This window comes from Prevotella sp. RM4 (assembly GCF_000701965.1).
Lineage (GTDB): Bacteria > Bacteroidota > Bacteroidia > Bacteroidales > Bacteroidaceae > Prevotella > Prevotella ruminicola.
The window spans coordinates 115,343-173,013 of sequence record NZ_JNKG01000011.1; the positions used below are offsets into that span (position 1 = coordinate 115,343).

Consider the following 57,671-nt stretch of genomic DNA (forward strand, 5'->3'; position numbering starts at 1 on the left):
ATTTCGCCTTCCTCGCCACCGTCGAGATAAAGTCCGAAGTCGACTGACTTCACGATTTTCAAGGTATTGTAATCTCCTAATTTTATCATATTTCCTCTGTTATTTCAATGTTTTCCATAGGTAATATCAGTCCATCCTTAAGATGAATAGTTCTATCTGTAATCGAAGCAAGTCCCTCATCGTGGGTAACAATCACAAAAGTCTGTCCGAACTGATCACGAAGATCGAAGAACAACTGATGCAACTCTTCCTTATTCTTTGTGTCGAGCGAGCCAGAAGGCTCATCGGCAAGAATCACTGCAGGATTGTTTACCAGCGCACGAGCCACAGCCACACGCTGTTTCTCACCACCAGAGAGTTCGTTGGGTTTGTGGGTAGCACGATCGGCCAGTCCCATAAACTCAAGCAGTTCTTTGGCACGCAGCTTAGCCTTACTCTGCGATGTGCCAGCTATATAAGCGGGAATCATGATATTCTCGATAGCAGTAAACTCGGGCAACAGCTGATGGAACTGGAACACAAATCCCAGATGGCGGTTGCGGAAATCGGCAAGATGCTTGGATGAGAGCGTGGTTGTGTCGATTCCATCAACCACAACACTACCAGTATCAGGACGGTCGAGTGTGCCGATAATCTGCAGCAACGTGGTTTTACCTGCACCGCTGGGACCTACAATGCTTACCACCTCGCCCTTGTCGATATGGAGGTCGATGCCCTTCAGTACCTGTAACGAGCCAAAGCTCTTGGTTATATTCTTTATATCAATCATCTCTAATCTTTAATGTTTTATTTTTAATGTTTAATCTTCCTCTCGTGTATCCAGCGCAGAATAGTATCATAGATACTCTTCTCCTCGTGGTGCTGTGCCTCAGTAAAGCTCATGCGCTCGTCCTTAGTATCACCATGCTGGTCGGGGAAGATTATCATGAGGTTCTTACCCGAGAAGTGCTTCTGCAACTCATCAGGCAATCGCTCTAACGCTGTTTTGTATGAGATGGTACCCTTACGGGCTGTAACTACCACAAACAGATGGTCGTCGGCAATACCCGCAGCCAACTGAGGCAACTCGTTCCAATGAGCCATATAGGTGTACTCGGCACGCACATTGGGATGGCGGTTGTTGATATACTCCTTGATGAGCATCAGACTCTCGTTGCGACCATGGAACTGGATACGGCAGTCCAACTGACCAGCCAACCTACTCAACCTTTCGAGCCAACGATGGAAACCTGGCTCAAACTCGGCTCGTGAAGGTACTGCCACACGAATACGACGCAACGTGGTCATAGGCTGAACGAAACGTACCAGCAGAATTTGGCGGTTCAAGCCATTATACAAACTCTGGATAAACTCTCCCCAGAACCTGGGGTTGATATCGGTATGAACGTGCATACCCATCACAATCTCAGAGCAACCAAACTCACGGAAAGCGTGCTTAATACCATTGGCGATATTGGTAGCCAAGCGCACCTGCGTTTGCACCTTTACCTCGCTGGCGCTGGCCGTATGCTGCAGTTGCTCCAACAATCGGATACCCTCTTCGCGAGCAGCATTGCTACGCTCATCATCGTAAACCACATTCAGCGCCACCAAATCGCGATTCAGACGCTGGTTACGCATGAACATCGACATATACAGCAGATGCGGTGCAATCTCAGGATATTTCACACATAATAATATCTTCTCGTCGTCATCCTTAGGCACATCGCCCTGCAGATGGGTCTTCTCCTGAATGATAATCTTCTTGGCAGCATGCTCGGTCATCATGGTACTGATGATACAGGTAAACAATATCATCATAATGATACCATTCAGCATGTCGTCGCTCACCAGGTATTCGCCAGGAGCCACCTCTAAACGGATGCCCACCATCACCATAGCGATGGCACCAGCCGCATGGGCCGATGTAAGACCAAACATCATGTGTCCATCAGCCTTTGACAAGCGGAACAACAGACTGCAGATATAGGCAGCCACAGCCTTGCCAAATGTTCCGAAGAACACGATAAGCAGCACAATCCATACCATCTGCATGCTAGAGAACAGCGTACCCAGATTGATGAGCATACCCACACCAATCAGGAAATAGGGGATGAACAATGCGTTACCGATAAACTCGATGCGGTTCATCAGTGGCGACACACGTGGAATATATCTGTTTAATATCAGTCCCGAGTAGAACGCGCCAAACACACCCTCGATACCAATGAGCGACGAGAGTGCCGCACTGAGAAACATCACCGCCATAACGAAGGTGTACTGCATCACGGCATCACTGTATCGGCGCAGGAAATAACGCGTAAGCTTAGGTATCAGCACCACGCTACCCACACAGAAGGCGGCAAACTTAACCGCAAACAGCACCCAGAACCACCAACCACTATCTTTGCTGAACGAGCCCGAGATAGCAGCCAGCATCACCAGCGCCATAAACAGTGATATCATCGACGAGCCCACACTGAGGGCCACGCTCTGGTGCTTCTGCAAACCATATCGACCAACAATAGGATAAGCAATCAAGGTATTTGACGCCATGATACAGCCCAACAGGAACGAAGCCGATGACGAATAGTCAAGGATGGTTACCGACATGACATAGGTAAGTATCAGCGGTACAAAGCACGTCAGCAGTCCGAACAACAGGAATCGACGCGAATGTTTCTTCACACCTTCCATGTCCATCTCCAGTCCGGCCAGAAACATAATATAGTAGAGACCTACCCTACCAAAAAGTTCGAACGAGTTGTCGCGGACCAGAATATTAAAACCATATTGACCGATGGCGATACCCGCCAGAACCATGCCAATGATATGCGGAATTCTAAGTTTACTCATCACGATAGGAGCAAACAGAATGATCATCAGCACCACAAAAAAGATAAAAGTTGGGTCTGTAATCGGTAAATATGATAATAATAATGTCATTTTGGCTACAAAGGTACTCATTTTTTTGGTAAAATGAAAAAAAAAACATAATTTTGCGGCCAAATTGTAACCATTTAAAGGATTATCAAGATGAAAGTAGCAATTGTAGGTGCGAGTGGAGCCGTAGGACAAGAGTTTCTGCGCATCCTCGCTGAGAGAAATTTCCCAATTGACGAACTGGTACTGTTTGGCTCAGAGCGCAGTGCCGGAACGAAGTACAATTTTAAAGGTAAGGAGATTGAGGTTAAACTGCTTCAGCACAACGACGATTTTAAGGATGTCGACATCGCCTTCACTTCAGCAGGTGCAGGCACATCGAAGGAGTTTGCCGAGACTATCACAAAGTATGGTGCTGTAATGATTGATAACTCGAGTGCATTCCGTATGGACGACGATGTACCCTTGGTAGTGCCCGAGTGCAACGCCGAGGACGCCCTGAACCGTCCTCGTGGAATCATCGCCAACCCTAACTGCACCACTATCATGATGGTAGTTGTTCTCCAGCCTCTAGAAAAGCTCTCTCATATAAAACGCATCCATGTTGCTTCATATCAGAGTGCTTCAGGTGCCGGTGCCGCTGCCATGGCCGAACTGCAGCAGCAGTACAAAGAGATGGTAGAGGATGGTGAGGTTAAGACCGTAAAGAAGTTCGCCCACCAGCTGGCTTATAACGTTATCCCTCAGATTGACGTGTTCCAGCCAAATGGCTACACCAAGGAGGAGATGAAGATGTTTAACGAGACACGTAAGATTATGCATACCGATGCTAAGTGCTCGGCCATGTGTGTACGTGTTAGCTCACTGCGCTCTCACTCAGAGAGTGTTTGGATTGAGACCGAGCGCCCCATCAGCGTAGAGGAGGCTCAGAAGGCTATCGCCGCTGCTCCCGGCTGTACACTGAAGGACGATCCCGCTACACTTACCTACCCCATGCCTCTGGAAACTGCCGGCAAGGACGATGTTTACGTAGGTCGTGTACGTAAGGACCTGAGCGACGAAAACGGTCTGACCTTCTGGCTCAGTGGCGACCAGATACGTAAGGGTGCTGCCCTTAATGCTGTTCAGATTGCAGAGTACTTAGTTAAGGTTGGAAATGTTAAGTAAGTTCTTATACAGGGCAGCTATGGTGGCTGCCCTGGTATTTTTGACCGCTTGCGGTGGTGGTGACGATGATGGACGCCGACTGGGCGAAATGATTGTCGGCACTTGGCAACGCGGTTGGGGCGAAGGTGATGTTGTGATTGATGGCGACACCGACTTAGGCCCCGATAACTTTACGTACGATCAGTTTGTTTTCCGTGGTGATGGCAATTACAACGGCATGGTGCGCAAAGGTACTTTTACCGCCTACGACACAGAAGGTATGGTGATTTACGAAGGCGACTATCAGTGCGACAACAATAACCTGAAACTTACATACGTTGACGATGGCGGAGCCAAGCGCTCGCTCCTAGCACAGGTGGTTTCGTTTACCGACAGTTCTGTGCTTATCAGGTACGACTACGAACAAAAAGGCATAACCGTTACTTTCATTATTCGCAAACTATCAAACGAAACTAACGGTTATTCGTCATCTTCAGTTACATCGCGGTAATAGAAATCCTGATAGTATTCTATCTCGCTATTGGCTGAGAAATACCCCAAACAGCCACCAGTAAAGTTATCAATAGGATTGGTAGCCGTGCTCGACATCTGCTGCATAGAGTACAGATAGTCGTAAGCACGCTGATCGATGGCACGTATAACAATATGCAGTTCGTCGCCATCCTGTAGAACGTCATTATCGTGCTGACCATCACGGAAGAAGGTAAACAGCTGCTGCAGTTCCTTGTTCGGATTCTTATCATCCTTCATCACCGCCCAACGATAACCTAAACCATTACGATAAATATGCATAAAATACCAGTTACTCTCGTTAGGTATGTCCTGCAGGCGCAAGTCACCAAACAAGTAACGCTCCGTCAGCATCTTCTTCCACACCAGTTTAAACTCGTTCATCTTAGGGGTGCGCTGCATGGTAGAAGTTGACGTAAAATGGTGTCCTTCAACCTCAACATCCAACTTATAAACAGTGCCGGCAATACCAGCAAACTTTGAACGGTAGTAGCCATTGCGTACGAAGGGGATGGTAGCAGTGGTACCATCGTCGGCCGTCATTGTAACGGTAGCGTTGTTCACATCACTGCCAGTAGCATTATCTTCCATCGCATTGGTGGTGCTCACACGTATCTCCGTACCATCATTGTTAATAGTACCTTCAACCACATAGCGTGTATCGTGACTATGATAGTCGATGCTGATTTCCTTTGTACACGACATCAGCCCTAATATACCTATTATATATAGTAATCTACGCATAGCTTTCAGAAATTAATATTAAACGATACCGATGGTACAATGCCGAACAACGAATACTGCTTGGCCTTGGTGCCTGCACCATACTCACCATCCTCAAAGTTAATGAGGAAGGGGTTGTAGCGGTTATACAGATTGTAGATACCGAACACCAGCTGATGGGTGCGATTTCTGTATTTCTTGCTCCACACTGCACTTACATCCAGATGATGCGAGGCTGGTGCGCGATAACCATTACGCTCGGTGTAGTAATATATCCAGTTGTCCTCAATCATATACTTTCCACTGGGGGCTGTGAAAGCCTGACCACTGTTATATACCCACGAGGCACTCAGGTTCCAACGCTTATTCAGGTGATACATAGCCACGATGTTGATGTCATGACGGCGATCGTTGTTAGCATCGTACCAGCGTCCCTGATTAATACCATCAATCTTGGTTTTCGACCACGACAGCGTGTAGCCAATCCATCCCGTCAGTCTGCCGTTGTTCTTTCGGGCACTCAGCTCTATACCGTAGCCCTTGCCCTTACCCGCCAGCATCAAGCGCTCAATTTCTATCTCACTGGCAAACGATTTGCCATCGCGATAGTCTAACACATTATTAATATGACGATAGTAAACCTCGGCCGAGAAGTCGTAATCCTGATTGGGCGTCATCATAAACAAGCCTGCACTCACTTGGTCGGCCACCTCGGGCTTAACAATGTTACTGCTCATGGTGTAACGGTCGAAGGGTGTTGCAGTGCTCTGGTTGCGTAAGGCATGCACATTCTGCGAAGTACGGGTGTAACCGAACTTAAGAGAGGCAACAGGTGATAGTTGATAGTTAACAGAGAGTCGGGGCTCAAGCACTGTGTGGGTTTTAACTATCTGGTTCTTACCATAGTTGTAGTACCAAGCTATGTCGCCATTATCTTCCAGATCGTAATACAACGAACCACCCAAAGGCGAGAAGGCACTCACACGCAGACCGGCCGAAACATCAAGTTTTTTGGTGATGGGCACCATCAGGTTCAGCCAAAATGCATTATCCCAGGCACGGCGCTGTTCCTTCTCGTGCAACGACACCTGTTTCCACTCGGCCGACTTCACATTAAGCAAAGCCGTTTGCAAACCAGCATCTAGCCTATTATTTCCCAGATTGGCATGGAAATCCTGTCGGAAACCTGTCTGACGGATATGACCAGAGAACCAGATATTCATACCCAGAAAATCAATACCATTATCCGTCTGATAGCCGCTGTAGTAAGCCGTCGACTGAGCATAGGCATTACTACCAAAATGGTGCAACCACTTTAAACTGGTTGAAAGGTTGTTCCAACGGATGTCAACCATATCCTCAAGTGCCGTACGGTCGTGACCTGTAAAGAAACTCAGAAACAGTTGGTTGTTCTCGTTAATGGTCCAGTCAGCCTTGGCGTTGATATCGTAGAAATACAAAGTATTACCTTTAAAATCGGGCGATAGTTTCAGAAACATGTCCATATACGAACGGCGTGCCGTAACTAAAAAGGCGGCCTTATTCTTCACAATCGGGCCTTCGATGGTACCCTTTGCTGAAAGGAGTCCGATACTGGCGCCACCGTGGTACTCGCTCTTGTTACCTGTTTTTCCGATAATATCAAGCACCGCACTCGAGGCGCCACCGTACTGTGCTGGCAGCAAACCTTTATAGAGCGTAGCCGACACAAGTGCATCGCTATTAAAGGCCGAAAACAATCCAGCCAGGTGCCCCACATTATATACAGGAGCAATATCAACCAGTATCTGGTTTTGGGCTGATGTACCACCTCGCACCTGGAAACTGCTAGATGCATCACTCTCGCTCTTTACACCTGTAAGCAGCTGCATAGAGCGCATAATATCATGTTCGCCAAACAGTTGCGGCGAGTTAGTAAGGTCCTTCAGTTGCACCTGCTCAGCACCAGTCTGTATCTGACGCAGACGCTGGCGAGCCGAGTTCGACTTCACCACCACCTCATCAAGCTGTTCCTGTCGCAGGGTATCGGGTGTTATAGGCATGGCAACAAGTGCCGTAAGTAGTAATGTTGATAGAAACATGTTGCAAAGTTAATAGATTTTTTTGGAAACTCCAAAAAAAATATCTATCTTTGCCACCGAATATTACAAAAAACTAATTTGTTATGAAGAAATTATTTATTGCCGTAGTGGCTATTGCAGCACTCTGTGCTTGTGGAAATGGCGAGAAAAAGTATCTCGACTATCGTGGACTCTCAATGGGTATGCCCTTCAAAACCTTCTGCGACTCGCTCGCTGCTCGTGGTTTTGCTATCGATTCAGCCAAGACCGACTCTGATTTTGCCCGTGTATCGATGTATCACCCCAACCTTAACTACCGTCTGATGTTAGCTCAGCGTAACGATACATTGGTTGCACTGCAGGAGAACTACACCATCTCTACCAACGATAGCACCCGAAAAATGTGGCAGCAGATGCACGATGCATTCGAGGAGCAACTGGGCGCTTGGCCTAACATGCTGAAGGATGGAAAAGACCACCGTATCGCAAAATTCGAGGATAAAGGTGGTTTCATCACCCTTACCCTCGAAAATACATATAAGCCAACTTTAAGTGTACTTTATCAATCAAAGTAGCATAATGGTGTAGAGGTAAACTACTGCAGCGGGGATGGCCAGCAGCGACGAATCGAAACGATCAAGCATGCCACCATGTCCGGGCAGTATGTTACCGCTATCCTTAATACCGATGGTGCGCTTAAACAAGCTCTCCACCAGATCGCCCCAGGTACCAAAGATAACTACGGTGAGTCCCAATCCGGCCCACTCAACAGCGGTCAGTCCTAACTGATTAAGCTGATACTCATCGGTAAGATACCATACCAGCACGGCAACGGCTATCACTAAGATACCACCACCGATGCTGCCTTCCCAACTCTTTCCTGGCGAAATGCGGGGGAAGAGTTTATGTTTGCCCAACAGCGATCCACAGAGGTAGGCTCCTGTATCGTTCATCCACAAGAATACGAATACCGACAAGGGTAACACAGCATCGTAAGCCACAAATCCCTGAGGCGCAGCGTGGAATGCCAGCGTATTAAGCAGCGAGAACGGCAGGGCGATATACAACTGAGCCATCATGGTATAGGCCCAATCATGTATGGGATCCTCGTTCTTCAGGTACAGCTCAGCCACCATCAGATAGATGATAGACACAAGGTAAGGGATGAACACAGCAGATGGGGTAAGCTCGCTGCAGAAACCTGCCATGGCAAAAAAGAGATATACACCTGCCACAGTAGATATCATGCGGTTAACCGTCACCTGCGCACGTTCGTTAACCAATCCGGTAAACTCCCAAATGGTCAGTCCTGTAATCAGCGCAAACAGCAGCACCATTGCCTGCGGACGCAAAAAGCTGCACACCAGCACGGCAACAAACAGCACGCCAGTAATAGCTCTAACAATAAAATTACGCATCCTTATCCTCCTTTTCTTCGGGTTTACTCTCTAATGCTTTCTGCTCAGCAGCCTTTGCTTCTGCTTCGAGCTCCTTGGCACGCTCTTCAGCCATACGCTCAGCATCGGCTTTCATCTGGGCTTCAAGCAACTCCTCTGCACGACTGGTCCAGGGACGCTTACCAAAGATTTTCTCTACATCCTCGGCAAAAATCACCTCACGATCTATCAGCAACTGAGCCAGCTGGGCATGTCCCTCCTTATGCTCGGTAAGTATCTGCTTGGCACGCTCGTACTGCTCATTTATCATACGCAGCACCTCATCGTCCATAATCTTTGCCGTGGTTTCCGAATAAGGTCTCTGGAACTGATACTCAGCATTATTATAATAACACACGTTAGGCAGTTTTTCGCTCATACCAGCATAAGCAATCATGCCGTAAGCCTGCTTGGTAGTGCGCTCAAGGTCGTTCATAGCACCTGTCGAGATATGACCCACAAACAGCTCTTCGGCTGCGCGACCACCCAACAGCGAACACATCTCATCCAGCATCGCCTCCTTGGTTTGCAGCACGCGCTCCTCAGGCAGATACCAGGCAGCACCAAGGGCCTGTCCACGTGGCACGATAGAAACCTTAACCAATGGGTTGGCAAACTCGGTAAACCATGAGATGGTAGCATGACCAGCCTCGTGAATAGCTATCGAGCGTTTCTCGGCCTGTGTCATCACCTTGGTCTTCTTTTCAAGTCCGCCAATAATACGGTCAACGGCATCCAGGAAGTCCTGCTTCGTTACAGTCTGACTATTATGACGGGCCGCAATCAGCGCAGCCTCATTACAAACATTGGCAATATCAGCACCCGAGAAGCCTGGTGTTTGGCGAGCCAGGAAGTCGATATCTACGCTTTCATCAATCTTCACAGGCTTCAGGTGTACCTTAAATACCTCCTTACGCTCGTTCAGATCAGGCAAATCAACGTGTATCTGACGATCGAAGCGTCCTGCACGCAGCAGAGCTGAATCAAGCATATCGGCACGGTTGGTAGCAGCCAGAATAATAACACCGCTATTTGTACCGAATCCGTCCATCTCAGTCAACAGGGCATTCAGCGTATTCTCGCGCTCATCGTTACCGCCCATGGCAGGATTCTTTGAACGAGCACGTCCCACAGCATCAATCTCATCGATGAAGATGATACAAGGACTCTTTGTTTTGGCCTGCTGGAACAAATCGCGTACACGACTGGCACCAACACCCACAAACATCTCTACAAAGTCAGAACCACTCATTGAGAAGAAAGGCACACCAGCCTCGCCTGCTACAGCCTTAGCTAACAGGGTTTTACCTGTTCCCGGAGGACCGACCAGCAGGGCTCCCTTGGGTATCTTACCTCCCAAGTCGGTATATTTCTGAGGATTCTTCAGGAAGTCAACAATCTCCTGTATCTCTTGTTTGGCACCAGCTTGTCCGGCAACATCCTTAAACGTGATGCCTAACTCACCACCCTTCTCATACATCTTTGCTTTGCTCTTGCCTACGTTGAAGACACCGCCACCAACGCCGCCGCCTCCGCCGCCCATGCGACGCATCAGGAATATCCACAATCCTACTATAAATAAAATAGGAATGAGGTTAGATAGAATCAGCGATAAGAACTCGTTATCACGTTTATTGTCGAAAGCCAGATCACCGGTAAACACCTTTTCATCCTTAGCCTTGGCTACAAACTGCTCAACCTGATCTACGCTACCGAATTCTACCTCCAGATAGGGCTCAACACCCGTTTGCTGCGTTCCCTGGTGGAACACATCACGGATATGTTCGGGCTTTACATACATACGTAGCATGCTCTGGGCCTTGTTTACCACAATCTTTTTGGCATAGCCACGCTCAACCATAGTTTTGAACTCGCTATACGATGCGGTTTTTGCTACGCTACTATTTTCGGCACCACCACTGGTAAAGTAAAGCAGTCCTAAAGCCAGAATAGCGATGAAATATATCCAGTTCATGTTGAACTTGGGCATATTCATCTTAGGACCGTTAGCACCGTTATTTTTGTTTGGTTTTTGATTATTCTCCATATACCTATTATATATATATTAGTCTAAATCAGGAATACGAGTCAGAGGTGCATCTTCCCACAGATGTTCCAAATCGTAATACTCGCGCACATCGGGCAAGAAAATGTGTACCAATACGTCAGTATAATCCATAGCCACCCACTGAGCGTTTTCAAGTCCTACTACGTGTGCAGGTTTCTCGCTTAACTGTTCGCGCACCATATCCCCCACCGACTCAGCAATAGCCTCGACCTGCGTGGGCGAGTTGCCAGTGCAGATAATGAAATACTGACAGATGGTTCCTTCTATTTTAGTCAGGTCGGCCACTACAATATCGCAGCCCTTCTTCTCCTGAATCGCGTCTTTAATTGTTTCTACAAGTTGTATCATTCAAAATTTGCTATTATTTGTGCACAAAGGTAGTGTAAATTGCCCAAAAAACAAAGAAAAAGTGAAAAATTTGCGGTTTTTTATAATTTTTCCCCAAAAAATTTTGGTAGTTCAAGAAAAAGTAGTACCTTTGCACCCGCAAAACAGAACAAGAGAGTTCTCAAGCAAAAACATTTTGGGGTATGGTGTAATGGTAACACTGCAGATTCTGGTCCTGCCTTTCCTGGTTCGAGTCCGGGTACCCCAACTAAAAAGGTCGCTAAGTTTTGAACTTAGCGATTTTTTTATTATAAGCATTTTACAGCGTTTTTCTTGCTTAATTCAGCTAAAAAATGTATCTTTGCCACGATTTTTAAAACGAAAATCGAAATATGGCAAAAGAACAATCGGCAACAAAAGAGCGGCAGCACACCAACCTGCGCGAGCCGCGGCGATACAAAGTAACAATATACAACGACGATTTTACCACGATGGAATTTGTGGTGAAGATACTTACACAAGTGTTTTTTAAAAGTGAGACAGAGGCCGAGGCACTCATGCTGCAGGTACACCATAGCGACAAAGCAGTGGTGGGTATCTATAGCTATGACGTTGCCACATCGAAGGTGCGTAAAGCCACCAACATGGCCCGTGAAGAGGGATTTCCCCTCCGTTTAACTGTTGAACCTGAGGAATAACTATGGCAGAGATAAAGCAAACCAAACGCGCCGCCAGGATGCTCAGCGATACTATGAAGTGCTGCAAAGAGTACCGACATGAGTTTATCATGCCCGAGCACCTGCTGCTGGTAATGATGGACGACAATGAGTTTTACAACACACTCGACAGCTACTATTCGGCCAACCTGTTTCAGGAGCGAATAGAAAACAAGTTAGACGAAGTAGAGACCGTACCCGAAGACATAGATTACGAACCCGAAGCATCGACACAAATGGGACAACTGATAGAGTTTGCCTGCGCGCAAATCATCAATAGCAGTGCAACAGCACTCGATGTTCCTCACTTGGTGATGGGGTTACTTAATCTACCAGAATCTTGGGCCTGTTACCTACTGAAAGATGCGTTAGGCGATAATGAAAGCAACTTTATGAGCGACCTGATTAGCGCCTACGAGTTAGCCGACCAACTGGGCACAGGCGACCAGCAAAAGGGCCAGGAAGCCTGGCGCCGACTGGTTACCTGTATGAACACACTGTACCAACAGCACAACCCACTGATTGGTCGCGAGCAGGAGTTGCAGCGTACTATACAAGTACTTTGTCGACGTGACAAAAACAACCCGCTGCACGTGGGCGAACCCGGTGTAGGCAAAACAGCCCTAGTTTGGGGACTTGCACGCATGATTGAGGAGGACCAGAACCTACCTGAACGCCTGAAAGGCAGCAAGATATACCAGCTTGACCTGGGCACACTGTTGGCAGGCACTCAGTATCGCGGCGACTTTGAGAACCGCATTAAGCAAATAATGGAGGGTATACAAGAGGAAAGCGACAAAAACATCGTTTACATCGACGAGATACATACGCTGGTAGGCGCAGGTGCCACCGGCGAGGGCGCCATGGATGCTTCGAACATGCTGAAACCTTACTTAGAAGCTGGCGGCATCCGTTTTATCGGATCGACAACCTACGAAGAGTACAACCGTCACTTTGCCCGTTCAAAAGGTCTGGTGCGCCGTTTCCAGCAAATCGACATTCCCGAGCCAACGCCCGAAGAAACCAAGCACATCGTGCGCCAGTTACGCTCGCAATACGAGAGTTTCCATCACGTCACATACGACGAGGCGGCACTCGACTTTGCCGTTGATGCCAGCTATAAATACGTAAACGACCGTTTTCTACCCGATAAAGCCATCGACTTGATAGACGAAGCAGGAGCTGCAGCAGAGCTTAAAGATGGCGCACAACCTGCAAACGTCAACAAAGTTGATATTGCCGATGTACTGGCAAAAACCTGCAAGGTAGACACTATGGCTATGAACAGCGATGACGATAACGCTCAACTGGAAACACTGGCCCCACGTCTGCTCCAGAAGATATACGGACAGGACGAGGCTATCCGTCAGGTAGTAGAAGCTGTACAGATGTCGAAAGCCGGACTGCTTGATGACAATAAGCCGCTGGCATCACTATTGTTTGTTGGTCCCACAGGTGTGGGCAAAACAGAGGTGGCACGCGTGCTGGCCAAAGAGCTTGGCATAGCGTTGCTACGTTTCGATATGAGTGAATATACCGAGAAGCACACCGTTGCCAAGCTGATAGGCTCGCCTGCAGGCTATATAGGCTACGAGGATGGCGGACTACTTACCGATGCCATCCGCAAAACACCTAACTGCGTGTTACTACTCGACGAGATAGAAAAAGCGCATCAGGACATCTATAATATCCTGCTGCAGGTAATGGACTATGCACGCTTGACCGACAACAAAGGGCGCAAGGCCGACTTCCGCAACGTGATACTGATTATGACCTCGAACGCAGGTGCCCAATATGCTGCACAAGCCAACATAGGCTTTACAGGTAACACATCGCGCGGCGAGGCCATGTTGAAACAGGTAAAGAAAACATTCAAGCCCGAATTCATCAACCGTCTGTCGGGCACGGTAGTGTTCAACGATATGGATCACGAGATGGCCACACTCATCCTAAAGAAGAAGTTAAGCGAGTTGCAGGACAAACTGACCGCGAAACAAGTAGAGATGACACTGAGCGACGAGGCTTTTAAGCTGCTGCTTGACGAGGGTTACACCCACGAATACGGTGCCCGCGAGATGGACCGCGTGATAGCCCAGCGGCTGAAACCGCTACTCATGCGCGAGATACTGTTCGGCAGTCTGAAACAAGGTGGACATATTATAATAAGTACACGCGATGGCAGTTTATCAATTGGATAACGATCTGTGGTTTCCCGATCCACACCTTGGCGAAGAGGATGGATTAGTGGCTGTGGGCGGCGATCTATCTGTTGACAGACTTCTGCTGGCCTACAGCAATGGTTTCTTCCCCTGGTTTGCCTACCGACACCAGCAGGAGCCGCTATGGTACTGTCCGCTGCAGCGCTTCGTTATATTTCCTAACGAAGTACATATAAGCCACTCCATGCAACAAGTTATCAGGAAGGGCGAACTACAGATAACCATCAATCAAGACTTTGAAGGGGTGATACGTGGCTGCGCCACCGCCCAAAACCGCAACAACGACGAAGGCGCCTGGTTAGGTCCTGAAATGATTGAGGCCTATACCGAGATGCACCGACAGGGATTTGCTGCCAGTGTTGAAGTGTGGCAGAGCGAGACACTAGTGGGAGGTCTGTACGGCATAAACCTAGGTACAGCCTTTTTCGGCGAGAGTATGTTCTCATTAGTACCCAACGCCTCAAAGTTAGCCCTGATACACCTGGCACAAACCTTCGATAAACTGGGCGGCAAACTGATTGACTGCCAGTTTGAAACACCACATTTAAAGCGCATGGGAGGCCGTTTTATACCCTACGAAACCTATATCAGACTCCTAAAATCGTGAAAAATTGTAGCGCACTGTAAACAAGTGTAAAAAAAACCCGTTTTCGCACACAAATCGATTGTGTTCGCACACAACAGCTTGATGTATATCAAAAGAAGTGCACTTTTTTGAGGAAAGTACATCATATTTCTTGTGTGGTTGCAAAAATCGTCGTACCTTTGCAACGTCAAAAGAAAACAAGAGTTCTTTAATAGAAGCATAGAAAACAATACAGAGGTATTAGTTAAGGTATATAAAGATTGATTGATTTAGGTTTTAGTTAGAGTTAATAGTTAGTTAGAATTTGGTTTTAGGTTTATTAGTTAAATTGGAGATAGGTATTTCTAAGGTGTTAGAAAAGATTTGTTAGTAAGGATAACAAAGACGCAGTGGTGACACTCCGTTTTTTCTCAGAAAAAGGTTTTTAGTTATTCATAGATTGTTGGTGCCGCCCTCGAGTCGTTGATGACCCTTGAGCGGCTTTTTTTGCTATCTACTAAAACAGTAAATTATGAATTAAGCCTGCTTGAGTTTCAACTTATCAGCCCAACTTCCTTTGAACAAGCGCACAAGGAAGATAATACCACGGAAGGTAAGTTCGATGGCCATAGCAGTCCATACACCCATTAAACCCCATTTGGGAGCCAGTGTGGCAGCCAACGACAAACGAACAGCCCACATAGAAGCCAAACTCATGATGGCCGGGATGATGGTATCGCCTGCACCCACGAAAATACCGTTAACTACAATGGCAGCAGCAAACATCGGCTCTGCCCATGCTTCGATACGCAGAACCTGAGCACCCAGAGCTATCACTTCATCAACAGGCGACATGATAGCCATCAACTGTGGTGCAAAAGTCCACATCAGCACACCCATCAGTGTCATTACCATCATGCCTAAACCAACCGACATATGGGCAAACGAGCGGGTAAGCTGTTTCTGCCCTGCACCTATACCCTGTCCCACCAATGTAGTGGCAGCCTCGGCAATACCGAAACCAGGCATATAGCATAAACTCTCTACCGTAATAGCCAACGAATGGGCTGCAATAGCAATCGTACCCAATGGTGCCACAATCAGCGTGCTCACCATCTGAGCCGATCCCATTAGCAGATGCTGCAAACCCATGGGGGCACCAATTCTGAAAGCAGTACCAATGGTATCAGCTTTTGGCTTGAATGAACCTGGGCGTCCTACCAATGAGAGCATTTTTGAGCGTACCAATAGGAAATACAGCATCAGACTAGCTGTAACCAGCATGGCCATACCTGTACCAATAGCAGCACCCATCACACCCAAACCTAAAATATAAATAAACAGGTAGTTAAACACCACATCCATCACGCACATGCCGATATTCAACATCGAGGGAATCTTCATGTTACCCGAGCACTTGAGCATAGAACCTGCCAATCCCTCCATCTGAAAAAAGATACCACAAGCTCCGAAAATACCGAAATACAATGAGGCATCGCGGGCAATCTCAGCCGTTCCTCCCATCCAATAAGGCAGGAATGGACTGATAGCTACCGATGTAATGGATATCAATAGTGCCCAAACCATACAGCACACTAAAGCCTGGCGCAAGACACGACGGGCCGCCTCAAAGTCGTTGGCACCAATAAAATGCGCCACCTGCACCGAAAAGCCCATGTTAGCTGCCGAAGCCAAACCACCCAACAGCCAACCGGTAGTTTCCACCAGACCGATTGAAGCCGATGCCTTGGCACCCAAATGGCCCACCATCGAGGCATCGATAAAAAACATGATGGTAGCTGATATCTGTGCCAGGATCGAAGGAATACTCAAACTAACAATCAACCAAAGTTTTTCTCTTTGGCTCATCTCACGTCCTTCACGGATGTATGAAAGCAGTAGTTCGCTATTCTTAACCTTCTTCATGTGGCAGTTATGTCTGTTGTTAAATGAAAAAAGGATGTGACCGAAATCACATCCTAACTTGTTGTTGTGGGCGTTGACGGATTCGAACCGCCGACCCTCTGCTTGTAAGGCAGATGCTCTAAACCAGCTGAGCTAAACGCCCTCATTTCTTGTAAGCGGGTGCAAAGGTAAGAAGATTTTTTGAAACTACCGCATGTTTTACAAGAAATCTGTTAGAATTTAACCTTCATTCACATTTTAACCCAATAAATGCTCAATATCGCCCTGTGGAAGTATGCAAAGTATAGCTTTTCCATCGGGTGTATAATTGACGTTCGAGCACGAGAAAAGATCGTTAATGATGCTCTCAATTTCGTCGTTAGTCAGTATCTGACCATAAGGAATGGCAGCACTCTGGGCTAGGCGGAGTGCCAAAGCAGCATGAATAGCCTCTATCGAATCGGCTGCACTCGTTGATGACAGCATGTCGTGCAGCAGGTTCTGCGGATTAATACCTTCGAGTCCAGCAGGAATACCATTCACAGCATAGGTATTACCACCTAAATCGCTCAGGTCGAAACCATAAGCGGTAAGTTCGGGCAACAGCTGCTGCATGGTAACACCCTCGGACGGCGAGAATGTAATCGTTTCAGGGAACAGCATTTTCTGGGTGCTGATAACATGACCGTCGTGCTGATTCAGGTAACGATCGTAAAGCACACGGATGCTGGCACGATGCTGGTCGATAATCATCAGACCAGATTTTACTGCCGTCATCAGGTACTTGCCCTTATACTGGTAGTGAGCAGGCGACTTCTCAGAGAGAATCTCGGTAGCCGACTGTGGCGCCACAACGTTTTCATCGTCAAAGAACGATGGTTGCTGTACAGGTTCCTCACGGAACGAGCCCTGTTCCACACCCAGATACAAACTCTCCCACTGATTAGGCACACTGCTGGAACTACTTCCACCACTCTGCTTAAACGGATTATAATCTGGGTTATAGTTAACCTTGGGCGCAGCAAAACTATCTTGGAAAGTGTTGCTGTTACTATCAAACAAGGGAATGTCTGGTTGTCCCTGAGTATCGAAATCAATCGAAGGCACTTCGCAGTACTTGCCAATACCATCACGAACAGCAGCCGACAGAATCTGCCAGATGGCCTGTTCATTCTCAAACTTAATTTCGGTCTTGGTAGGATGTATGTTCACATCTATCTCGCCTGGCTCTACTTCTATATACAAGAAATAAGGTACAGCCATACCATCGGGCACCAAACGGTCGTAAGCTTTCATCACAGCCTTGTGAAAGTAAGGGTGCTTCATAAAGCGACCATTGACGAAGAAATAGTCGCACCCAGTTTTTTTGCGGGCAGCCTCAGGTTTACCCACAAAACCAGAAACCGTACACATGGCTGTATGCACCTCAACAGGTACTAAATCCTGATTATACTGTTTTCCAAACACATCTGCAATGCGCTGACGTACAGAGCCTGCACGCAGGTTCAGCATCTCTACCCCATTATTGTGCAAGGTAAAATGAATATCGGGATAAACGAGCACGATACGCTCGAAAGCTGTCAAGATATTATTCAGCTCGGTAGCATTCGTCTTTAGGAACTTGCGACGGGCAGGTACATTGAAGAACAGGTTATCAACCTTAAAGTTAGATCCCACCGGACAAGATACCGGTTCCTGTCGAGTTACCTTCGACCCAGCAATTGAAACCTTGGTTCCTATCTCATCTTCCTGTCGACGTGTTTGCAGTTCAACCTGTGCCACGGCAGCAATCGAAGCCAAAGCCTCGCCACGAAATCCCATGGTGTGCAGGGCAAACAGATCGTCGGCCTGCGAGATCTTCGATGTTGCATGGCGCTCGAACGCCAATCGTGCATCGGTCTCACTCATGCCCTTACCATCGTCGATAACCTGAATAGAGGTACGACCAGCATCCACCACAATCACATGGATGGTCTTGGCACCTGCATCAACAGAATTCTCAACCAGCTCCTTGATTACAGAAGCCGGACGCTGTATTACCTCACCAGCGGCAATCTGGTTAGCAACACTATCGGGAAGAAGATGTATTAAATCCATTTTTCAGTCTTAGTTTTCAACGCTTTTCTTTTCGCGCCAATTGAAAATGTCGTAGCGATTCATTGGGCGCACGTAGTTATACCACGCAAAGCCTGGCAGATGCTTACGATCATTAGGGATCTGGTTTAGCGGATACATCGTACCACTGCTCTTGGGCGTCCATACCTTTTGCAGTTTACGGTCCTTCAGGAACATACGAAGTTCGGATGTTTCCTGGTAATTATAGATAATCGCCACGCTGTCGCCCTCCTCAAAATAATAACCTATCAGCACATTACCCTTAGCTTGGGCTTCGTGGATAGCACCATCAATAAAGTAGGCAAACATCTCCTTCGACGACACCTGATTATAAAGCGTAGTATCGCTACGAAGTTGCTGTATCGAGAAACAGTTGTCGATAACATGGGCATGATCGATCAGCGAATCTTTCATAAACACCTCGATACGGTCGCCCACCAACTGCTGGTTATTGTTCCACACGATAGGATCGTGATAGAGCGTCATACACGAATCGAGCGAGTTATAGATAAGTGAGTCGCAAACAGCCTGCACATCGTTTCGGAATGCACGCACATGATGGAATGCAAAGATTTTGCGATACACCGAATCGGTTTCAATATTATAGGTTACCACCTTAAATGTATCGGCATGCATAAACAACGAGTCGCCCTGCGAGTAGTCGATGGCTACGGCACTATCCGTACACAGCGCAAAACCGGTATTCTCGTAGTACTCGCCATAGTTACCTGTAAGTTTATTCTTGTTTACAGAATCCACATACACCACGTTGCGGAAGGCCTGGCTAAAGCCCTGTTTGCTATCGTAGTAAACACTATCTCCCACCATCATCTTACCCTGGTTAGAGAGAACCGAGCGGTTCATCAGACGAGCACGGTCGTTCTTGGTATCATAATAGCCTTGCTCGGAATAGATATGGCTCTCTCCCGAGGTGATATTCGACGGACCAACAATATGAGCCATCGACAAACGGGTGTCGTAATAAAGAGTATCGGTAGTGAGGAAGAACTTGGGACTCTTCATCTTCACATCGTAATTGAATACCGACATTTTGCTCTTGGTGTTATATTCTCCCCAGTCGGAGGTAAGCGTAGTCTTACCGTCAATCATCTTTCCACCCTCAAAGAAGTAGGCATTATCATACAAACGGTCGTAATCAAGGCTATCGGTATAAAGAGTGGTCTTCTTATGCTTCAGCACCACATTATAACGGGCACGAGCCATCTGCTCGTTACCATCGTAATAAGCATAATCGCTCAACAGCGAGAGCGTATCGCCCTGGTACATCTTCACATGTCCGAACGCCTCGAACGAATTGCTGGCCTCATAGAAATAGGCACTATCGCAATACAATCGGGCACCCTGATGTGTAAAATGTACCTTACCATTCAGAATGGTGGCATCGGGATTCTTCAGCTGGTCGTAATGCAGCACATCGGCATGCACCAGATACACACGTGTATCCTTAGCCTTAGCCGTTTTACGTGCAGCCGGACGACGACGCTGCTGCTTTTGCTGGGCAAATGCAGAAACGAAGCCAACCATCAGAACGATTGACAGGAATAGAGCAGCTCTACTTAATCCAACCTTCATATTCGAAATTGCAATCCTTATAATCGTCGTTCAGTCGGGTATAAGTACTCTTAATCTTATCTACTACCCACTGATGGATACGGTCCTCACGACGCTTATTCAGCACCACGTCCTTCATAATCTGGAAGTCCTCGGTTACAGAGGCCTTATGACCTTCGGTACGACTCTTCAGCTTAGCAATCACACATACGGTCTTACCACGCTGGTTAATCATCTGGAAGGCATTAGAGATCTCACCCACCTTCAGTGTATCAACAGCCTTGGCAATCTCAGCAGGCAGGTCCTGCATACGGAACTTAGATGAGGTCTTACCAGTACGCATCTGATCGGTACTCAACAGTCCCTTGGCGTTACGGGTATCCTTATCGTCAGAAATCAGTGAGGCAGCATCCTCAAAGCTGAATTTCTCGGCACGCAAATCGGCCGCAATAGAATCCAGACGACCCAAAGCACGGTCAACAGACTCCTGCGATACCACAGGCTTACGCAGGATATGACGTACATTCACCTTGTCACCACGCTTCTCAATCAGCTGGATGATATGGAAACCGAACTCCGACTCAACAATCTTCGACACCTTTTTAGGATCGGTAAGATTGAAAGCAACAGCAGCAAAGGCAGGATCAAGGGTACCACGTCCCATCAGACCGAGCTCACCACCACGACGAGCAGAACCTGGGTCCTCTGAATACAACTGTGCCAAAGTCTGGAATCGGGTTTCACCCTTATTTACACGCTCTGTATAGTTACGCAGTTCATCCTTTACACGGTTCAGTTCCTCCTGTTCAATCTTTGGGGTAAGCTGTACAATCTGTACTTCAACCTCGGTAGGAACAAAAGGCAGACTATCCTGTGGCAGGGCACTGAAATAGCGACGAACCTCAGCAGGTGTAACGGCAATATCCTCAACAAGCTTCTGCTTCATTTTCTGTACCATCTGACGATCTTTCATTTCCTCGCGCAGGTCGGCACGAATCTGTGTCAGGTTCTGGTGCTTGTACTCCTCGAGGCGCTCACGTGAACCATCAACCATCTCGAGCCAGTAGCTAATCTGCTGCTCTACCTCCTGTGCCACATCGGCATCGGTCACCTCAATACTATCGATCTGAGCCTGGTGCTTGAACAGTTTCTGAACTGCAATCTGCTCTGGAATAGTGCAGTCGGGGTTTCCACTCCATTTTACACCTTCCATAGCCGACTGCATGCGCAGGGCTTCAACATCCGAACGGAGGATGGCTTCATCGCCAACCACCCATACCACTTCGTCGATGACGGTACCAATAGAATCCTTCTTCTGGGCAGTAGCTACCAAAGGCAAGGCCAGAAGCGCCAGTGTCATTACTTTCTTTATAATACTCATAGATGTTTATTTACAGTTTTCAATACTTCTTGATTCACTTCTACCTGATAACGATGGCGTAAGGCATCAACCCACTCCTGCTCCAGGTAATCCTGCAGATCCTCAACCACTTGCTGACGCACATCCTGATAGTTATCTGGACGCTTCAGTTTCTTGCCATATACAGCATCGATGGGATAATTAGCATCAGATGTTGAACTGGTAGCCTGCTTAAACACCATCTTATCAATGGTAGGATTATCGCCAAGTTTAAACAGTCCTTTCTCCACACGGATGCGGATCACAGAATCGGGGTTAAAGGTAGTACGCAAAGCCTCTGCCCACTGATCGAAAGGCAGATTCTTTACACATTGCTTTACAGCCTTTACATCTTGCTTGGTTTTCACGTGGTAGGCAATGCCGCGGTAACGGGGTTCCTTCCATGTGTATTTCTTTTTATGGGTGTCGAACCAAGCCTTCAGTGCAATTTCATCATTCTGGGCTTTGCTCCACACCTCGCGGTTGCTGATTTCGTAAAGCAACAAACCGTCATGATACTCTTTAAACAGATATTTCAGCTCGCTGTTGGCAGCAGCTACCGAATCGGCTTTCTGCTGCATCACATCATTGGGCTTCAGCTTGCCTGCCGACGCTGCCACACGGTTACGTAACTTCATATCTGCAATCTCGTTACGGATACCATGACGCTCAAGCGATGCAACAATGCTCTGTTTCAACGAGTCGAATGGTTCCAGTTGTTTACGTTCTTTCATCAAGATGATGTGGTAACCAACAGGACTCAGGAATGGCTGACTTAACTGACCAGGTGCCAGCAAATAAGCCACATCCTCGAACTCCTTCAGTGTTTGCGAAGGTGCAATCCAAGGCAGTTCGCCTCCACGGACAGCCGAACCAGTATCTTCAGAAACCTTCTTGGCCAATTCCGCGAAATCAGCTCCTGCTTGCAGGGCACGATAAACAGAATCGATACGCTGGTGTATCTTTTCCTGCTGCTGAACGGTAGCTTGCGTCGACAACTTTAATAGGATGTGCGCTGGGCGTACCAATCCTTTCGAGCCAATCATCGCCTGAGTGCGTTCGTACATCTGTCGGGCCTGATCAAGCACCTCGGCATCGGTCACCATCGTTGGGCGCACCTGCTGGTCGCGATACATCTGGTATTCCTGACGGAACGACGACAGCGTATCGAGTTTAGCATCGAGGGCTGCAGCCACCTTCAGCTTATAATTTATAAACAAGGTGACATACTCATCCACCGACAGTTTGTCGATTACCCCTTCGCCATTGTTCTTATTGTACGAATACTCGAACTCTGAACGAGAAACAGGAACACCGGCCACGGTCATTACAACCGGGTCGGTAGTCTGTGCCAATGTTTGCTGCGAGGTAATCGCAGCAAACAATGAAAGGGCTATGGTGAGTTGTCTCATCATTAATCGTTTGGACGGCTGTAGTTAGGAGCCTCACTGGTGATAGTGATATCGTGTGGATGCGACTCGTTTACACCGGCATTGGTAATGCGTGTAAACTTGGCATCATGCAACTTCTCGATAGTCTGGGCACCGCAGTAACCCATACCTGAGCGCAAGCCACCAACCATCTGATAAATCACTTCCTGAACGGTTCCCTTGTAAGGAACACGACCAGCGATACCCTCTGGTACAAGCTTCTTCACATCCTTGGTGTCGGCCTGGAAGTAGCGGTCCTTCGAACCATGCTCCATAGCCTCGAGCGAACCCATACCACGATAGCTCTTGAACTTACGTCCGTTGTAGATAATGGTATCGCCAGGGCTCTCCTCGGTACCAGCCACAAGCGAACCAATCATGACGCTGCTACCACCGGCAGCAAGTGCCTTTACGATATCGCCTGAGTAGCGCAGACCGCCATCAGCAATCAGAGGAACATTAGTTCCCTTCAGGGCGCTGTATACATCATAAACAGCACTCAGCTGAGGCACACCAACACCAGCAACCACACGAGTGGTGCAGATTGAGCCTGGGCCAATACCAACCTTTACAGCGTCGGCACCGTTGTCAACCAGCATCTTAGCGGCAGCACCGGTAGCAATATTTCCTACCACGATATCGATATTGGGGAACGAAGCCTTTGCCTCGCGCAGCTTCTCGATAACACTCTTTGAGTGTCCGTGGGCTGTATCAATAACAATGGCATCAACACCTGCGTTAACCAGAGCCTGCATACGGTCAAGAGTATCAACGGTTACACCTACACCGGCTGCAACACGCAAACGTCCCTTATCGTCCTTACAAGCCATGGGCTTATCCTTTGCCTTGGTGATGTCCTTATAGGTAATCAGTCCAATCAATCGGTTATCCTTATCTACAACAGGAAGTTTCTCAATCTTGTTCTCCTGCAGAATCTGTGCTGCAGCAGTCAGATCGGTCTGCTGATGGGTGGTTACCAGGTTCTCCTTCGACATGATTTCCTCTACGGGACGATCCAAGCGACGCTCAAAGCGCAGGTCGCGGTTGGTTACGATACCCACCAGGCGACGGTCATCGTCAACCACGGGGATACCACCGATATGGTACTCCGACATGATTTCGAGGGCCTGAGCCACGGTGCTTCCCAATGGAATAGTGATGGGGTCGTAGATCATACCATTCTCAGCACGCTTTACAATCGCTACCTCGCGTGCCTGGTTGTCTATCGACATGTTCTTGTGAATCACTCCGATACCTCCCTCACGGGCGATGGCAATAGCCATCTGGCTTTCGGTTACTGTATCCATAGCTGCCGTTACAAAAGGAACGTTCAGCTCAATGTGCTTCGAAAAACGGGTTTTCAGCTCCACCGTTTTGGGCAGCACCTCCGAATAAGCGGGAATCAACAGGACGTCGTCGAATGTCAGACCGTCCATCACAATCTTGTCTGCAATAAATGATGCCATAATCTTTATCTCTTTTTAATTCTTCAAATCTTCAATTCTTAGTTCGCCATCTCCGAAATGAACTTAATGCGTACCAGTCGGATTTCGTCTTCCGAGTAGTCCTCGCCAAGCTCTTCCTCAGCCACACTCAGCTTATCGGTTTCGCTCTCGGCAAAGTAGTCGTAGATATCATCTACGTGATCTTCATCCATTACCTCCTCAAGGAAGTAATCAATATCCAGTTTGGTACCGCTATAAACGATTGCCTCAACCTCGTCGAGCAGTTCCTCGAACTCAATACCCTGTGCTTCAGCGATATCGTCGAGTGCTATCTGACGGTCGATACTCTGGATAATCTTGACTTTCAGCATTGACTTTTTAGCAACGGTACGCACGCGCATGTCAACCTGTCGTTCAATCTCATTCTCTTCGCAGTAGGCCTTAATCAGGTCTACAAACTCTTGAGCATAAGGCTGCTTAACCTTACCTTCGCCCACACCCTGGATACACTTCAGCTCCTCGAGTGTGATGGGATAGTCGGTTGCCATCTGGTCGATCGACACATCCTGGAAGATAACGTAAGGTGGACGACCTAACTGTCGCGAAACCTTCTTACGAAGGTCAAGCAACATAGCCGTCAGCACAGGATCAAGGGCGCTTAGTCCACCCTCCTGATCAGCCGACTCATAGTCGTCGTTAAATTCAGCATCCTTCACGATCATAAACGATTTGGGAGCCTTTATAAACTTCTTACCAGCGGCAGTCAGTTTCAGCAGTCCGTAGTTCTCTACCTCTTTACGCAGGTAGCCGGCTATCAGCGCCTGACGGATTACTGGGTTCCAAATCTTCTCATCGTCATCGGCTCCAGCACCAAACAGTTCCTGCTCGTCGTGATGATGAGCCAGAATCTCTTCGGTAGGTTTACCGATAATAAAGTCTATCACATAGTCCGAGCGGAAATTCTCCTTGATAACCTGGATCGTCTTCAGTACAATAACCAACTGTTCCTGAGCTTCGATCTTGGTCTTGGGGTGCAGACAGTTATCGCAGTTACCACAGTTATCCTTCTCGTAGGTCTCACCGAAATAGTGTAACAACATCTTACGGCGACAAACCGACGTCTCAGCATAAGCAGCGGTCTCAACCAACAACTGACGACCGATATCCTGCTCGGCCACAGGTTTACCCTCCATAAACTTATCGAGCTTCTGCAAGTCCTTATACGAGTAGAAGGCCAGGCAGATTCCCTCGCCACCGTCACGTCCGGCACGACCAGTTTCCTGATAATAGCCTTCCAACGACTTAGGTATGTCGTAGTGAATCACAAAGCGCACATCGGGCTTATCGATACCCATACCAAAGGCGATGGTAGCCACAATCACATCGATATTCTCCATCAGGAACTCATCCTGGGTATTCGAACGTGTATTCGAGTCAAGTCCGGCATGATAGGCAGCAGCCTTAATACCATTCACACGCAGGATCTCGGCCAACTCTTCTACCTTCTTTCTCGACAGGCAGTAGATAATGCCGCTCTTTCCTGGATGCTGCTTAATGAACTTGATGATATCCTTATCTACATTCGCAGTCTTTGGACGTACCTCGTAATACAGATTCGGACGGTTGAACGAGCTTTTGAACTCAGCAGCATCCACAATACCAAGGTTTTTCTTGATATCAGTACGAACCTTATCGGTAGCAGTAGCCGTAAGCGCAATGATAGGTGCCTTACCTATTTCATTTACGATAGGACGGATTTTGCGATACTCAGGACGGAAATCGTGACCCCATTCTGAAATACAGTGAGCCTCATCGATGGCATAGAAAGATATCTTAACCGAACGCAGGAACTCTACGTTCTCTTCTTTTGTCAACGACTCTGGAGCAACATATAACAGTTTGGTTCTACCAGCCATCACATCCGATTTCACCTGATCAATGGCCGCTTTGTTCAGCGACGAGTTCAGGTAGTGGGCAGTACCCTCGGTTTCGCTCATGCTGGTAATCACATCCACCTGATTCTTCATCAGCGCAATCAGCGGCGAAATCACAATGGCTGTACCCTCCATCAGTAGCGAGGGCAACTGGTAGCACAATGATTTTCCACCGCCTGTTGGCATCAGCACGAAGGTATCGTTGCCATCCATCAGGTTCTGGATAATACGCTCCTGATCGCCTTTGAATGTGTCGAATCCAAAGTACTTCTTCAGGGCTGCTGTGAGATTCATCTTTTCGCTCATATATTATAGTTAGTTAGGCTTCCAACTTCTGGAGGTATGATTTATCAAGCTGCTTACTGACGTAATCAGCCGTCACATTGAATTTCTTAGTTTTCTTCGATGGCAGGTCGTACATAGCGTCCATCATCACACTCTCAACAATCGAACGCAGTCCGCGAGCACCAAGCTTGTACTCTACAGCCTTGTCTACCAGCGTGTCGAGTGCCTCCTGATCGAAAGTCAACGCAACACCATCCATCTCAAACAGTTTCTTGTACTGACGGATGATAGAATTCTTAGGCTCAGTCAGGATTCTTTCCAATGCCTTACGGTCCAACGGATTCAGATGTGTGAGCACTGGCAGACGACCGATAATCTCAGGAATAAGTCCGAACGACTTCAGATCCTGAGGAACGATATACTTCATCAAATCATTCTTATCAATCTTTCTGACGTTGGTTACCGAGTTATAACCTACCACATGGGTGTTCATACGCTGTGCAATCTTACGCTCGATACCATCAAAGGCGCCACCGCATATAAACAGGATATTACGGGTATCTACATGGATGTAATCCTGGTCGGGATGCTTACGGCCACCCTTGGGTGGAACATTCACCATGGTACCCTCTAATAATTTCAACAATCCCTGCTGCACGCCCTCGCCACTAACGTCGCGGGTGATAGAAGGGTTGTCGCTCTTACGAGCAATCTTATCGATCTCGTCGATAAACACGATACCGCGCTGAGCAGCCTCAACATTGTAATCAGCCACCTGCAACAGTCGTGACAATATGCTTTCTACGTCCTCACCTACATAACCAGCCTCGGTAAACACCGTAGCATCTACAATAGTAAAGGGCACATCAAGCAGTTTGGCAATGGTACGTGCCAGCAAGGTTTTACCCGTACCAGTACTACCTACCATAATAATATTACTCTTCTCAATCTCTACACCATCATCATCCACGGGCTGCTGCAAACGCTTGTAGTGGTTGTAAACAGCCACAGCCAGATAACGCTTGGCATCGTCCTGACCGATCACATACTGGTCGAGGTACTCTTTGATTTCCTTGGGTTTAGGCACCTTCAGGTTTTCGGGCTTTTCAGCGGCTTTTCCTTTCTTCTTTGCAACAGGCGCCTCGCGCAGGTTATCATTTATAATCTGATAAGCCTGCTCCACGCAGTTCTCGCAAATCTGACCGTTAAGACCCGAGATCAACAGCTTTACCTCGTTTTCGCCTCTACCACAGAAACTACATACTTTCTTCATCGGCATTATTTCTTCCGTGTCAGCACCTCGTCAATCATTCCGTAAGCCTTTGCTTCCTCGGCCGTCATCCAATAGTTACGGTCAGAGTCGGCATAAACCTTATCGTATGGTGTATGCGAATGTTCCGAGATAATAGTGTATAACTCTTTCTTGAACTTCAAAATCTCCTTGGCCTCAATCTCGATATCTGAAGCCTGACCCTGTACACCACCCAGAGGCTGGTGAATCATCACACGACTGTGGGGCAGAGCCGAACGCTTACCCTCGGCACCAGCCACAAGCAGCACGGCACCCATAGAGGCAGCCATACCTGTACAGATAGTAGCCACATCGCTGGTGATAAACTGCATAGTGTCATAGATACCCAAACCAGCAGTTACGCTACCGCCAGGTGAGTTGATATAAATCGAGATATCCTTACCAGGGTCGGTTGAATCCAGGAACAGCAGCTGTGCCTGCAATGTGTTGGCGGTATAATCGTCTATCTGAGTACCAAGGAAAATGATACGGTCCATCATCAGGCGTGAGAACACATCCATCTGAGTAACGTTCAACTGGCGCTCCTCAAGAATATAGGGATTCAAGTACTGGTTCTGGGCCTTGATTACATCATCGACCACCAGACCATTCATTCCTAAATGCTGTACAGCATACTTTCTGAAATCATTATTCATACTATCAATTCCTTTCTTTTTAATATAGAGAAAAGGTTATCGACCTTCCTCATCTTGCGTTTGGGACACAAAGATAATACAAAAAGTCGATAACCCTCGTATTTTAGGGGTTATTTTTTCCTAAAAAAGCTTATTTTTCTGTCATAAGCTTATTAAACTCCTCAAATGTGACCTCTTTTGCATTCAGCTTAACCACATTTTTGAGGGCTTCAGTAAGCTTAACGTCAACGGCACGATCAACGAAGTTGTCGATATTCTCGCGCTTCTTGAGCTGCTCGTTGGCATAGTTCTCCAGAACATCATCGGGTACATTGCTCATACCGTACTGAGCAAACTGAGCACGCATAGCCTCCTTAGCAACGTTCTTGATGTCAGCCTCCTCAACCTTGATGTTCTGAGCGGCAACCAGCTGCTCCTTAATCAGGTGCCAAGCCAGCTCCTTAATGCTACCCTCGAAGTTCTTCTCTACGAAGTCGGCACCCTTATCCTGGTTATTCTGCAGCATAACACGCTTGAGCAGAGCCTCTGGGAACTCCAGCTTACCAACCTTCTTCTCCATGTGCTTACGAACATCGAGCAGGAACTTGTAGTCGCTATTCTGCTGCAGCTGTGGAGCGATACCCTCAGCAATCTTAGCACGGAAAGCCTTCTCGTCCTTAACCTCACCCTCACCGAATACACGGTCGAAGAGCTTCTGGTCAACCTCTGCAGGCTGGAAGTGACGGATCTCAGTAATCTGGAAGCTGAAGTCAGCATTCAGATCCTTAACCTCCTCCTTCTTAACCTTCAGCAGGGCAGCAACCTCAGCATCGTTATCGGGGTAAGCCTTCTTAGGGTTGAAAGTGATGATGTCGCCAGCCTTTGCACCGTCGAACAGCTTCTTCTGGTCGTCGGCCTTGATGTAAGCAGGCATAACCATGGCAGCCTCGGTAGTGATACCACCTTCCTTGGTGTTACCGTTCTCGTCAAGCTCGCGCATGTCACCAGTCAGTGTATCGTTACCGCTGAATACCTCAGCCTTAACGAACTCACCAGCCTGCGATGCATACATCTGTACCTGATCGTCGAGCATCTTATCATCAACCTTGATGGTGTAATAGTCAATCTTATCTCTGCCAGTCAGCTCAGCCTTGAACTCAGGAGCTACGGCAATATCGAACACGAATGTCAGATCATCAGCGTTCTCAAAGTCCTGGGGTACCTGCTTCTCCTGGTTTGGGAGGGGCTCACCCAGCATCTGGATCTTGTTCTCACGAACATACTCATACAGCTTCTCGCCCAGCAGCTTGTTAACCTCGTCAACCTTTACTGCTGTGCCATACTGCTTCTTAATCATTCCCATGGGAACCATACCTGGACGGAATCCAGGAACCTGTGCTTTCTTACGATAATTTTTCAGCTGCTTCTCTACTGCATCCTGATAATCTGCCTTCTCAACGGTCATAGTCAACAGACCATTGATCTTGTCGGCGCACTCAAACGAAATTTTCATCTTCTTATGTACTTATTTATAATATATATTCAAATATTGGGGTGCAAAAGTACAAAAAAACGGCGTAACCAACGCCGATTTTTCAATTTTTAACTTTTCTCCGCCTGCTCCTTGGCATTGCGCTCCATCTCAATCTGCTGGAAGTTTTTCTTTCTCAATTCGAACGATTCCGTCAGATATTTTTCACGCACTATCTGGTTAGCCGCCAGCTCTTCTGGTGTTCCTTGGAACAGGATTCTACCTTCGAACAACAGATAAGCACGATCGGTGATAGCCAGCGTCTCATCCACATTATGGTCGGTAATCAGAATACCGATGTTCAGATATTTCAGTTTATACACAATCTGCTGGATATCCTCTACAGCGATAGGGTCAACACCAGCAAAAGGCTCGTCGAGCATGATAAACTTTGGTTCGATAGCCAAGCAACGGGCAATCTCTGTACGTCGGCGCTCACCTCCCGACAGTCGGTCGCCTAAGTTCTTGCGCACCTTTTCCAGTCGGAACTCCCTAATCAACTCCTCCAGTTTATTCAGCTGATAGTCGCGAGGCTTGCCAGTCATTTCCAGCACCGAGAGGATATTATCCTCTACAGTCATCTTACGGAACACGCTGGCCTCCTGAGCCAGATAGCCGATACCAGCACGGGCACGCTTGTAAACAGGGAATTTGGTAACATCCTCCTCACCTAGATAGATATGGCCGCCATTGGGAACAATCAGTCCTGTGGTCATATAGAACGAGGTTGTCTTACCGGCACCATTAGGTCCCAGCAGTCCCACAATCTCACCCTGCTTCACGTCGAAGCTCACATCGTTAACCACCGTGCGCTTACCGTAGCGTTTCACGAGGCCTTCTGTTCGTAGTACTATACGCTCTTCTTCCATAATCGGCTGCAAAGTTAGTTATTTTTTGGCACGAATTACACGAATTTCGCGAAAAATAATCTCAAATAGAAATAATTCGTGTTAATTCGCGTAATTCGTGTCTTATTTTTCGTACCTTTGCACCCGAATAAATTAGTTTGTTTGCAATGTTATTACATAAATGGCTGACCACCTTTGGTCGATATTTGATGCTGATGGGCCGTGTTTTCTCACGCCCCGAGCGTATGAGAATGTTCCTGAAACAGTACATTACCGAGATGACCCAGTTGGGCATCAATTCTATCGGCATCGTACTCATCATCTCATTTTTCATAGGCGCCGTCATCTGTATTCAGATGAAGCTGAATATTCAGAGCCCTTGGATGCCACGCTGGGTTGCCGGCTATACCACCCGCGAGATTCTGCTGCTGGAGTTCTCAAGTTCCATCATGTGCTTGATCCTGGCAGGAAAAGTAGGTTCCAACATCGCCTCAGAGCTGGGCACCATGCGTGTTACCCAACAGATCGACGCACTCGAAATTATGGGCATCAATTCGGCCTGCTATCTGATTCTGCCCAAAATCATCGGTCTGCTCACCATCATGCCATTCCTGGTCATCTTCTCTTCGGCCACAGGTATCATTGGTGCATACGGCACGGCCTATATAGGACATATCATCGCACCCGACGACCTGACGGCTGGATTGCAGCACGCATTCATCCCATGGTTCGTATGGATGAGTATCATCAAAAGTCAGTTTTTTGCATTCATCATCTCCAGCGTGCCAGCCTTCTGCGGCTACACGGTCGAGGGTGGTAGTGTAAACGTAGGTAAGGCATCAACCGATGCTGTAGTAACCTCGAGTGTACTCATTCTGTTTTCAGATGTTTTCTTAACCCAGTTACTGTCATGATCGAAGTAAAGCATTTATATAAGAGTTTTGAGGACAGAGAAGTCCTGAAAGATATCAATACCGTATTCGAAGACGGTAAGACCAACCTCATTATCGGACAGAGCGGTTCCGGCAAGACGGTACTGATGAAAAATCTTGTCGGACTTTTCGAGCCAACCCGCGGCGAGATTCTGTACGATGGTCGCAACTTTGTGAGCATGAGCAAGCACGAGAAAGTGATGATGCGACGCGAGATGGGCATGATTTTCCAAAGCGCTGCCCTCTTCGACTCCATGACGGTTCTCGAGAACGTGATGTTCCCGCTCGACATGTTCTCATCGATGACCTTACGCGAACGTATCCGCCGTGCACAGGACTGCTTGGACCGTGTAAACCTGACTGGTGCCGACGAAAAATTCCCTGGCGAGATATCCGGAGGTATGCAAAAACGTGTTGCCATCGCCCGTGCCATCGCCCTCAATCCCAAATATCTGTTTTGCGACGAGCCCAACTCAGGTCTCGACCCAAAGACATCGCTTGTTATCGATGAGCTGTTACACTCCATCACTCAGGAGTACAACATGACCACCATCATTAACACCCACGACATGAACTCGGTCATGGGCATCGGCGAAAATATCATTTTTATTTACGAAGGAAACAAGGAATGGCAAGGCGTAAGCAGTCAGGTTATGGGTGCCGAAAATCCCCGATTAACCGACTTTATCTTCGCCAGCGATCTGCTCAAAAATATGCGACGAATCGTTATCGACAACGGACTCTCATTATAAGTGTTTCAAGAAAAAATGCCTTATTATTAAATAAATTTTTCTTAAAAGTTTGTTCGATTCAGATTTTTTATTTACTTTTGCAGCAATAATTCGAATTATAACATCCAATTTTAGCATTTTTATATGAAGAAAGAAATTAAGATTAAGAATCAGGTAGGCGAGTTAGAGAAAGTAAACGCCTTCATCGAAGAGATCGGAGAGGAACTTCAGCTTGACATGGAGCTGCTGATGAACCTGAACCTGGTAATGGAAGAGATGGTATCTAACGTTATCTTCTATGCTTATCCCGAAGGAAAAACTGCCGACATCGAATTGACAGCCGAGTGCATTGGCCACACGCTCACATTTGTGCTTAGCGACAAGGGCCGCGAGTTTGACCCTACCATGAAGGAGGACATCGACACTGCTACCGATCCAGCTGATCGCGAACTGGGTGGTCTTGGCATCTACATTGTCAAGAACATCATGAACGAGGTTACCTATCAGCGCCTGGAGGGCAAGAACCTGCTCACCATGAAAAAGGATTTAGAGGATTAATTACAAAACAATTAGATAACACATAATTATGACACAGATTATCAAAGAAGGTGGAAAAACCATTATTAAGACCGGTTCACGAATCGACACTATGAACGCCAACCAGTTCGAGCAGGACATCCAGCCCGCCCTTAAGGAGGGAGGTGTTGACCTCGAAATGGACTGCACAGAACTCACCTACATGGCCAGCTCAGGTCTGCGTATCATCCAGAAGACTATGCGCATTGTTACTCAGCTGAAGGGTCAGTTCAAAATCACCAACGTGTCGCCCGAAATTTACAAGATTCTGGCTATGACCGGATTCACCAAATTCATGAAGGTAGAACAGAAAAAAGCATAGCATATGATCTGGTTGGTTGTCTCACTTGTTATTATACTCCTCATCGTCTGCATTATTCTGCAGATGAAGATTAAGCACAGTCGTGAGCAGGAGGCCGAAGGCAAGCAGTTGCTTGAGGACTACCAGAAGCGCGTCAACGAGATGGAGAAGTTGCTCAAGGACTACCGTTCGCTCGAGCAGAACTTCGACAACGTTGGTCAGGGTTACGAAGAGGCCCTGATGGCTTTCGACAAGATGGAAGAGGAGAAGCAGAAAGTGCTGAAGGTAAAAGAGGCCATCGAGAAGCAGTCGAACGAGGTTATGGCTGCCAAGCAGAAGCTTGAGGAAACCATGCTCAAGAAGAAGAACATGATTGAGCAGTATGCCGAGGCCATCAAGCAGAAGTTAGACTACACCCATCCTAATGCTGGTAACATCGCTCTCACAGCCAATCAGATTCTCAATGTTATCGACATCGAGATGGAGCAGCCCTTGCGATGCGAGGATAACGTGATGGCTCAGGATATCGCCGCTATGGCCATCCAGGAGTCAGGCATCCAGAGCTACCAGAAGGCCGAATTCAAGTGTCAGATGGTAGAGGAAGCCCAGGCCACCATGGTGTTCACCAACAGCAAGCATGCCGTGCGCGCACTGGTAGCACTGCTCGATAATGCGATGAAGTTCACCGCCCAGGGCGAGATCCTGTTGCTTATCAACGTCGCAGGCTCAAACCTCGAGTTCTGTGTTGAAGATACTGGCACAGGCGTTCTTTCCGACTACGCTGAGAAGATTTTCGAGCCATACGTAAAGCTCAACGATTTCTTCGAGGGTAACGGTATCGGTCTCACCGTAGCACGTAGCATCGCCCGCCGTTTAGGTGGCGATATTCGTCTCGACACCGATTACCGCGGCGGTTCACGTTTCGTGTTCTCACTGCCCATCTAACGCAAACGTAGATAATTAAGAAATAGGGAGCTAACCGGTTATCCGTTAGCTCCCATATTTTTTATCGCCTTTTAAAAGTTATTTCCTGATACTTCCCTTGTTGTACCTGTTTACGTAGCAGCATCTGCCGTTGGGTTAACGTAACCACCTCGCAAGCGATACGCCCGTCGATAGTCAATCGTCTGCCATCAAAGGTGTAACCGGCAGTGGTACTGGCTACAGCATTCACCTGCTGATACTCGGTGATGGTGCGGGTTGTGATTACCCAATAGCCGCCTGCGGGACCAGGCTTACCGTAACCCTCGTTATCAGCATAGTACTGCTGACTGATGGCATCCCACGTTCCAATCAAATCTGCATCGTTTTCGTTGTTGCCATCATAATCCACACTACATGCGGACATACTTAAACTCACGAAACCAGCCATCACGGCCGCCATTACGTATAACATATTCTTCGTCATAGGCTAACTTGTCTTAGGTTAATAGTAGTACTTCTTGTTGGCAAATATAGGTAAATTATTCTAAACTTCCAAATTTTAAGCCAAAATTTTCACACAACAAGAAAGAAGATATTTGTTTTTCGCAGCAGAAAATTCCATTTTCTAATGCAGAAAACAGAGTTTTCCCCGGCAGAAAGAAACATTTTCTGTCGGGGAAAACAAATATAAAATAGAAACCGTATCTACCATCTACCATCTTTCTACCACCACCTCGCAATCCTGCATAAACAAAGGTATTTCGAGCGATTGGTGGTAGAGTGGTAGATAAAATTAAAAATTAGAAGTTCCACTTAACAGCCAAAGTTGGGTTAATGAAGAACTTTTTATCGTTATAGGTGTTATAAATGAAGTTGTTGCTAACCTCTACCTCGGTACCGATGCTGAAATGCTCGGTGGCATTGTACCAGAGCTGCGGCTCGGTAAGCAGAACCAGCTGACCGTGACCGTCGGCCTTTTCGCCACGCCAGAAATCAATGAAACCAGAGAAGGTACCCTTCTTGTTAGCGAAGTTCAGGCCCCATACACCAGTGAGCTGTACCGAATTATAGGCGTTGGTATTGTCGTAACTCTTAAAGAAGCGCTTATACATCAACTGTACAGAATAGGTCTTTGAGAAGTCGGCATTATGACCATTCCACGCAGCACCAACCAATGCGGCCTGCTGGAACGAACCGAAACGGTTCAGACCACCATCATACTCTACGTGGGCAGCAAAACCTTTCTTACCAATATTAAACTCACGAGAGATTTCACCATAAGCTCCCTCGGTGAACTTACGACTGAAGTCGATATCCACAAAGTAGAACCAAGAACCCCACTGGTCGGCCTTGAACTGCTCGAGGGTTAATGTAACCTTCTGACGACCAGCCTCTTCATCAGAGTAGAAATTACGACCAAAATCATAATGCAACTGCACATTCTGTGCACTAGCGCTCATAGCTGCTACAGCCAGCAACGCAATAGAAAAAAACTTTTTCATAATTAATATATAATGTATAATGTTTAATCTTTAATGTTTAATGTTTAATGTTTAACGTATCCACGATGAGCCGCGCCGCATTATCGGGTGCTTTTTCGTCGCCTAAAGCCTGTTTTACCTCCTGATAGCCCTGGAGCATACGATCACGATCGGGACCGGAAAGAATCTTCTGGAGTTCACTACGGATGTTGGCTACCGAGAAATCTTCGAGCAGCTCCTTTACAACTTCACGACCTGCAACAAGGTTTACAAGCGAAACATATTTTACCTTTAAGAAATGGCGACGTAAGAACCCTAAAACAGCAGGCAGGGGTATTTTATAGCATACCACCTGTGGCACACCAAACAAACAGGTCTCCAACGTAGCCGTACCACTGGTAACCAAGGCTGCATGGGATTTTGCAAGCAAGGCATAGGTCTGACCGAACACGATACCGGCCTGCGAGCCTTGCATAAACTGCTGATAATACGAAGGCTCGATGCCAGGCGCTCCAGCTACCACAATTTGGTAATTGTTTTCGTAAGGTTTTACAGCCTGGAGCATAGCAGGCAGGTTGTCTTTAATCTCCTGTTTACGCGATCCTGCCAACAGGGCTATAATCTGTTCTTTGTTTACCACCGGCGATGACTGCAAGAACGCTCTCACCTCGTCGGCCGTGGGATTACCTACATAATGGATGGGGTAATGATGCTTCTTCTCGAAGAAATCCACCTCGAAAGGCAGGATAGAGAAGAGCTGGTCGACATCGCGTTTGATATTCTTAATACGATATTCTTTCCAAGCCCAGATTTTGGGTGAGATATAATAATATACAGGTATATTTGTATGATTTTTTACAAACTCGGCTATCTTGAGATTAAAACCTGGATAATCTACCAATATCAAACAGTCGGGGTGCCAATCCACCACATCCTGCTTACACATCTTCATATGGCGAAGTATGGTAGGCAAGTGCAGCAGCACAGGAATAAAGCCCATATAAGCCAGCTCCTTATAATGGCGAACTCGGGTACCACCAACGGCCGTCATCAGGTCGCCACCAAAGAAACGAAACTCAGCCTCAGCGTCAATATCTTTCAACGCCCGCATCAAATGCGATGCATGCAAATCACCCGAGGCCTCGCCAACTATCAGATAGTACTTCATTTAACGTTAAACATTAAAGATTAAACATTAAACCAACTACTAATCTGATCCATGGCCTGATAGGCGGTGACATCAATCTGGGTAGGTGTAATGGCAATATAGCCATGATGCAGTGCCCAATTATCGGTATCCTCGGCTTCGGGCTCATCATTACGATAATGACCAATCATCCACCAATAGTCGTAGCCACGTGAATGGTGGTGCTTCTCGGTTTCGTTATACCAAGTACCAAACGCCATGCGACAAACCTTAACCCCCTGATAAACCGGAACCAATGGAAAGTTAACATTCAAGCACACGCCTTTGGGCAATCCTTCGTTGAGCACCCTCTGGGTAATCTCACGCACATAAGGACGGAGAGGCTCGAAGTCGGCATCGGCATGCTGATCGCAAAGCGAGAAGGCTACCGAGGGGATGTACTTGAGACAGCCCTCGATGGTAACACCCATCGTACCACTGTAATGGGTATTTACCGAAGCATTATCGCCATGATTAATACCGCCAATCACCATATCGGGTTGACGCTTGCAGATATTGGCCAGCGCCATCTTTACACAATCAACGGGGGTACCATTACAACTCCACACCTCTACCCCCTGCTCTTTTCGCTGCAGATTAAGGCGCAAAGGGATACCAGCCGAGAAGGCACACGAGTAGCCGCTGCGGGCATCATCGGGTGCACAAACTATGATATCGGCTATATCCTTCAGCATATCTATCAAGCAATTAATACCTTTTGCCTGATAGCCGTCATCGTTCGAAATGAGCAATAAAGGTCGTTTAATTTCCATAAAATATTAATAATTTGGCTGCAAAGTTACAAAAATCTCTTAATTCATAACGATTAATTCTTAATTTTTTAGTAACTTTGTGGCCAAATTTCTTATTTTTATCAAGATTAAGTCAAAATCAAATGGGAAAGATTATTGCTTTAGCAAACCAAAAAGGCGGTGTAGGCAAAACCACCACTACCATCAACCTGGCAGCATCGCTGGCTACACTGGAAAAAACAGTGCTGGTTGTTGACGCTGACCCTCAGGCCAACGCATCGAGTGGCTTGGGTGTAGACATCAAGGATGTAGAATGCTCGCTATACGAATGCATTATCAACAAGGCCGATGTGCGCGACGCCATCTATACCACCGATATCGACGGACTGGATATCATACCCAGCCATATCGACCTGGTTGGTGCCGAGATTGAGATGCTGAACCTGAACGATCGTGAGAAAGTGATCAAGAAAATGCTTGAGCCTATTCGTAACGAATACAACTTTATCCTCATCGACTGTTCGCCATCACTGGGCCTGATCACCGTTAACTCGCTCACTGCAGCCAACTCGGTGATTATCCCCGTACAGTGCGAGTACTTTGCCCTGGAGGGTATCAGCAAACTGCTGAACACCATCAAGATCATCAAGAATAAATTGAACCCAACACTGGAGATAGAAGGTTTCCTGCTGACGATGTACGACAGTCGTCTGCGCCTGGCCAACCAGATTTACGACGAGGTAAAGCGCCACTTCCAGGAGCTGGTGTTCAAAACCGTTATTCAGCGTAACGTAAAATTAAGCGAGGCACCAAGTCATGGTTTGCCCGTAATCCTCTATGATGCCGACTCGACAGGTGCAAAGAACCACCTGGCACTGGCTCAGGAAATCATCTTTAAGAACAAAAAATAACTATGGCAGTAAGAAAGAAATACGACCACAACGTACTGGGTCGCGGACTCGACAATATCGGCACCGGCAGAGGCATGGGGCTGGATGCACTTATCAACACGAACGACATCAACACCCAAGGTACATCAAACCTGAATGAGATAGCCATCGAGCTGATAGAACCTAACCCCGACCAGCCACGACATGAGTTCGATGAGAATGCACTGAACGAGCTGGCAGCCAGTATCCGTGAGATTGGCATCATCACCCCTATCACTGTTCGTGAGATGCCTTCAGGACACTATCAGATTATTGCCGGTGAGCGCCGTTGGCGTGCATCGCAGTTGGCAGGGCTTAAAGCTATACCTGCTTACATCAAGACCACCGACGATAAGCTGACCATGGAGATGGCACTGGTTGAGAATATTCAGCGCGAGGATTTGAATGCCATCGAGATTGCACTGGCCTACCAGCGATTATCGGAATCTACAGGTATGACACAGGAGCGCATGTCGGAGCGTCTGGGTAAGAGCCGCACATCGATCACCAACTATATGCGACTGCTGAAGTTGCCTGCACAGATACAGATGGCACTGAAGAACCGCGACATCGACATGGGACATGCCCGTGCACTGCTCTCACTCGAAAGTCCATCGGCACAGCTCAAACTGTTTAAGGACGTACACCGCAACGGCTACTCGGTACGTAAGGTTGAGGAGATGGTACAGATGGTGAAGAACGGCGACACCCTGCAGAATGCCCGTAAGACCGTGGCTCCTAACCAGCTGCCATTGGAGTACAGCATTCTGAGAGACCGCTTGTCGGACCTGTTCAAAACAAAAGTACAGATGACCTGCTCTGCCCAGTCGAAGGGGCGTATCAGCATTTCCTTTGCCAATGAGGATGAGCTGGAGTATATCATGAATGTCTTCGACAAACTGAAGAAGAAGTAAAACAAGAACATGAAGAATAGATGTAAGCTGTTGATAACAGGCATGCTGCTGGCCACAGGTTTCGGAACGGTCCGAGCCCAGAAGGAGATGGTATTGGAGCACGACTCGTTGTCGCAAGCCATCAATAACGAGGTGTCGGTGCTGGTTGATTCGGCCCGCATCCCCACCAAACCCCTCAAGGACATGAGCACCTGGCGCCCCGATCCCAAACGTGCGCTGTGGCTGGCTCTGGTAATACCTGGCGGCGGACAGATTTATAACCGAAAATACTGGAAACTGCCATTGGTTTACGGCGGTTTCATCGGCTGTTTGTACGCAATGAACTGGAATAACACCATGTATAAGGACTACTCGCAGGCCTATATCGACATTATGGACAACGACCCTGGCACGCAGAGTTACAACCAGTTCCTGCACAACGGCGCCACCATCAACGGACAGGAAGAGCGATACAAGAAACTCTTCAAGCAGCGTAAGGATCGCTACCGTCGTTGGCGCGATATGAGTTTCTTTGTACTGGTAGGCGTCTATGCCCTTTCAGTCATCGATGCTTATGTTGATGCCGAGCTGTCGGTGTTCGATATCAGTAAAGATCTGAGTCTGAGCATCGAGCCCACCATCCTGGACACCCACACATCACGTAATCCGCTCGACGCCGGAGCCGTTGGTGTGCAATGTAACATCAAATTTTAATGGAATATGATAGTAAAGAGTTATATAAAGATTTTAAGTTTTGCGGTACTGCTCTTTAGTAGCGCACCGCTGTCGGCACAGACTATTTTAGACGATCCCGAAGAGGAGGAAGAAGAAGAAGAGGTTGACAGCCTGTTCGTCCCCATCGAGGATGAGATTTCGGTAAGAGACATGCAGGGCAACGAGGAGCTCATCGAGTTTCCCGAGGCCATGACATTCAACCTCGACAGTCTGCTCGAGCTCTACATGACCAAGACTTACCTGAGCAAGGGCGATTGCGAGATGAAGGATGAGAACCCCACCTACACACCAGAGGAGTATATTGAACGACTTCGCCGTATGCCTACTGTCATGGAGATGGCCTACAACGATATCGTACAGCGCTTCATCGACCGTTACATGGGTCGCCTGCGCCACTCGGTCAGTCTGATGTTGGGTGCAGCCAATTTCTACCTCCCCATCTTCGAAGAGGCCCTCGAAGCATATCAGGTACCCTTGGAACTGAAGTACCTGCCCGTTATCGAGAGTGCACTGAACCCCAAGGCCGTATCACGTGTAGGTGCCACTGGCTTGTGGCAGTTTATGCTTACAACTGGTAAGCAGTACGGACTGGAGGTAAACTCACTGGTTGACGAGCGCCGCGATCCTGTGAAGGCATCGTATGCTGCAGCCCGCTATCTGCGCGACCTGTATCGTGTGTTTGGCGACTGGAACCTGGTGATTGCCGCTTACAACTGTGGTCCTGGCAACATCAACAAGGCCATCCACCGTGCCGGAGGCGAGAAGGACTACTGGCAGCTATATCCCTATCTGCCTGCTGAAACACGTGGTTATGTGCCAGCTTTCATCGCAGCCAACTACGCCATGAATTATTATTGCGAGCATAACATCTGCCCCATGAACACCCGTCTGCCTCTGCAGACTGATACAGTGGTGGTGGATCGCGATGTGCACCTGCAGCAGGTGGCCGCCGTGCTCGATCTGGATATCGAGATGATACGTTCGTTAAACCCCGAATATCGTCGCGACATTGTGCCTGGTGCCAACAAGAAGCATGCCATCCGCCTGCCTATGGCAGATGCCATCCGCTTTATCGACCTGCAGGATAGCATCTACAGCTATCGTGCCGACGAGTTGCTCACCAAACGTGCCGTAGCCGAGGTTAACGACGATCAGCCCACCTACCGCAGCAAGAAGAGCAGCCGACGCAGTCGCAGTAGTCGCGCCAGTCGCAATTCACGCCGTGGCGGTTCCAGCGTCACCGTCCGCTCTGGTCAGACACTGGGCGAGATAGCCCGTCGTAATGGCACTACCGTTGCAAAACTGAAAAGACTCAACGGTCTCCGTGGCAATAATATCCGAGCTGGTAAGAAGCTCCGAGTAAGATAAAGCAGATTTGACGTTTATAAATGAAGTAAAAGAGGTATGGCAGAAGAAAAACAATTAACCCAAGAAGAAAAAGATGATCAGATGATCAATGAGGCGTTTCAGCAACTGTTGAACGATTATATCTCGTCGCGTCATCGTAAGAAAGTCGACCTCATCACAAAGGCCTTCAACTTTGCACGTCAGGCCCACAAGGGTGTTCGCCGCCTGTCGGGCGAGCCATATATCATGCACCCCATCGCCGTTGCGCAGATTGCCTGCAGCGAGGTGGGCTTAGGCTCAACCAGTATCTGTGCAGCCCTGTTGCACGATGTGGTAGAAGATACCGACTATACCGTAGAGGACATCGAGAATATCTTTGGTGCCAAGATCGCACAGATTGTGGATGGTCTGACCAAGATCAGCGGTGGCATCTTTGGCGAGCAGGCTTCGGCACAGGCCGAGAACTTCAAGAAACTTCTTCTCACCATGAGCGATGATATCCGTGTGATTATCATCAAGATCTGCGACCGTTTGCACAATATGCGCACCTTGGAGAGTCAGCCTGCCAACAAACAGTACAAGATTGCCGGCGAGACCCTTTACATCTATGCGCCTTTGGCTAATCGTCTGGGATTGAACAAGATTAAGAGCGAACTGGAGAACCTGAGCTTTAAGTTTGAGCATCCTGACGAGTATACCAAGATAGAATCGAAACTGAAACTGACCCGTGAGGACCGCGACGAGTTGTTCTCACAGTTCACTTCACCCATCGAGGACGCCCTCAATAGCATGGGTATCAAATACGAGATTAAGGAGCGTGTAAAAACGCCTTACTCTATATGGAACAAGATGCAGAACAAGCACGTGAGCTTCGAGGAGATCTATGATATCCTGGCCGTGCGCATCATTTTTACACCTAACAACCGCGACGACGAGGTGAACGAGTGCTTCAAGATCTACGTAGCTATCTCTAAAATCTACAAGTCGCACCCCGACCGTCTGCGCGACTGGCTCTCGCAGCCTAAGGCCAACGGTTATCAGGCCCTGCACGTTACACTGATGTCGAAAACCGGTCAGTGGATTGAAGTGCAGATACGCTCCGACCGTATGGACGAGATAGCCGAGCAGGGCTTTGCTGCCCATTGGAAATACAAAGACGGTGTTGGCGAGGAATACACCGAGGACGAGAACGAGTTGAACGAGTGGTTGCGCACCATCAAGGAGATATTGGACGACCCACAACCCGATGCCATGGACTTCCTCGACACAATCAAACTCAACCTCTTTGCAAGCGAGATATTCGTATTTACCCCCAAGGGCGAAATCCGCACCCTGCCTGCAGGCTGTACGGCACTCGACTTTGCCTTCTCTATCCACACTTTCTTAGGTAGTCATTGTATCGGTGCCAAGGTGAACCACAAGCTGGTACCTCTGAGTTACAAACTGCAGAGTGGCGACCAGGTAGAGATTCTTACCTCTAAGTCGCAGCATGTAAACCCCGCATGGATCAATTTTGTATCTACCGCCAAGGCCAAAGCCAAGATACAGGCCATTCTGCGTCGCGACAACCGCGAAGTACAGCGCGAGGGCGAGGAGATTCTGAATGCCTTCCTGAAGAAGAATGGTTTCGAACCTACCGTAGCACTGGCCGACAAGTTGGCCGAATATCATGAGTACAACAAGCGTTCTGAGTTCTTCCAGGCCTTGGGCGAAAAGATTGTGCTGTTAGGCGAGAAGGATGTTGATGAACTGAACGGCAAGAACAAGGAGGCCGACAACAATTCTGGCTGGCGTAAGTTCGTGCCTTTTGTGGGCAAGAAGAAAAAGGAGGAGCACAGCCGTCAGGAACTGTTTGTGGTACCCGAGAAGTTCAACCGCAAAAAACCGGTATATATCTCTGAGGAGAACTACAACCAGTTTAAGTTCATGGGCTGCTGTCACCCCATCCCTGGCGACGATGCTCTTGGCTATATCAACAATAAGAACCAGATTGAGATACACAAGCGTGCCTGTCCGGTGGCTGCCAAGCTCAAGACCAGCTACGGCAACCGTATTCTCGACATCAAGTGGGCCATGCACAAGAAGCTCTACTTCGATGCTACCATCCGTATCAGCGGTATCGACCGTCTGGGTATGTTAAGCGAGATGACACAGGTTATCTCGTCTGAAATGAATGTGAACATCCACAAGATACTTATCACCTGCGAAGAAGGTATCTTCGAGGGAACCATCGAAATGCGTGTACACGACCGTGACAACGTACGTGCCATCATGGAGAACCTGAAGAAGATTCCCGACCTCAAGGAGATTTCCGAAATTATGTAAACTACTTTATAGAAATGAAAAAACTACTGCTATTACTCGCCATCATGGCCTCTTCTCAAGTCAGCTTAGCTGCTGGCAAATACGACAACCCCGATACCATTGTGGTTGCTCGCGATGGCACGGGCCAGTTCCGCACCGTCGACGAAGCTATCGAGGTGTGCCGTGCATTTATGGATTACCACAAGGTGATTTTTGTAAAGAACGGCACTTACAAGGAAAAACTGATTATCCCTTCGTGGTTGCAGAACATCGAGATTTGCGGTGAGGATGCCGAGAAAACCATCATCACCTACGACGACCATGCCAACATCGCCCGTGCCGAGACAGGCAAGCCCATGGGCACGTTCCGCACATACACCCTGAAGATTGAGGGCAATGATATCACGCTGAAGAATATCACCATCGAGAACAACTCAGCCCGCTTGGGTCAGGCAGTGGCACTGCATACCGAGGGCGACCGACTGGTATTTGTAGGCTGCCGATTCATCGGTCATCAGGATACGGTCTACACCGGAGTGGCAGGCACACGCCTGTACTTCAAAGACTGTTTTATCTGCGGCACCACCGATTTTATCTTCGGTCCCTCTACAGCCTGGTTCGAGGGTTGCACCATCGAGAGTCGTATCAACTCATACGTCACAGCAGCCTCAACACCACAGGATCAGCCTTACGGCTACATCTTCAACAACTGCCGTCTGATAGCTACCCCTGAGGCTACGCAGGTTTATTTGGGTCGCCCTTGGCGCGACTATGGCTATACGCTCTTTATGAACTGCGAGTTAGGCAGCCACATCCGTCCTGAGGGCTGGCATCACTGGGAGAAGCACCGTGAGCAGACCGCCCGCTACTTAGAGTACAACAACCGTGGTGCCGGTGCTAACATCAGCCAGCGTGTGCCCTGGAGCCGCCAGCTCACCAAGAAAGAGGCCGCTAAGATTACACCCCAAACAGTATTCAACAAAAATGATGGTTGGAGCCCTAGGAAATAACCAACACCTAACACCCAACACCCATTCACTAATATAATAAGGTATATATATGAAGAAATTACTAATTACAGTTTTAACCACTACACTGTCACTCGTGGCCATCGCCCAGGAGCGTCCTCTCTGGATGCGTTTCTGCGCCATTTCGCCCGACGGACAGACGATTGCTTTTTCGTACAAGGGCAATCTGTTTACAGTGCCTGTTACAGGTGGTACAGCCCAGCAGCTTACCACCAACCCTGCTTACGACTACAACCCAGTTTGGAGCCCCGACGGCAGCAAGATTGCTTTTGCTTCCGACCGTGAGGGGGGCATCAATGTATGGGTGATGCCCAGCAAGGGCGGACAGCCACAGCAGATTACCACCAGTAGTCATTTTAAGAACGTACTGACGTTTGCCGACAACGACCACGTGCTGTTCAGCATGGCCGACATGCCCACACGCCAGAGCATCATCCCCAGCCTTGGGAAGTTTCCTCAGGTTTACGAGGTGAGCGTAAAGGGCGGTCGTCCACGCTTGTTCTCCGGACTGATGATGGCCGATATCAACATCAACCGCAAAACGGGCGATGTGCTGTATCACGACATCAAGGGCAGCGAGGATATGTATCGCAAGCACCACCAGTCGGCAATCTGCCGCGACATCTGGATGCTGTCGAAAGGTAAATACACCAAGCTTACCGACTTTGCCGGCGAAGACCGCACACCTGTGTGGACCGCCGATGGTAAGGGTTATTACTACCTGAGCGAGCAGGATGGTACCTTTAATGTTTGGTACCGCAGTCTGGATGGCAAGCAGAACCAGCAGATTACACGTCATAAGACCAACCCTGTGCGTTTCCTCACTGCCGCTGACAACGGCACCCTGTGCTATGGCTACGATGGCGAGATCTACACCGTACGTCAGGGCAGTCAGCCTCAGCGTGTAAACATCAATATTGTTAGCGACAAGACCGACCGCGAACTCATCCGCGAGGTGCTCACCAAGGGTGCTACCGAGGTAGTAGCTTCGCCCAGCGGTAAAGAGGTGGCATTCATCGTTCACGGCGAGGTATATGTAACCTCTACCGACTACAGGACCACCCGTCGCATCACCGATACACCAGAGCTGGAGCGCAACCTGAGTTTCTCACCCGATGGTCGTTCGCTGGCCTATGCCTCTGAGCGTAATGGCTGCTGGAACATCTACCAGACAACCATCAAGAACAAGGACGAGAAGCAGTTTGCTTATGCTACCGACCTGACCGAGGAGCAGCTCACCAATCACAACCACACCTCGTTCTATCCCCGCTATAGTCCCGATGGTAAGGAGCTGGCTTTCTTCGAGGATCGCGGTACCATCCGTATCATCAATTTAGCCACCAAGAAAATCCGTACTGTGATGGACGGCACAGACCTCTTCTCATACTCTGATGGCGACATCGACTTTGAGTGGAGTCCCGACAGTCGTTGGCTGCTGGCCACTTACTATGGCGACGGCGGCTACCACCACGACGATATAGCCCTGCTCGATGCTTCGGGCAAACAGAAGCCTTACAACCTCACCAATAGCGCTTATATCGACTTCAACCCTCACTGGGTGCTCGGTGGAAAGGCCATGCTGTTCACAAGCAACCGCAGAGGCTTCAAGAACCACGGCGGACACGGATGGCAGAACGACTATTTCCTGATGTTCTTTGATATCGATGCCTACGAACGTTTCCAGATGTCGAAGGAGGAGAAGGCCATCTACGACGAGGCTCACAAGCCTGCTAAGAAAGAGACTGCTGCAACCGACAGCAAGGATAAGAAAGCTACTGAAAAGAAGCCTGCCGTTGAGCCTTTGCAGTTCGATCTGGAGAATGCCAAGGACCGCATTGTACGTCTTACCGCCCACTCTACCCGCTTGGGCGATGCTTACCTCACACCAAAGGGCGACACCCTGTACTACCAGGCTGCCTATGAGGATGGCTACGACCTGTGGAAGTACGACCTGCTGGAGGATAAGAGCGAGCTGGTGATTCGTGGCGTAGGCAACGGACGCCTGAGCACCGACAAGAAAGGTAAAAACCTATTCTTTATGAATAAGGGTTCGCTGCGCCGTATCGACATCGCGAAAGGCAGCCGTAAGGCTATTGATTTCGAAGCCGACTTCAACAACCGTCCGTTTGAAGAGCGTCAGTATCTGTTCGAGCACATCTGGCGCCAGGTTGATGATAAGTTCTACCGCGACGATCTGCATGGCGTGGATTGGGCTGGCTATAAAAAGATTTACGAGAAGTTCCTGCCATACATCAACAACGTGTACGACTTCCGCGATATGCTGGCCGAGATGTTAGGTGAGCTGAATGCTTCGCATACCGGTGCCCGTTACCAGAATCCCGTTGAGTTCCGCACTGCCTCATTAGGCTTGTTCTTCGACGACAGCTACAAAGGCGACGGACTGAAAATTGCCGAGATTCCAAAGGGTTCGCCATTGGCCGTACGTAACACCGGTGTAAAGGCTGGTGATATTATCGAGGCCATCGACGGCACACCAATCAGAAAAGGCGACGACTACTATCCCCTGCTGGCTGGAAAGACCGGTAAGGTGGTACGTCTCACCATCAATGGTCGCAACGTTAACACCAAAGCCATCTCGCTCACCGCTTACAACAATATCCTCTACGATCGTTGGGTAGAGCGCAACCGCAAACTGGTTGATAGTCTGTCACACGGCCGTTTGGCTTATGTACACATCTCGTCGATGAACGGCGATAAATTCCGTAAGCTGTACGAGGAAATACTGAACGAGACCAACCGCGGGCGCGATGCCGTGATTGTAGATGAGCGCCATAATGGTGGTGGCTACCTGCACGACGATCTGTGCCACCTGCTCAACGGTCGTCAGCACTCACACTTCATGGCCCATGGCAAGTACTTAGGTATCGAGCCATCAGCCCAGTGGAATAAGCCTTCGTGCGTGGTACTTTGCGAGGACGACTACAGCAATGCCTGCGGATTCCCCCGTCAGTATCAGGACATGAAGATTGGTAAGCTGATTGGTACCCCTGTAGCCGGAACATCTACCAGCGTTTGGTGGGAGACACTCATCAACGGTGTGGTATTCGGTATTCCACAGGTAGGTCGTATCGATGTACGTGGCGACTATGGTGAGAACACCCCACTGCGCCCCGACATCGAGGTTTACAACAGCCCTGAGGATTACCTCAATGGTCACGACCGTCAGTTAGAGCGTGCCGTACAGGAGATGCTCAAGGAAGGCGCCGCCTTCAAGGAAAAGACCAAGAATGATTTCGGAGGTCACAAACGATAAACAGTAAGCCCCGCCGGTTGGCGGGGCTTATTTATTTAGAGCGCATCGAGATGACTTTTAAGCACTTGCAAATCTTCGCGCAACGCAATCAGGTTCTGTAAGGCATCGGCTGTTTTCTGCACGCCTTGTCGGTTTTTAGTCAACATCTCACGTGCAGCAGCAATCTTGAATCCACGCACCTTCACCAGGTTGTGTATCAGGCGTATCTGATCCAGATCTTTCTCCTGATACTGACGTATTTTCGCAGTTCCCGAGGTCTTTGGCTTCAGGAATGGAAACTCAGTTTCCCAGTAGCGCAGCGTACTCTCGTTCAAATCGAACATCTCGGCTACCTCCCTAATGGAGTAGTACGTTTTCAGCCTCCTATTCAAATTCAGTGCCATAATTACTACTATTTTGCTGCAAAGGTAAACTTTTTCACCGAAATCTCAAAACTTTTACGAAAAAAATGTGTAACTTTGCACCCAAATTTATAAATGGTAAATCATAAATTGTCAAATAGTAAAATAAGATGATGACAGCAAATGAGATTCGCGACTCATTTAAGAAGTTTTTCGAGTCGAAGCAGCACGCTATCGTACCATCAGCCCCAATGGTGATCAAGGACGATCCCACACTGATGTTTACGAACGCAGGTATGAACCAATGGAAAGATATCATTCTGGGTACTCGCGATCCAGAGCCACGCCGTCGAGCGGATACACAGAAGTGCCTGCGTGTATCAGGAAAGCACAACGACCTTGAAGAGGTTGGACACGATACTTATCACCACACCATGTTCGAGATGCTCGGTAACTGGAGCTTTGGCGACTACTTTAAGGAGGGCGCCATCGATATGGCATGGGAGTATCTGGTTGACGTGCTGAAGCTGAATCCCGAGGATCTCTATGTAACTGTATTCGAGGGTTCGCCCGAGGAGAACATCCCTCGCGACGACGAGGCTGCCAAGTACTGGGCAAAGCACGTACCCGAGGATCACATCATCAACGGAAATAAGCACGATAACTTCTGGGAGATGGGCGATACAGGTCCATGCGGACCTTGCTCTGAGATCCACGTAGATAGCCGTACCCCTGAGCAGAAGGCTGCCAGCGGCAAGACCGGTCGTGAGCTGGTTAACCAGGACGACCCACAGGTTATCGAAATCTGGAACATCGTGTTCATGCAGTTCAACCGCAAGGCCGATGGTTCACTCGAGCCACTGTCAATGAACGTTATTGATACCGGTATGGGCTTTGAGCGTCTGGTCCGCATGATGCAGGGCAAGCACTCTAACTACGATACCGACGTATTCCAGCCTATCATCAAGGCCGAGCAGCAGATTACCGGACTGAAGTACTTCACCTTCGAGGAGGAGACCGAGAGTCCAATCAGCAAGGAGCAGGACGACATCAACGTGGCCATGCGTGTTTGCGCCGACCACCTGCGTGCCGTTGCCTTCTCAATCGCCGACGGTCAGCTGCCTTCTAATGCCAAGGCCGGTTATGTGATTCGTCGTATCTTGCGCCGTGCCGTACGTTATGCCTATACCTTCCTGAATCAGAAGGATGGTTTCCTGTACAAGCTTGTTCCAACACTCGTTGCCGAGATGGGCGGTGCCTTCCCCGAGTTGGAGGCCCAGCAGCAGCTTGTCACCAAGGTGATTAAGGAAGAGGAAGAGTCGTTCCTCCGCACCCTCGAAAAGGGTATCGGCATGCTGAACGACGCTATGAACACCCTCAAGGCCGAGGGTAAGACCGAGTTGGATGGCGTGCAGGCCTTCCGTTTGTTCGACACCTACGGATTCCCTCTCGACCTCACCGAGCTCATCTGTCGTGAAAACGGTTTTACCGTTAACGAGGAGCAGTTCAATGTTGAGATGCAGAAGCAGAAGGACCGTGCCCGTAATGCCGCTGCCGTTGAGAACAGCGACTGGGTAGAGCTGGCCGCCGGTGAGCAGCAGTTCGTTGGTTATGATTATACCGAATACGAGTGCCATATCATCCGCTACCGCAAGGTAACTCAGAAAAAGAACGAGTTCTACGAGCTGGTACTCGATAACACCCCATTCTATGGTGAGATGGGTGGACAGGTTGGTGATTGCGGTGTACTCGTTAACGAGGCCGAGACCATCAACATCATCGACACCAAGCGCGAGAACGGTCAGAGCGTTCACATCGTAAAGCAGTTGCCAAAGGATCCCGCAGCCCAGTTCATGGCATGCGTTGATACCGACAAGCGTAATGCATCGGCCGCTAACCATACCGCTACTCACCTGCTCGACTATGCCTTGAAGCAGATTCTGGGCGACCACGTAGAGCAGAAGGGTTCGTTTGTAAGCCCCGACACCCTGCGTTTCGACTTCTCTCACTTCGAGAAGGTTACCGACGAGCAGCTGCGCGAGGTTGAGCGTATGGTAAACGATATGATCCGTCAGGACATCCACATCGACGAGCACCGCGACGTGCCTTTCGACGAGGCTAAGAAGCTTGGTGCTATCGCCCTGTTCGGCGAGAAGTACGGCGATAAGGTACGTGTGGTTCGCTTCGGTCCAAGTTGCGAGTTCTGTGGTGGTATCCACGCTTCAAGCACCGGTCGTATCGGATTCTTCAAGATTATCTCTGAGAGCAGTGTAGCTGCCGGCATCCGTCGTATCGAGGCCAAGACCGGTCAGGAGTGCGAGGAGCTGCTGTATCAGACCGAGGATATCCTGAAGGCTGTTAAGGCATTCTTCAACAATGCCAAGGACCTGCAGGGCGTTATCAAGAAGTATATCGAGGAGCACGACTCCATGAAGAAAGAGATTGAGGCTTTCCAGGCACAGGCTGTAGAGCGCGCTGCCAAGCAGCTGGTCGACAAGGCTCGCGAGGTAAACGGCGTAAAGGTTGTTTCAGCCGTTCTGCCTATGAATCCTGCTGCTGCCAAGGATCTGGCATTTAAGATTCGTGCAGCTGTAGAGGGCTCACTGCTGTGTGTACTGGGTACTCACGACAACAATAAACCACAGCTTAGCATCATGATGAGCGACGATATGGTAAGCGACCACGGACTGAATGCCGGTCAGATGGTTCGCGAGGCCGCTAAGCTCATCCAGGGTGGTGGTGGCGGTCAGCCTCACTTTGCCCAGGCTGGTGGTAAGAATGCCGACGGCTTGAGCGCCGCCGTTGACAAGGTGTTAGAGCTGGCAAAGCTTAACTAACCTGTTTTTGCTAGTACACGTAGAAAATAATACGGCTACGTGTACTAGCAATTTTTTCTACGTGTACTAAAAACCGCAGCATAAAAAAGGAATGGACGACGAGATTAAAGAGATTGAACAGTCGGAACAGCACTCCGACTATAAACCAAGCAACCGCTTTGATGCCGCAGCGGTTCATCATCTTAGCGGCATGTATCAGAACTGGTTTCTGGATTACGCCAGCTACGTAATCCTGGAGCGTGCCGTACCCCATCTGGGCGACGGACTGAAACCCGTACAGCGTAGAATCCTGCACTCTATGAAACGTATGGACGATGGCCGCTACAACAAGGTAGCCAACATCGTAGGTCATACCATGCAGTTCCACCCTCACGGTGATGCTTCTATCGGCGACGCCTTAGTGCAGTTGGGACAGAAAGATCTGCTCATCGACACGCAGGGTAACTGGGGAAACATCCTCACGGGTTCATCGGCCGCTGCCCCACGATACATCGAGGCACGCCTTTCTAAGTTCGCCCTCGACACGGTGTTTAATCCCAAAACCACCGAGTGGAAGATGTCGTACGACGGTCGTAACAAGGAGCCAATCACGCTCCCTGTTAAATTCCCATTGCTGTTGGCTCAGGGTGCCGAGGGTATCGCCGTAGGATTGAGTTCAAAAATCCTGCCACACAACTTCTGCGAAATCTGCGATGCAGCCATCAGCTATCTGCACCAGCAGCCATTCGCACTCTACCCCGACTTCCCCACCAGCGGTAGTATCGACGTTTCGAAATATAACGACGGTCAGCGTGGCGGCGTCATCAAGGTACGCGCCAAAATCGAGAAGATAGATCAGAAAACGCTGGTCATCCGTGAGATACCATTCTCAAAAACCTCCGAGACCCTGCAGGACTCTATCGTAAAGGCCATCGAGAAAGGAAAAATCAAGGCCCGTAAGGTCGAGGACCTGACAGCTGCCGAGGTTGAAATCCAGGTACACCTGGCACCAGGCGTATCGAGCGATAAGACCATCGATGCCCTCTATGCCTTTACCGACTGCGAGGTTAGCATCTCGCCTAACTGCTGCGTGATCGAGGACAACAAACCACAGTTCCTCACCGTGAGCGATGTGCTGCGTCATTCAGTAGAACGTACCAAGGACCTCATCCGCCAGGAGCTGGAAATCCGCAAGGGCGAGCTGTTAGAGCAGCTGCACTTCCAGAGCTTGGAGCGTATCTTCATCGAGGAGCGTATCTATAAGGACAAGAAATTTGAACAGGCACCTAACGTAGATGCCGTTTGCGAACATATCGATGAGCGACTCACACCTTACTATCCACAGTTTATCCGCGAGGTAACCAAGGACGACATCCTGAAATTGCTCGAAATCAAGATGCAGCGCATCCTGAAATTCAATAAGGATAAAGCCGACGAGCTCATGGCACGTCTGAAGGCAGAGATTGAGGAGATCGACCGCGATCTGGCTAACCTGGTAGAGGTAACAGCCAACTGGTTCCAGTTCCTGAAGGATAAGTACGGCAAGGACCATCCACGTCTGACCGAGATTCGCAATTTCGACACCATCGACTCAGCCAAAGTGGCCGAGGCCAACCAGAAGTTGTACATCAACCGCAGCGATGGCTTTATCGGTACCGGACTGAAGAAGGACGAGTTTGTATGCAACTGCTCCGACCTCGATGATGTCATCATTTTTTACAAGGATGGTAAATACAAGATTGTACGCGTAGCCGAGAAACTGTTTGTGGGTAAGAACATCCTGTATGTGAACGTGTTCAAGAAGAACGACTCACGTACCATCTACAATGCCGTTTATCGTGATGGTAAGAAGGGCGCCTGCTACATCAAGCGCTTCAACGTTACCAGCATGACCCGCGACAAGGAGTACGACCTGACGCAAGGCACCGACGGCAGTCGCGTGATGTACTTCACCGCCAACCCCAACGGCGAGGCCGAGGTGATCAAGGTAACGCTCGACCCCTCACAGAACATCAAACGCGTGTTCTTAGTCAAAGATTTTTCAGAGATTATGATCAAGGGGCGCGCCTCGAAGGGTAACCTGCTCACCAAGTATCAGGTAACCCGCATCGGACTGAAGAGTCACGGACACTCAACACTGGGTGGTCGCAAGGTTTGGTTCGATCCCGACGTGAACCGCTTGAACTACGACGACCACGGAAAGATGCTGGGCGAGTTCTACGACGACGACCAGATTCTGGTCATCCTCTCGAACGGCGACTACTATCTGAGCAACTTTGATTTGGCCAACCACTACGAGTCGAACATCCTGCGCATCGAGAAATACGATGCCGACAAGGTTTGGACGGCCGTACTCTACGATGCCGACAACCAGGGTTATCCATATCTGAAGCGATTCCAGATGGATGCCACTAAGAAAAAGCAGAACTGGCTCTCGGACAATCCAGCATCGCAGTTGCTGTTGCTCACCGACACACCTTATCCACGTTTGCAGGTAACCTACGGTGGTGCCGATGCCTTCCGTGGCAGCGAGGAGATTGATGCCGAGCAGTTCATTGCCGTAAAGGGTTATAAGGCAAAGGGTAAGCGCCTCACCACCTATGCCCTCGAGAGCATCGAGGAGTTGGAGCCCACCCGCTTCCCAGAGCCACCGACCGAAACAGCGGATACTGAGACCGAAGCCGAGGAAGAAGACCTCGATCCAGATGCCGGCAAAAGCGAACAGCAGATACGCGATGAGCTCACCGGCCAGCTAAATCTTTTTGATAATGAAGATTTTAAATAGTATATTGTGTGTTTTGTGCTTTACTGCAACCGCGGCAAATGCACAAAACAAATCACACATGATAGGCCTTGGCCCAACCAAAGTTCTCGATACTTACCTAACCCCCGAGAACTTTAGCGGCACGGGGATAACCTATATGTATATCAAAGAGCAGCGCGACACCACCCGCCGTTGGAGCAACACCTATGAGCACGAAGTCGACCTCTCGAACACCCACGACCGTAGCCATAACATCAGCGATCTGGAAATCACTTACAACCTCTATTGGGCACGCTACTACAATTTCCGTCCCGTACTCAACAGACTGAAACTGCAGGCTGGTGTAGCCGCCAACCTCTGCGCTGGCGCCATCTATAACATGACCAGCAGCAACAACCCCGCCCAGGCTCGTGCTGCACTCAACATCATGCCAAGTGCAACTGCAACGTACGGTTTCCACATCAGTCGTCATCGTTTTACTGCTCGTTACGAACTCAACCTGCCACTGGTAGGCGTGATGTTCAGTCCTAACTACGGACAGAGCTACTACGAAATCTTTTCGCGGGGCAACTACGATCATAACATCGTACCCACCACTTTTGTTTCAGCCCCCACCTTCCGCCAGTTGGCCTCGGTGGATTGGCACTGCACACAAAAATGGGCACTGCGCCTGGCCTACCTCGGCAACTACCAGCAAGCCCAAGTCAACAACCTCAAGCAGCACACCTATACCCACCGTATCCTGCTTGGCATCACCCGCAGCCTATGAAAAAGATAACGCTGTTACTACTCCTGATTTTTTCCATAACTTCCTGCGTAAAGGAGGAAGAACGCCCCGATACACCCACAGGCAACTTCGAGGCCTTGTGGCATATCATCGATGAGCACTACTGCTTTTTCGACTACAAAGATATTGATTGGAACCAGATTTACCAGACCTATAAGGTACGTGTAAACGACAATATGAACCGTGAGCAGCTGTTCGAGGTGCTCACCGATATGCTATCCGAACTGCGCGACGGACATGTAAACCTCTACACCGCGTTCGACAACGGTCGTTACTGGAACTGGCATGAGGACTACCCCACCAACTTCAGCGATACCCTGCAGCGCCGTTATTTAGGCACCGACTACCGTATTGCCGGTGGCCTGCGCTACCGCATTCTCGACGATAATATCGGCTATGTATATTATGGCAGCTTTTCAAGTGCTGTGGGCGAAGGTAATCTCGACGAGGTAATACAGCACCTCATGTTCTGCCAAGGCATGATTCTCGACATTCGCAGCAACGGCGGCGGCGACCTGACCAATGCCGAGAAACTGGCAGCCCGATTCTGCAACCAGAAAACACTGGTTGGCTACATACAGCATAAAACCGGTAAAGGTCATAACGACTTCTCGGCACAGGAGCCACAGTATATCGAGCCCAGCAGCAACCTGCGCTGGCAGAAAAAAGTGGTTCTGCTCACCAACCGCGGTGTGTTTAGTGCTGCCAACGAGTTTACCACTTATATGAAATGTATGCCACAGGTAACCGTAGTGGGCGACCGTACCGGTGGTGGCAGCGGCCTGCCCTTCACCGCCAGTCTGCCTAACGGATGGACAGTGCGTTTCTCGGCCTGCCCTACCTACGATGCCAACCATAACCAAACCGAGTTTGGTATCGATCCCGACTACAACGTGGCGCTAACCGACGAAGATTTTAACAAAGGTAAAGATACTATAATAGAACACGCGCGTACCTTACTTAATAATAATTAAAAAAAACCGTTAAATCCGTAGGTCAAATAAAAAAAAAGCATTACCTTTGCACCCGAAAAAGCTTCAAAGAAGCGAATTGACTAACGTCGATTCTGCTTTAAAAAGCGAATTGACTAACGTCGATTCTGCGCCTGTGGCGGAATTGGTAGACGCGCTAGACTTAGGATCTAGTGTTTACGACGTGCAGGTTCGAGTCCTGTCAGGCGCACATCACTTAAAATAACATAAAAAGGAGCTATAAATGGAAAAAACTACCATATTGCAGGTATTTCGGCAGAAATTTGCGGTTTTTTGAAAAAAAAACCTAATATTTCTTGCAAGTTTCAATTATATTTCCTACTTTTGTCACCGATTTATATAAATTAACGTACGATATTATTGTTTTATTTATTTGTTTAATTATAATTTTTAAGTTCAATGAAAAAGAAAATTATCAATGGTATTCTGATGGTAGCCCTCGTAGGTGCTACATCAACATCATTCGTTTCTTGTAAGGACACAAGCGAGGATGTAAAGACAGACTTGATGGCACAGGTAAATGCCGTTAAGGCTAACCTCGAGCCACGCGTAGAGCAGGCTGAGAAGGACATCGACGCACTCGAAGGCCGTATGACCACTGCAGAGGGCGACATCAAGACTCTGAAGAGCGACGTTACAAGCCTGAAGAACCGTGTATCTACTCTGGAGCAGGAGAAGGATAGCCTCGCTCAGGTTACAAAGACTATCGAGGGTCAGCTCTCAAAGGTTGAGACTAAGATCAACACTATCGTTGAGGCTCTCTCAAAGATGGTTACAAGCGTAACTGTTAACGCTACATCTACAAGCATTCTCGAGAACAGCAAGTTGTTCCCTGGTCTGGACGTTCAGTTCCTGGGTACTGCTATGGGTAAGGCTACCACAACTGGTAAGTTCCCTTCAACAACCACTATGGAAGGTCACGGTACAGCTCTTGAGGCTGCTGACTTCGCTGGTGTTAAGGAGATTTACAAGTGGAGCAATGGCGACATCCTGCCAAAGGCTGACGAGGATACAGAGGTTGCCGACGCTGGTACACTCTGGTTCACTCTGAACCCATCTAACGTTGTAGCTACCGACCTCAAGGCTCTGAAGCTGGTTGACAGCCAGGGTAACGAGAGCTTCGTAACTATCAACAAGGACAGCGTTAAGGTTGACGACGAGACCGTTCTGTCATGGGGCGTTACTCGTGGTGCGGAGTTCAACCTGTGGAAGGTTCAGGCTGGCATCAACCTCGAGGCTACCGACCTTGCTACTATCGATCCTGTTAAGATCATCGACTACAAGTCAATCGCTTCTGACGTTCGTTCTATGCTGAGCGAGATCAAGGCTGCCGCTAAGACAGCTAACAGCAGCAACTACGCATCTGTAACAAAGACTGCTGCTAAGGATGTTCTGAAGAACTCTACTCAGATTGTAGCTTCTCTGCTCAAGGCTAAGGTTCCTTCACTTCCTGCACTGGCTCTCCAGGCTCAGTGGGAGGATACTGTAGGTGTTCGTAGCGTACTGTCTGACTACTCTATCGCTGCTACAGCTTA

Annotated in this window: 47 protein-coding genes and 3 tRNA genes (2 of these 50 running past the window's edge); 25 read left to right on the forward strand and 25 right to left on the reverse strand. The window is 48.6% G+C overall.

Annotated elements, in window-relative coordinates:
• The 3 genes in view from T499_RS0111025 to T499_RS0111035 are tightly spaced (at most 23 nt apart) and all read right to left on the reverse strand, a layout consistent with a single transcriptional unit that may run on beyond the window.
• Positions 1 to 89: the start of a CvfB family protein gene (locus tag T499_RS0111025; RefSeq protein WP_033151017.1), read on the reverse strand. Its footprint begins 757 nt before the window's first position; 89 of the gene's 846 nt are visible here — the first part of the coding sequence; its start codon is at positions 87 to 89; its stop codon lies beyond the left edge, outside the window.
• Complete coding sequence (locus T499_RS0111030) at positions 86 to 769, reverse strand: ABC transporter ATP-binding protein (RefSeq protein WP_033151018.1); 684 nt, start codon at positions 767 to 769, stop codon at positions 86 to 88. The genes T499_RS0111025 and T499_RS0111030 overlap by 4 nt, the downstream gene beginning before the upstream one ends.
• A gap of 23 nt (positions 770 to 792) precedes the next feature.
• Complete coding sequence (locus tag T499_RS0111035; protein WP_033151062.1) at positions 793 to 2,925, reverse strand: cation:proton antiporter; 2,133 nt, start codon at positions 2,923 to 2,925, stop codon at positions 793 to 795.
• Between the two features lie 90 nt (positions 2,926 to 3,015).
• Here T499_RS0111035 and T499_RS0111040 point away from each other — a divergent pair, with 90 nt between their 5' ends.
• Complete coding sequence (locus T499_RS0111040) at positions 3,016 to 4,029, forward strand: aspartate-semialdehyde dehydrogenase (RefSeq protein ID WP_033151019.1); 1,014 nt, start codon at positions 3,016 to 3,018, stop codon at positions 4,027 to 4,029.
• Positions 4,019 to 4,519, forward strand: a complete 501-nt coding sequence (locus T499_RS0111045; protein ID WP_013064298.1) for a lipocalin family protein — start codon at positions 4,019 to 4,021, stop codon at positions 4,517 to 4,519. The genes T499_RS0111040 and T499_RS0111045 overlap by 11 nt, the downstream gene beginning before the upstream one ends.
• On the opposite strand, the gene T499_RS0111050 is transcribed toward T499_RS0111045, so the two are convergent.
• Complete coding sequence (locus T499_RS0111050; protein ID WP_080517152.1) at positions 4,489 to 5,283, reverse strand: DUF4249 family protein; 795 nt, start codon at positions 5,281 to 5,283, stop codon at positions 4,489 to 4,491. The genes T499_RS0111045 and T499_RS0111050 overlap by 31 nt on opposite strands.
• Before the next feature lie 5 nt (positions 5,284 to 5,288).
• Positions 5,289 to 7,343 (reverse strand): TonB-dependent receptor plug domain-containing protein, encoded by a 2,055-nt coding sequence (locus tag T499_RS0111055; RefSeq protein WP_033151021.1) that lies wholly within the window; start codon positions 7,341 to 7,343, stop codon positions 5,289 to 5,291.
• Positions 7,344 to 7,426: 83 nt separating this feature from the next.
• Here T499_RS0111055 and T499_RS0111060 point away from each other — a divergent pair, with 83 nt between their 5' ends.
• Entirely contained in the window at positions 7,427 to 7,897 is a 471-nt protein-coding gene (locus T499_RS0111060) for a hypothetical protein (RefSeq protein WP_013065003.1), read from the forward strand.
• On the opposite strand, the gene T499_RS0111065 is transcribed toward T499_RS0111060, so the two are convergent.
• Genes T499_RS0111065 through rsfS form a run of 3 tightly spaced genes read right to left on the reverse strand, consistent with a single transcriptional unit; the run spans position 7,889 to position 11,174 of the window.
• Positions 7,889 to 8,740 carry a phosphatidate cytidylyltransferase gene (locus T499_RS0111065; protein WP_013063745.1) on the reverse strand — a complete coding sequence of 284 codons (852 nt, stop codon included), beginning with the start codon at positions 8,738 to 8,740 and terminating at the stop codon, positions 7,889 to 7,891. The two genes, T499_RS0111060 and T499_RS0111065, sit on opposite strands and share 9 nt — an antisense overlap.
• Entirely contained in the window at positions 8,733 to 10,805 is a 2,073-nt protein-coding gene (gene ftsH, locus T499_RS0111070; RefSeq protein ID WP_033151022.1) for an ATP-dependent zinc metalloprotease FtsH, read from the reverse strand. Before ftsH ends, T499_RS0111065 begins: the two co-directional genes overlap by 8 nt.
• An 18-nt stretch (positions 10,806 to 10,823) precedes the next feature.
• Positions 10,824 to 11,174 carry a ribosome silencing factor gene (gene rsfS, locus T499_RS0111075; protein ID WP_013064674.1) on the reverse strand — a complete coding sequence of 117 codons (351 nt, stop codon included), beginning with the start codon at positions 11,172 to 11,174 and terminating at the stop codon, positions 10,824 to 10,826.
• Between the two features lie 176 nt (positions 11,175 to 11,350).
• On the opposite strand from rsfS, the gene T499_RS0111080 reads away from it, so the two are divergent.
• The 4 genes from T499_RS0111080 (at position 11,351) to aat (ending at position 14,695) form a co-directional block, all read left to right on the forward strand.
• A tRNA-Gln gene (locus T499_RS0111080) sits at positions 11,351 to 11,421 on the forward strand.
• Positions 11,422 to 11,545: 124 nt separating this feature from the next.
• Positions 11,546 to 11,851, forward strand: a complete 306-nt coding sequence (locus tag T499_RS0111085) for an ATP-dependent Clp protease adaptor ClpS (protein WP_013063523.1) — start codon at positions 11,546 to 11,548, stop codon at positions 11,849 to 11,851.
• Between the two features lie 2 nt (positions 11,852 to 11,853).
• On the forward strand, positions 11,854 to 14,067 hold the full coding sequence (gene clpA, locus T499_RS0111090; protein ID WP_073046687.1) for an ATP-dependent Clp protease ATP-binding subunit ClpA: 2,214 nt from the start codon (positions 11,854 to 11,856) through the stop codon (positions 14,065 to 14,067).
• The gene (gene aat / locus T499_RS0111095) at positions 14,045 to 14,695 is read left to right on the forward strand and encodes a leucyl/phenylalanyl-tRNA--protein transferase (protein ID WP_033151023.1); all 651 of its coding nucleotides are present in this window, start codon (positions 14,045 to 14,047) and stop codon (positions 14,693 to 14,695) included. The genes clpA and aat overlap by 23 nt, the downstream gene beginning before the upstream one ends.
• 495 nt (positions 14,696 to 15,190) lie before the next feature.
• Here the strand turns inward: aat and T499_RS0111100 are convergent, their stop codons facing one another.
• The 12 genes from T499_RS0111100 to lptB all read right to left on the reverse strand — a co-directional run bounded on the left by T499_RS0111100 (position 15,191) and on the right by lptB (position 31,064).
• On the reverse strand, positions 15,191 to 16,579 hold the full coding sequence (locus tag T499_RS0111100; RefSeq protein WP_033151024.1) for an MATE family efflux transporter: 1,389 nt from the start codon (positions 16,577 to 16,579) through the stop codon (positions 15,191 to 15,193).
• A gap of 67 nt (positions 16,580 to 16,646) precedes the next feature.
• Positions 16,647 to 16,721, reverse strand: a tRNA-Val gene (locus tag T499_RS0111105).
• Between the two features lie 95 nt (positions 16,722 to 16,816).
• Entirely contained in the window at positions 16,817 to 18,655 is a 1,839-nt protein-coding gene (mutL, locus tag T499_RS0111110; RefSeq protein ID WP_033151025.1) for a DNA mismatch repair endonuclease MutL, read from the reverse strand.
• A gap of 9 nt (positions 18,656 to 18,664) precedes the next feature.
• The gene (locus T499_RS0111115) at positions 18,665 to 20,266 is read right to left on the reverse strand and encodes an OstA-like protein (RefSeq protein ID WP_139294854.1); all 1,602 of its coding nucleotides are present in this window, start codon (positions 20,264 to 20,266) and stop codon (positions 18,665 to 18,667) included.
• Positions 20,247 to 21,626, reverse strand: a complete 1,380-nt coding sequence (locus T499_RS0111120; RefSeq protein ID WP_080517151.1) for a peptidylprolyl isomerase — start codon at positions 21,624 to 21,626, stop codon at positions 20,247 to 20,249. The genes T499_RS0111115 and T499_RS0111120 overlap by 20 nt, the downstream gene beginning before the upstream one ends.
• Positions 21,623 to 23,056: a peptidylprolyl isomerase gene (locus T499_RS0111125; RefSeq protein WP_033151066.1), complete on the reverse strand. Its 1,434-nt coding sequence runs from the start codon at positions 23,054 to 23,056 to the stop codon at positions 21,623 to 21,625. Before T499_RS0111125 ends, T499_RS0111120 begins: the two co-directional genes overlap by 4 nt.
• Positions 23,057 to 23,058: 2 nt before the next feature.
• The gene (gene guaB, locus T499_RS0111130; RefSeq protein ID WP_013064397.1) at positions 23,059 to 24,540 is read right to left on the reverse strand and encodes an IMP dehydrogenase; all 1,482 of its coding nucleotides are present in this window, start codon (positions 24,538 to 24,540) and stop codon (positions 23,059 to 23,061) included.
• 38 nt (positions 24,541 to 24,578) lie between these two features.
• The gene (gene recQ, locus T499_RS0111135; protein WP_033151026.1) at positions 24,579 to 26,759 is read right to left on the reverse strand and encodes a DNA helicase RecQ; all 2,181 of its coding nucleotides are present in this window, start codon (positions 26,757 to 26,759) and stop codon (positions 24,579 to 24,581) included.
• A 13-nt stretch (positions 26,760 to 26,772) separates the two neighbouring features.
• On the reverse strand, positions 26,773 to 28,017 hold the full coding sequence (clpX, locus tag T499_RS0111140; RefSeq protein WP_033151027.1) for an ATP-dependent Clp protease ATP-binding subunit ClpX: 1,245 nt from the start codon (positions 28,015 to 28,017) through the stop codon (positions 26,773 to 26,775).
• Entirely contained in the window at positions 28,017 to 28,685 is a 669-nt protein-coding gene (clpP, locus tag T499_RS0111145; RefSeq protein ID WP_028907289.1) for an ATP-dependent Clp endopeptidase proteolytic subunit ClpP, read from the reverse strand. The genes clpX and clpP overlap by 1 nt, the downstream gene beginning before the upstream one ends.
• Positions 28,686 to 28,815: 130 nt before the next feature.
• On the reverse strand, positions 28,816 to 30,177 hold the full coding sequence (gene tig, locus T499_RS0111150) for a trigger factor (protein WP_013063010.1): 1,362 nt from the start codon (positions 30,175 to 30,177) through the stop codon (positions 28,816 to 28,818).
• 89 nt (positions 30,178 to 30,266) lie between these two features.
• Positions 30,267 to 31,064 (reverse strand): LPS export ABC transporter ATP-binding protein, encoded by a 798-nt coding sequence (gene lptB, locus T499_RS0111155; protein WP_013065316.1) that lies wholly within the window; start codon positions 31,062 to 31,064, stop codon positions 30,267 to 30,269.
• Positions 31,065 to 31,210: 146 nt separating this feature from the next.
• On the opposite strand from lptB, the gene T499_RS0111160 reads away from it, so the two are divergent.
• The 5 genes from T499_RS0111160 (at position 31,211) to T499_RS0111180 (ending at position 34,528) form a co-directional block, all read left to right on the forward strand.
• On the forward strand, positions 31,211 to 31,957 hold the full coding sequence (locus tag T499_RS0111160; RefSeq protein ID WP_033151028.1) for an MlaE family ABC transporter permease: 747 nt from the start codon (positions 31,211 to 31,213) through the stop codon (positions 31,955 to 31,957).
• Positions 31,954 to 32,727, forward strand: a complete 774-nt coding sequence (locus T499_RS0111165) for an ABC transporter ATP-binding protein (RefSeq protein ID WP_033151029.1) — start codon at positions 31,954 to 31,956, stop codon at positions 32,725 to 32,727. Before T499_RS0111160 ends, T499_RS0111165 begins: the two co-directional genes overlap by 4 nt.
• Positions 32,728 to 32,850: 123 nt before the next feature.
• Positions 32,851 to 33,264 carry an ATP-binding protein gene (locus tag T499_RS0111170; protein WP_013064532.1) on the forward strand — a complete coding sequence of 138 codons (414 nt, stop codon included), beginning with the start codon at positions 32,851 to 32,853 and terminating at the stop codon, positions 33,262 to 33,264.
• 28 nt (positions 33,265 to 33,292) lie between these two features.
• Positions 33,293 to 33,604, forward strand: coding sequence for an STAS domain-containing protein (locus T499_RS0111175; RefSeq protein ID WP_013064295.1), 312 nt, complete (start codon positions 33,293 to 33,295; stop codon positions 33,602 to 33,604).
• 3 nt (positions 33,605 to 33,607) lie between these two features.
• Positions 33,608 to 34,528, forward strand: coding sequence for an ATP-binding protein (locus T499_RS0111180; RefSeq protein ID WP_013065553.1), 921 nt, complete (start codon positions 33,608 to 33,610; stop codon positions 34,526 to 34,528).
• Between the two features lie 61 nt (positions 34,529 to 34,589).
• On the opposite strand, the gene T499_RS0111185 is transcribed toward T499_RS0111180, so the two are convergent.
• The 4 genes from T499_RS0111185 to surE all read right to left on the reverse strand — a co-directional run bounded on the left by T499_RS0111185 (position 34,590) and on the right by surE (position 37,947).
• Positions 34,590 to 34,991 (reverse strand): hypothetical protein, encoded by a 402-nt coding sequence (locus tag T499_RS0111185; RefSeq protein ID WP_157054600.1) that lies wholly within the window; start codon positions 34,989 to 34,991, stop codon positions 34,590 to 34,592.
• 316 nt (positions 34,992 to 35,307) lie between these two features.
• Positions 35,308 to 36,009: a nucleoside-specific channel-forming Tsx family protein gene (locus tag T499_RS0111190; RefSeq protein ID WP_033151031.1), complete on the reverse strand. Its 702-nt coding sequence runs from the start codon at positions 36,007 to 36,009 to the stop codon at positions 35,308 to 35,310.
• A 37-nt stretch (positions 36,010 to 36,046) separates the two neighbouring features.
• Positions 36,047 to 37,156, reverse strand: a complete 1,110-nt coding sequence (lpxB, locus tag T499_RS0111195) for a lipid-A-disaccharide synthase (protein WP_033151032.1) — start codon at positions 37,154 to 37,156, stop codon at positions 36,047 to 36,049.
• Between the two features lie 20 nt (positions 37,157 to 37,176).
• Positions 37,177 to 37,947 carry a 5'/3'-nucleotidase SurE gene (gene surE, locus T499_RS0111200; protein WP_033151033.1) on the reverse strand — a complete coding sequence of 257 codons (771 nt, stop codon included), beginning with the start codon at positions 37,945 to 37,947 and terminating at the stop codon, positions 37,177 to 37,179.
• 122 nt (positions 37,948 to 38,069) lie between these two features.
• On the opposite strand from surE, the gene T499_RS0111205 reads away from it, so the two are divergent.
• From T499_RS0111205 to T499_RS0111235, 7 genes are read left to right on the forward strand one after another with little or no spacing between them, the layout of a single operon-like run.
• Positions 38,070 to 38,837, forward strand: a complete 768-nt coding sequence (locus tag T499_RS0111205) for a ParA family protein (RefSeq protein WP_033151034.1) — start codon at positions 38,070 to 38,072, stop codon at positions 38,835 to 38,837.
• Between the two features lie 2 nt (positions 38,838 to 38,839).
• Complete coding sequence (locus T499_RS0111210) at positions 38,840 to 39,769, forward strand: ParB/RepB/Spo0J family partition protein (protein ID WP_013063546.1); 930 nt, start codon at positions 38,840 to 38,842, stop codon at positions 39,767 to 39,769.
• A 9-nt stretch (positions 39,770 to 39,778) separates the two neighbouring features.
• Positions 39,779 to 40,462 carry a DUF5683 domain-containing protein gene (locus T499_RS0111215; RefSeq protein ID WP_033151035.1) on the forward strand — a complete coding sequence of 228 codons (684 nt, stop codon included), beginning with the start codon at positions 39,779 to 39,781 and terminating at the stop codon, positions 40,460 to 40,462.
• Between the two features lie 6 nt (positions 40,463 to 40,468).
• Complete coding sequence (locus tag T499_RS0111220) at positions 40,469 to 41,851, forward strand: lytic transglycosylase domain-containing protein (RefSeq protein WP_033151036.1); 1,383 nt, start codon at positions 40,469 to 40,471, stop codon at positions 41,849 to 41,851.
• A 36-nt stretch (positions 41,852 to 41,887) separates the two neighbouring features.
• A complete protein-coding gene (locus T499_RS0111225) occupies positions 41,888 to 44,155 on the forward strand; it encodes a RelA/SpoT family protein (protein WP_033151037.1) in 2,268 nt (755 codons plus the stop codon).
• A gap of 14 nt (positions 44,156 to 44,169) precedes the next feature.
• Positions 44,170 to 45,144: a pectinesterase family protein gene (locus T499_RS0111230; RefSeq protein WP_033151038.1), complete on the forward strand. Its 975-nt coding sequence runs from the start codon at positions 44,170 to 44,172 to the stop codon at positions 45,142 to 45,144.
• Between the two features lie 49 nt (positions 45,145 to 45,193).
• Positions 45,194 to 48,436: a S41 family peptidase gene (locus T499_RS0111235; protein WP_033151039.1), complete on the forward strand. Its 3,243-nt coding sequence runs from the start codon at positions 45,194 to 45,196 to the stop codon at positions 48,434 to 48,436.
• Between the two features lie 35 nt (positions 48,437 to 48,471).
• Here the strand turns inward: T499_RS0111235 and T499_RS0111240 are convergent, their stop codons facing one another.
• Positions 48,472 to 48,819 (reverse strand): MerR family transcriptional regulator, encoded by a 348-nt coding sequence (locus T499_RS0111240; protein WP_013063345.1) that lies wholly within the window; start codon positions 48,817 to 48,819, stop codon positions 48,472 to 48,474.
• Between the two features lie 128 nt (positions 48,820 to 48,947).
• Here T499_RS0111240 and alaS point away from each other — a divergent pair, with 128 nt between their 5' ends.
• The 6 genes from alaS to T499_RS0111270 all read left to right on the forward strand — a co-directional run.
• A complete protein-coding gene (alaS, locus tag T499_RS0111245; protein ID WP_028907269.1) occupies positions 48,948 to 51,614 on the forward strand; it encodes an alanine--tRNA ligase in 2,667 nt (888 codons plus the stop codon).
• Between the two features lie 91 nt (positions 51,615 to 51,705).
• Positions 51,706 to 54,378: a DNA gyrase/topoisomerase IV subunit A gene (locus T499_RS0111250; RefSeq protein ID WP_033151040.1), complete on the forward strand. Its 2,673-nt coding sequence runs from the start codon at positions 51,706 to 51,708 to the stop codon at positions 54,376 to 54,378.
• Complete coding sequence (locus tag T499_RS0111255; protein ID WP_084163122.1) at positions 54,362 to 55,126, forward strand: DUF3316 domain-containing protein; 765 nt, start codon at positions 54,362 to 54,364, stop codon at positions 55,124 to 55,126. Before T499_RS0111250 ends, T499_RS0111255 begins: the two co-directional genes overlap by 17 nt.
• On the forward strand, positions 55,123 to 56,118 hold the full coding sequence (locus tag T499_RS0111260; RefSeq protein ID WP_033151042.1) for a S41 family peptidase: 996 nt from the start codon (positions 55,123 to 55,125) through the stop codon (positions 56,116 to 56,118). Before T499_RS0111255 ends, T499_RS0111260 begins: the two co-directional genes overlap by 4 nt.
• A 127-nt stretch (positions 56,119 to 56,245) precedes the next feature.
• Positions 56,246 to 56,326 (forward strand) — tRNA-Leu (locus tag T499_RS0111265).
• A 209-nt stretch (positions 56,327 to 56,535) separates the two neighbouring features.
• On the forward strand, positions 56,536 to 57,671 hold the 5' portion of the coding sequence (locus T499_RS0111270; protein WP_033151043.1) for a coiled-coil domain-containing protein. It continues 862 nt past the right edge of the window; 1,136 of the gene's 1,998 nt are visible here — the first part of the coding sequence; the start codon lies at positions 56,536 to 56,538; its stop codon lies beyond the right edge, outside the window.

Excerpts from the sequence above, each read along its gene's own strand:
- T499_RS0111030 (WP_033151018.1), bottom strand. The coding sequence starts at position 769 with ATGATTGATATAAAGAATATAACCAAGAGCTTTGGCTCGTTACAGGTA.
- T499_RS0111035 (WP_033151062.1), bottom strand. The coding sequence starts at position 2,925 with ATGACATTATTATTATCATATTTACCGATTACAGACCCAACTTTTATC.
- T499_RS0111040 (WP_033151019.1), top strand. The coding sequence starts at position 3,016 with ATGAAAGTAGCAATTGTAGGTGCGAGTGGAGCCGTAGGACAAGAGTTT.
- T499_RS0111045 (WP_013064298.1), top strand. The coding sequence starts at position 4,019 with ATGTTAAGTAAGTTCTTATACAGGGCAGCTATGGTGGCTGCCCTGGTA.
- T499_RS0111050 (WP_080517152.1), bottom strand. The coding sequence starts at position 5,283 with ATGCGTAGATTACTATATATAATAGGTATATTAGGGCTGATGTCGTGT.
- T499_RS0111055 (WP_033151021.1), bottom strand. The coding sequence starts at position 7,343 with ATGTTTCTATCAACATTACTACTTACGGCACTTGTTGCCATGCCTATA.
- T499_RS0111060 (WP_013065003.1), top strand. The coding sequence starts at position 7,427 with ATGAAGAAATTATTTATTGCCGTAGTGGCTATTGCAGCACTCTGTGCT.
- T499_RS0111065 (WP_013063745.1), bottom strand. The coding sequence starts at position 8,740 with ATGCGTAATTTTATTGTTAGAGCTATTACTGGCGTGCTGTTTGTTGCC.
- ftsH (WP_033151022.1), bottom strand. The coding sequence starts at position 10,805 with ATGGAGAATAATCAAAAACCAAACAAAAATAACGGTGCTAACGGTCCT.
- rsfS (WP_013064674.1), bottom strand. The coding sequence starts at position 11,174 with ATGATACAACTTGTAGAAACAATTAAAGACGCGATTCAGGAGAAGAAG.
- T499_RS0111085 (WP_013063523.1), top strand. The coding sequence starts at position 11,546 with ATGGCAAAAGAACAATCGGCAACAAAAGAGCGGCAGCACACCAACCTG.
- clpA (WP_073046687.1), top strand. The coding sequence starts at position 11,854 with ATGGCAGAGATAAAGCAAACCAAACGCGCCGCCAGGATGCTCAGCGAT.
- aat (WP_033151023.1), top strand. The coding sequence starts at position 14,045 with ATGGCAGTTTATCAATTGGATAACGATCTGTGGTTTCCCGATCCACAC.
- T499_RS0111100 (WP_033151024.1), bottom strand. The coding sequence starts at position 16,579 with ATGAAGAAGGTTAAGAATAGCGAACTACTGCTTTCATACATCCGTGAA.
- mutL (WP_033151025.1), bottom strand. The coding sequence starts at position 18,655 with ATGGATTTAATACATCTTCTTCCCGATAGTGTTGCTAACCAGATTGCC.
- T499_RS0111115 (WP_139294854.1), bottom strand. The coding sequence starts at position 20,266 with ATGAAGGTTGGATTAAGTAGAGCTGCTCTATTCCTGTCAATCGTTCTG.
- T499_RS0111120 (WP_080517151.1), bottom strand. The coding sequence starts at position 21,626 with ATGAGTATTATAAAGAAAGTAATGACACTGGCGCTTCTGGCCTTGCCT.
- T499_RS0111125 (WP_033151066.1), bottom strand. The coding sequence starts at position 23,056 with ATGAGACAACTCACCATAGCCCTTTCATTGTTTGCTGCGATTACCTCG.
- guaB (WP_013064397.1), bottom strand. The coding sequence starts at position 24,540 with ATGGCATCATTTATTGCAGACAAGATTGTGATGGACGGTCTGACATTC.
- recQ (WP_033151026.1), bottom strand. The coding sequence starts at position 26,759 with ATGAGCGAAAAGATGAATCTCACAGCAGCCCTGAAGAAGTACTTTGGA.
- clpX (WP_033151027.1), bottom strand. The coding sequence starts at position 28,017 with ATGCCGATGAAGAAAGTATGTAGTTTCTGTGGTAGAGGCGAAAACGAG.
- clpP (WP_028907289.1), bottom strand. The coding sequence starts at position 28,685 with ATGAATAATGATTTCAGAAAGTATGCTGTACAGCATTTAGGAATGAAT.
- tig (WP_013063010.1), bottom strand. The coding sequence starts at position 30,177 with ATGAAAATTTCGTTTGAGTGCGCCGACAAGATCAATGGTCTGTTGACT.
- lptB (WP_013065316.1), bottom strand. The coding sequence starts at position 31,064 with ATGGAAGAAGAGCGTATAGTACTACGAACAGAAGGCCTCGTGAAACGC.
- T499_RS0111160 (WP_033151028.1), top strand. The coding sequence starts at position 31,211 with ATGTTATTACATAAATGGCTGACCACCTTTGGTCGATATTTGATGCTG.
- T499_RS0111165 (WP_033151029.1), top strand. The coding sequence starts at position 31,954 with ATGATCGAAGTAAAGCATTTATATAAGAGTTTTGAGGACAGAGAAGTC.
- T499_RS0111170 (WP_013064532.1), top strand. The coding sequence starts at position 32,851 with ATGAAGAAAGAAATTAAGATTAAGAATCAGGTAGGCGAGTTAGAGAAA.
- T499_RS0111175 (WP_013064295.1), top strand. The coding sequence starts at position 33,293 with ATGACACAGATTATCAAAGAAGGTGGAAAAACCATTATTAAGACCGGT.
- T499_RS0111180 (WP_013065553.1), top strand. The coding sequence starts at position 33,608 with ATGATCTGGTTGGTTGTCTCACTTGTTATTATACTCCTCATCGTCTGC.
- T499_RS0111185 (WP_157054600.1), bottom strand. The coding sequence starts at position 34,991 with ATGACGAAGAATATGTTATACGTAATGGCGGCCGTGATGGCTGGTTTC.
- T499_RS0111190 (WP_033151031.1), bottom strand. The coding sequence starts at position 36,009 with ATGAAAAAGTTTTTTTCTATTGCGTTGCTGGCTGTAGCAGCTATGAGC.
- lpxB (WP_033151032.1), bottom strand. The coding sequence starts at position 37,156 with ATGAAGTACTATCTGATAGTTGGCGAGGCCTCGGGTGATTTGCATGCA.
- surE (WP_033151033.1), bottom strand. The coding sequence starts at position 37,947 with ATGGAAATTAAACGACCTTTATTGCTCATTTCGAACGATGACGGCTAT.
- T499_RS0111205 (WP_033151034.1), top strand. The coding sequence starts at position 38,070 with ATGGGAAAGATTATTGCTTTAGCAAACCAAAAAGGCGGTGTAGGCAAA.
- T499_RS0111210 (WP_013063546.1), top strand. The coding sequence starts at position 38,840 with ATGGCAGTAAGAAAGAAATACGACCACAACGTACTGGGTCGCGGACTC.
- T499_RS0111215 (WP_033151035.1), top strand. The coding sequence starts at position 39,779 with ATGAAGAATAGATGTAAGCTGTTGATAACAGGCATGCTGCTGGCCACA.
- T499_RS0111220 (WP_033151036.1), top strand. The coding sequence starts at position 40,469 with ATGATAGTAAAGAGTTATATAAAGATTTTAAGTTTTGCGGTACTGCTC.
- T499_RS0111225 (WP_033151037.1), top strand. The coding sequence starts at position 41,888 with ATGGCAGAAGAAAAACAATTAACCCAAGAAGAAAAAGATGATCAGATG.
- T499_RS0111230 (WP_033151038.1), top strand. The coding sequence starts at position 44,170 with ATGAAAAAACTACTGCTATTACTCGCCATCATGGCCTCTTCTCAAGTC.
- T499_RS0111235 (WP_033151039.1), top strand. The coding sequence starts at position 45,194 with ATGAAGAAATTACTAATTACAGTTTTAACCACTACACTGTCACTCGTG.
- T499_RS0111240 (WP_013063345.1), bottom strand. The coding sequence starts at position 48,819 with ATGGCACTGAATTTGAATAGGAGGCTGAAAACGTACTACTCCATTAGG.
- alaS (WP_028907269.1), top strand. The coding sequence starts at position 48,948 with ATGATGACAGCAAATGAGATTCGCGACTCATTTAAGAAGTTTTTCGAG.
- T499_RS0111250 (WP_033151040.1), top strand. The coding sequence starts at position 51,706 with ATGGACGACGAGATTAAAGAGATTGAACAGTCGGAACAGCACTCCGAC.
- T499_RS0111255 (WP_084163122.1), top strand. The coding sequence starts at position 54,362 with ATGAAGATTTTAAATAGTATATTGTGTGTTTTGTGCTTTACTGCAACC.
- T499_RS0111260 (WP_033151042.1), top strand. The coding sequence starts at position 55,123 with ATGAAAAAGATAACGCTGTTACTACTCCTGATTTTTTCCATAACTTCC.